Raw genomic sequence first — 57671 nt, forward strand, 5'->3', positions numbered from 1 at the left:
TCCTGGCCCGCCACTACACCCGCAAACACGGCCCCAACGCCTACTACGGCAACCCCGCCCCCGAACCCGCGTGAGCAGATGGTTTCGAGGAGGTGAGCAACGCCCGAGTCGCGTGGGCGCGTGTTGGAAGCCCTCGGCGAGGCGGTCGCGGTAGAAGAACACCAGGATGCCGCGCACGGTGAGTTGGTGGGTGATGTCGCCGCCGAACACTCCCATCTGGGGAGCGATATCAGCTCCCGGATCAGACCGATGGCCTGGAGCTCTACGCGATCAGAACGCTGTTGAGCAGAAGTGACACTTGGTCAGGGAGCGGACCGCAGCGACGGTGCCCGTCGCGTCATCGCGGGCGGCTGGAGCAGGGGCGAGGGCTCGGGGCCGGGGTCATCGGTGTCGACGACTCCGGCAGCCGTGTGGTCGAACTCGGCGGGCCAGCGGGTGTGTTCACTGGCCAGGGCTCCGGTCAGGTGGGCTTCGAGAAGGTTGGCGGTGCTCAAGTCGGTGCCGCGCAAGTCGGCCATGCGGAGGTCGGCGCCGTGGAAGACCGTACCGTGCGCGGCGGCCTTACGCAGGTTCGCTTCGCGCAGGTCCGTCTCCGTGAAGTCCGCCTCACTCAAGTCGGTTTCGACCAGCTTGGCAGCCCGTAGGTCGGACAGGCTGCAGCGAGCCCGGCGGAGAATCGCAGTCGTGAGGTCGGCGTGCCGCAGGTTGACCGACACCAAGGACGCCTGGGTCAGATTGGCGTGGTACAGGCCCGCAGCCTCCATGCAGGCGCGGTCGAAGTTGACCTCGGGGAACCACAGTCCGTCGCAGTCGGCCCGGCGCAAGTCGGTGATGCTGAGATTGACCCAGGACTGCTCCCGGTGCTGGCACAGCACGCCGAGCGCGGTCAGCGCCACTTGGGCGTCGGCGGCGCGGGTCTCCAGGGGCGCGATGTCGTTGATGGGCACGTCCGCCGCCGGTGATTCCGCCCCGGCGGGTGGCCAGGGCAGGTGCGTACGTAAATACGCGGCCTGAGTGGAGATGATGGCCTCCCGGTCGCGGGGGGACTGCTCCGCGATCCGCCACAGCGCGTGCAACCCACCGATGCGCACGTCCAGCTTGTCGCTGCCGAGCTGGTCGACGGCCCGGCTGAATCGGTCGGTGATGTAACCCTCCTGGGTGGCGCGCAAACCGTCCTGACTCACCCGGAGTTGCCGCCAGGTGGCGTACGCGCCGAACAGCACGACCAGGCCGCCGACCATCTGCAGAAGCGTCGTGCGGACATCGTTCACGGCCTTCAGCCGGTCCTGCGCGGCGACGCTCGCCCCGGCGAGATCGTGGTCAACCACCGCTCCCGGCAGTACGACGAACACCGTGCCCAGAATGACCAGCCCCGCCGCCCCGGCCAGCAGACCTGCGGCTGCACGACGTCCGACCGGCCCGTTGTGGCTTGCCCGCCGCCCGCGGTCCGGATCCCCCATCTCCATGGACATGAGAGCCTAGGCGCCGCGCAGAAGACGATCAAGAGTGCTGTGCCACTGGCCCGTGACATGAGAACGGCCTTACTGGCTGGGTGAGTTGTGAGCCGCGCGCACGCTTCGGCGAGTCGCTCGAAGAGCTCGCCCCAGGTGGCAGGCGGTCCGTGAACGGGCGCGTCGCGAGCAGTGTGGTGGCGATCGGAGCCGACGGCCGGAGCTGGGCGCGAGCCGCGCCTGGTCTTCGCCGACCGGCTCCGGGGCGATCCGCGAGGTCCGCCCCGGCGCCGGCGGCCCGCGGCGCCGCCGACCCGGACCGGCTCGGGGTTGCTGCTGCGAACGCCTGAGGATCAGTTCCCCTCCGGATCCGCAACTCCACGCTCAGGTGCACAGCCCCAGTGGGGTGGTGGCCGGGCCGGACGCACGACCGAGACGCCCAGATCCCTGGCCACGGCCGCCACCGGATGCCCCGGTCGGCGCGGTACCGGGCGACGGCGTCGGCTCGAACTCAGCCGAGTACTTGTAGGTGCTCGACGAGAACTCCTGACCTCTGGAATTCCGGAGATCCAGCGTTCAGGGCATCCATGCCCAGGGGGAAATCCCCCGGGAGACCGGGGCCGGTGCGCGACTCGCAAACTTAACTTGTTGCCGATGCGCTTCCGCGCACCCGCCGACGTGCACACACTTTCGGCCATTGACGGGAATTAGTCCGCGAACTGGGCCTTTGTGGGCAGGCAGGGGTTGACGACGCAGTTCGTGATCACTGCCCAGCACTCGGTCCAGACACGGCCCGCTTCCCGATCCGGCTCAGGTGTGAGGTGACGCCACGGCGCAAGCCGCGGACCAGAGTCCGAAAGCACTCCCCTCGTATCTTCTCCGCCCGCGCAGTGACGGTGGGCGATCCCAGACACCACCAGCGTCCACTCAAGTAGGTACGGACGCTCGGCCATGGAGGCATAAGCAATGACGCTTATCAGAAGAAAGTGGCTGGCCTCGTGCACGGCTGCGCTCGCCGCTTCGGCGATGCTGGCAGGCTGCGGCAGCTCCGGTTCCGGCTCTGATTCCGGCTCCACGACATCGGGCAAGGACAGTTCCGCATCGGGTCTTGCCACGGCCGAGAAGAAGGTGGCGGCCCTGCAGACCCTCACCAAGACCTACCCCGTCCCCACCACGAATGTGCCGGGCGTGGACAAGTTCAAGGGCCGCAAGGTCTTTTACATCCCGATCGTCCAGCAGGTCCCCGCCTTCGTCGCCACGGCCGGGTCGACGAAGCAGGCGCTCTCCAAGGTCGGCCTCTCGCAGCAGGTGTGCGACGGCAAGGCCCAGCCGACCGCGATAGCCGCCTGTGTCCAGCAGGCGATCACCGCGGACGCGGCCGGGATCATCCTGGACGCGATCCCTTACGGCATGGCGCAGAACGCCCTCGACGCCGCGAAGGCCAAGGGCATCCCGATCGTCATCGCGGACCAGAACCCCCCGGACGGAGTCGAGAACAGCAACCAGGTGAGCTATGTGCCGGGTGCGAGTTCTCAGCCCACCGCCATGGCCTGGTGGATCATCGCCGATTCCAAGGGCAAGGCCAATCTCATCATCGCGCAGAATGCCGACAGCCCCACAGCGCTCAAGATGGTGGCCGACTCGCTGCCGATCTATAAGAAGTACTGCCCGGGCTGCAAGGTCACGGTCAAGCAGATCACCGCCTCGACGCCGGCCCTGCTGGCCTCGAAAGCGAGTTCCAACGTCCTGAGCAACCCGAGTGCCACCTACTACTACACCGAGTTCGAGGACAGCCTCCAGCCCACCCTCCAGGGCGTCCAGCAGTCGGGGCGTTCTTCGAGCATCTCCGTATCCACAGCGGCCGGTTCGGTGAACGGACTGGGCCTGATCAAGAGCGGTTCGGTCAAGGCCGTCGTGGCCGCGGACCAGCTCTACATGGGCTTCGGCGTGACCGACGAACTCCTGCGCATGATGACCAAGTCCGGGCCCATCGACGAGGCCCAGCCCACACGGCTGTTCACCAAGGAGAACATCGGCAGCATCAAGGTGACGGCCGCGGCCCAGGCCTCGGGTGAGTGGTTCGGCGACGGTTCCTTCCAGGCGGACTTCGCCAAGCTCTGGGGCATCGGGTGATGAAGGAGGCCCACACCGTGAGCGCCGACTCACGGACCGACCCGCCGGGCACGGCACCGCGCCATCGTCTTGAAGTGGCCGAGCTGTCCAAGGCGTTCGGCTCGACCCGGGCGCTTCGCGAGGTCCATCTGCGGATCGCCCCCGGAGAACTGCACGGGCTGGTCGGCCAGAACGGGTGCGGCAAGTCCACCCTCGTCAAGATCCTCACAGGCGTGTACGCGCCCGACCCCGGAGCATCCATCGCGGTGGACGGGCAGCAGTTGGCGCTGCCCGTCCGCCCGATGCAGCAGCGCGAGGCGGGAGTCTCGGTCGTCCACCAGAACAGCGGGCTGGTGGACGACCTGACGGTGTGGGAGAACGTGCGGCTGGGGCACTATCGGGCGGGCCGGCTCTCGCGGCGGATCAACCGCCGCGAGGAGCAGCGGGCCACCGAGCGGGTCCTGGCCCGGCTGGACCGGCCCCTGGAGGTCGGCCGTCAGGTCGGGCAGCTCTCGGCGGAGGACCGGGCCGTGGTCGCCATCGCCCGGGCGGTGCAGGACCACCGCCCGGGGGGTGGGCTGATCGTCTTCGACGAGTCGACCCGGGCGCTGGGCAGGTCGGCGCGGGCCCGTTTCTTCGAGCTGGTCCGGTCGCTCGTCGACGAGGGCACCTCGGTCCTGCTGATCTCGCACCAGCTGGAAGAGGTCGTCGAAGCGACCGACCGCGTCACGGTGCTGCGCGACGGCGCCGTGGTCGAGGCGGGCCTGTGCACGAGCGAGGTGGACGAGGTCTCGCTCACCCGCATGATGCTCGGACGTCACCTCGTCACGCACGGGCGGGTCGGGAGCCAGGTCAGGGACGAGGTCGTCGCCTCGGTGCGGGGTCTCGCCGTCGGCCCGGTGGCCGGCCTCGATCTCGGCATCCGGCGCGGCGAGATCCTCGGACTGACCGGGCTGATCGGCTCGGGCTTCGTCGAGGCGGCCGAGGCGCTGGCGGGCGCACGCCCGGCCGACGCCGGCACGCTGTCGGTCCACGGGCGCGACCTCGCGCTGGACCGCAGACGTGGCTCGACCGAAGAGTTCGTGGACGCGGGGGTGGCGTTCGTACCCGAGCGCCGCCTGGAGGCAGGGGTGGCCGGCGAACTCTCGGTGGCCGACAACCTGACACTGCCCCGCGTGCGCAGCCGCGGCGGCCGACTGCGGACCGGCTCCGCGTGGCAGTCCGAGGAGACCGGCGCGATGATCGCGAAACTCGACATCCGGCCGCCCCATCCGCATGCGCCGGTCCACACACTGAGCGGCGGCAACCAGCAGAAGGTCCTGCTGGGCAAGTGGCTGGCCGGCACACCGAATCTGCTGGTGCTGCACGAACCGACGCAGGCCGTCGACGTCGGCGCCCGCCACGACATCATCGACGCGATCCGGGAGGCCGCGCGGGACGGCTGCGGAATCGTCCTCGCCTCGATCGACCCCGTCGACCTCGCCGTGCTGTGCGACCGGGTGCTGGTGTTCCGCGACGGCCACGTCGCCAAGGAACTGAGCGGCGAACTGGAACAGGACGCCATCGTCCACGCGGTCTTCGGCGACGACACGACACCTCAAGGAAAGGGGCCGGAAGACTGATGAACGTCACCAGCCGGCAAGACACCGGCACACCCACTGCGGCGCCGAAGGCGGCGCGAACCGGGAGGCTGACATCGGCCTCCGCCCTTGCCGGGCATTTCGCGTCGCGCTACTCGGTGATCGCCATCTGGGTGGCCATGATCGCGGTGTACGCCGCCGCGGAGCCGGGGGTGTTCCTGACCAAGGGCACCTTCCAGACCACCTTCGGCTCCCAACAGGCCCTGGTGTTCCTCACCATGGCCCTGCTCTGCACCGTCTGCGTCGGAGAGTTCGTGGACCTGTCGGTCCCGGCGGTCTTCGGGTTCTCCGCCACGATCCTGCCCGTTCTGGTCGTGGAGCACGGGTGGGGAGTGTGGACAGCAGCGCTCGTCGCCGTCCTGGGCGCGATCGTGGTCGGCGTGGTCAACGGCCTGCTCGTCGTCGTGGTCGGGGTGAACACCATCGTGGTAACCCTGGGAATGGGCACACTCCTCGGCGGCATCGCCCTGTGGCTGTCGCACCTCAACACGGTCAGCGGTCTGCCGACCGGGTTCGGCAAGATCGCGTTGTACTCCGTGGGCGGGCTGCCGGTCTCCTTCTACTACGGCGTGGTGCTGGTGGCCGGTTTCGCCTATCTGCTCGCGTTCACACCACTGGGCCGCCACATCCGCTTCGTCGGAGCCAACAGAGAGGTCAGCCGGCTCTCCGGCATCCGCGTCAACCGGATCCGCTTCGGCTCCTTCGTCGCCTCCGGCGCCCTGTGCGGTGTCGGCGCGGTCATCTCCGTCGCGGCCCTGGGCGGCTACAACCCCACCACGTCCGACACCCTGTTGCTGCCGGTCTTCGCCTCGGTCTTCCTCGGTACCGCGATCGTCCTGCCCGGACGCTTCAACCCGGTCGGTACCTTCATCGGTATCTACTTCCTGGCCACCGGCATTCTCGGGCTCCAGCTGCTGGGTCTGGAAGCGTGGGTCTCCTCGGTCTTCTACGGAGGTGTCCTGGTGGCAGCGGTCACCATCTCGACCTTGCTGCGCCGCCGCAGTCCATGACCGACTGGCCGACACCACAACCGCAACCGCGCGAGAGCCATGGAGCCAGCGGAGGTACGCAGCAGGCAGGCACCTAACATGGCCGGTGTGAGGATGACAGCGACGGACCGGCGACAACTCATCACGCGGGCTGCGGGTGAGCTGTTCATCGCGCGCGGCTATGCCGGTGTCTCGATGGAGGACGTCCTGACGGCGGTGGGCGGGTCCAAGGCGACGCTCTACCGCTATTTCACCGACAAGAGCGCCCTGTTCCGCGCATCGGTGGAGGCGCTGTGCGACGAGTGGTCCCAGCCGCTGCACACGTTCACGCCGGGCAGCGAGAACCTCACGGAGACCCTGGTCGCGCTCGGTGAACACCTCGCCGGTGTCGTCCTCACGCCCGAGGCCATCGCCCTGCACCGTCTGGTCACCTCGGAGGCCGTGCGCATTCCCGGGCTCGGAGAGGTCTTCGCGGAGCACGGGCCGAACGCGGGCCACGCGGTGCTTGGGCGCTGTCTGCAGCAGGCCAGCGACGACGGGCTGATCAAGGTCGAGAACCCGGTGCGAGCGGCGGAACAGCTCTACCAGGCCATGCTCGGCCACGCCCAGATGCGACTGCTGACGGACGCACCGGTCAAGCTGACCGACGCCGAGGTCCACGCGTCCATCAACGAGGCGGTACGGGTCTTCCTGCACGGCGTCTCCGTCGACCCGGTCTGACCTTCCCCGCGCAACCCGCCGTAACCGGCATACGTCTTGCCCTCGAAGCGTACTGGACCGTACCGTACACTCGCCCGAGTGTCAGGCGTGAAGGGACGGCCGATGCCGACGACGATCCGAGCCGAACATGTGGGAAGTCTGCTGCGCCCCGAGGAGCTGCTGGCGGCGCGCGTCGCACACCGGCGCGGCGCACTCTCCGACAGAGAGCTCTCGGAACTGGAGGACCAGGCGGCGACCGCCGCGGTGAAACTGCAACAGGACGCCGGGATCCAGGTCTTCACCGACGGCGAGGTGCGCCGGGACGACTTCATGGCCTCCGTGGTGGAGACGGTCGGCGGGCTGGAGCCCGCCGAGGAGTCGTCGGCCCGTCCGCGCTGGATCCGTGACAGCGACGGCGCCGAACTCGACGGCGACGTCGCGTCGGTGTCCATCGCGGGATCCCTGTACCGACGGACGCCGCTGTCCCTCGCGGAGGCGCGCTGGCTCTCCGGGAACGCGCCGGGGCCGTACAAGATCACCATGGCCAGTCCGACGATGGTGGCGGGCTTCTGGCGGCCGGGGGTGTCGGAGGGCATCTATCCGACCCGCCGGGACGCGGTGGCGGCACTGGCCGACATCTACCGGCAGGACATCGCCGGCCTGATCGACGCCGGGGTCTCCTGGCTGCAGCTCGACTCGCTCGCCTACTGGGCCAACATCGACCCCGAGGCCGCGCGGATGCGCCGGGTGACGGACCTGGAGGGGCATCTCTCCCACATCATCGACACGGACAACGGGCTGATCCGGTCCGCCCGTTCGCGGCGCCCCGGTATGACCGTGGCGATGCACTTCTGCCGGGGCAACATGCGCAGCGCCTGGTCCGCCCGGGGCGGCTACGAGCCCATCGCGGAGCGGGTGTTCGGCGAGGTGGAGGTCGACCGTTTCCTGCTGGAGTACGACACGGAGCGTTCCGGCGGCTTCGAACCGCTGCGCTTCGTGCCGCCCGCCAAGACCGTCGTCCTGGGGCTGGTGTCGTCCAAGGTGGCGGAGCTGGAGTCGGTGGACACACTGCGCCGGCGCATCGACGAGGCGTCCCAGTATCTGCCCCTGGAGCAGCTCGCCCTCAGTCCGCAGTGCGGGTTCGCCTCGACGAGCCAGGGAAATCTGCTGACCGTCGACCAACAGCGCCGCAAGCTGGAGCTCGTCGCGGAGACCGCGCGTCTGGTCTGGGGCTGACGGCGGGGCAGCGCCCCGGGTTCTGACGTGGCGGGCGGGGGCTCAGACACCGGGGCGGGCCGCGAGCCGTCGGTGCGACTTCGCGTCGTGGGGCGACCCGTTGGACGCGATGGTCAGCAGCCTCTCCGCCTTCAACTCGGTCTCCTGCCACTCCCGTTCGGGGTCCGAGCCCCAGGTGATACCGGCTCCGGCGCCGAAGTTCAGGCGCTGCCGGGCACGGTCGATCCAGAACGTCCTTATGCCGACGGCCAGTTCACCGGTGCCGCGATCGGCGTCGACCCAGCCGATACCGCCGCAGTACGGCCCACGGGGTGCGGTCTCCAGGGCGGTGATGATGCCGAGGGCGCTCTCCTTCGGAGCGCCGGTGACGGATCCCGGCGGGAAGGTCGCCGCCAGCAGTTCGGGCCATCCCGCTCCGTCCCGCAATTCCCCCCTCACCGTGGAGACCAGGTGGACGAGCCCGGGATGGCGCTCCACCGCGCACAGTTGCGGCACGGTGACGCTGCCCGTGGCGCACACCCGGCCGAGGTCGTTGCGGACCAGGTCGACGATCATCACGTTCTCGGCGAAGTCCTTCTCCAGGAGATCCGCCTCGGTGCGCCCGGTGCCCTTGATGGGACCCGACTCGATCGCCCGCCCCTCGCGGCGCAGGAAGAGTTCGGGTGAGGCCGTGGCCACCTCAAGTCCCAGGCCCGGCAGCCTGATCAGACCCGCGTACGGCGCGCGGTGGCGTGCCGCCAACCGGTCGGCCAGCGCCTCGATGTCGGCCTCCGCGCCGATGGGTGCGGACAGGACACGGCAGAGGTTGGCCTGGTACACCTCACCGCGCGCGATGTGCTCGCGGATACGCCGCACGCCCGCCGTGTAGGCGTCGCGATCCAGCGACGTGGTCCACAGGCCGGGCGCGGGACCGTCCCATCGGACGTCCCGGACGGGGTGCTGCGCGGCGGGCCGTACGTCACGGAAGCGGGCGCAGGTCAAGCGCCCTTCGAAGTCGGCCACGACCGCCCAGAAACCCTCGGAGTCGAGCGCGGCGGGGTCCTGGGTGACGTCGACCAGGCCGGTCGCCACCCGGTCACCGAGCCGGGCCAGCGACGGGAGTTGGAGTTGGAGTTGCATCGTGTCCGGCACCTTTCTAGCGCGGACGAGCAGCGCGGGCCCGCGGCACCGCCCTGGGCGCCTGCTGCTCAACTCGCTTATGCGGGCACGGCGTTGGGCATGGTGTCCCACTCGGCCGCCCGGAGGGTGTTGACCATCAGCATGGCGATGGTCATCGGGCCCACCCCGCCCGGAACGGGGGTGATGCGGCCGGCGACGCCGTCGAGTTCGGCGGCGCGGACGTCGCCGGTCAGGCCCTCGGGGGTGCGGTGGATGCCGACGTCGATGACGGTGGCACCGGGCTTGACGTGCTCGGGTCCGACAAGACCCCGCACTCCGGTGGCGACGACGACGATGTCCGCGGGGCGGGTGACGGCCGCCAGGTCGGCGGTGAACTCGTGGGCGACCGTCACCGTGGCACCGCGCCGCAGCAGCAACTGGGCCAGGGGGCGGCCGACGAGTTCGCCCCAGCCGACGACGGCGACGCACGCACCCCTGAGTTCGATGCCCTCGGTGTCCAGGAGTTCGATGACGCCGCTCGGTGTGCAGGGGCGCAGTCCTCGTTCGCCGCGGGCCAGCCGGCCCGCACTGGCCGTGGTCAGGCCGTCGACGTCCTTGGCCGCGGGGATCCGGTCGATCAGGGCCGCGGCGTCGAGGTGGGCGGGCAGGGGCAGTTGGAGCAGGATTCCGGAGACGTCCGGCTCGGCCGCCAACTCGTCGATGACCGCGGCGACTTCGTCCCCCGAAGCGTGCTGGGAGAGGTGTCGGTGGAAGTCGCGCATACCGGCCTCGCGGATGGCGCGGCGTTTGGCGGCGACGTAGACGGCGCTGGCCGGGTCGTCGCCGACCAGGATGGTCGCCAGACCGGGCACCCGTCCCAGGACCGCGGTCGCGGCGACCCGTTCGGCGACCCGGGCCCGGATGTCCCGGGCGATCCGGGCACCGTCGATGGTGGTTGTCATGAGGGCGAACCGCTTTCTGCTGGTGAACGTCCCACTCGTCGCGGAGGACCGCGTACCGAGGTCGCGGCCGACCGACCGCGGGTGTACGGCACCGGAACCGGACGGCTTGATCCGCGCGGGTTCAGGCGAAGACGATGGTGTGCTTGCCGTTGCGGATGACCCGGTCCTCGGCGTGCCACAGGACCGCGCGGGAGAGAACGGCGCGTTCCACGTCGGCACCGCGACGGGTGAGGTCGGCGGCGGTGTGGGCGTGGCTGACCCGCACCACGTCCTGCTCGATGATCGGGCCCTCGTCGAGGTCCTCGGTGACGTAGTGGGCGGTGGCGCCCACCAGCTTCACGCCACGCTCCTTGGCCTTGGCGTAGGGACCGGCACCGATGAAGGCGGGCAGGAAGGAGTGGTGGATGTTGATGATCGGCACGCCGACCTGCTCGATGAAGTCGCCGGAGAGGATCTGCATGTAGCGGGCCAGGACGACGAAGTCGACGTTGTCCTTGAGCAGCCGCAGGTGTTCGGCTTCGGCGGCCGACTTGTCCGCTCCCATGGACGGGACATGGAAGAAGGGGATGCCGAACGACCGCACCTCCTCGGCCGTGTCGGGGTGATTGGAGATCACCATGGCGATGCTCACGGGGAGTTGGCCCTGCCGGTGGCGCCAGAGCAGGTCGAGCAGGCAGTGGTCGGACTTGGAGGCGAAGATCGCCACCCGCTTCGGCACGGACAGGTCGCGCAGGGTGTAGCCGAGACCGTACGGCTTCACCAACTCCTTGTCGAAGTCCGCGCGCAGGCCGGGCAGCGCGGCCCGCAGTCCCTCCAGGCCGAACACCGTGCGCTGGAAGAAGGCGCCGCCCTGCGGGTTGTCGGAGTACTGGTCGAGGGACACGATGTTGGCGCCGTGCCGGCCGAGGACCGAGGTCACGGCCGCGACGATGCCTGTGGCGTCGGCGCCCTGGACGATCAGCGACGCCTGGTGCCCCGCTCCCCCGGTCTTCTTGGTGATGCCGGTGGGTGCGGCCTGCGTGACGGTCATACGAGGTTGTCCTTCCTGAACTGGGCGATCCACTCGGACGTGGCCCGCAGGCCGCCGAAGGTGTAGAAGTGGATCTTTATGTCTCCGTGGCGGGCCGGGTCGTGGCCGTCCGCGAGTGCGCGCAGGAACTTGTCCGGGCCCGCGGTGCCCATCAGGTTGGTGATGGACAGGCCGTACTTCTTGGCGATGGAGGCGCTGGTGCCGACGCCGAACCGGGTGGCGTACGACATCAGACGTCGCACACCGGCCGGTCCGGGGACCCCGATCCGGACGGGAAGCGTGATGCCCTCCGCACGGACCTTCTCCAGCCAGGCCAGGACGGGATCGACGTCGAAGCCGAACTGGGTGATGACGCTGCCGTCGAGTTCCTGTTCGGCGATGGACGCGTTCTTCTCCCGCAGCGCGGACCACAGCACGTCCCCGGCGATGTCCGGGTGACCCTCCGGGTAGCCGCTGATGCTGACGTGCCGGACGCCGTACTCCCGCAGCAGTCCCGTCTCGATGAGGGCGAGCGAGTCCTCGTAGGGGCCCTCGGGGCGGGTGGGGTCGCCGCCGACGGTGAAGACGTTGGCGCAGGTGCCGTCGGCCCGGAGTCGGACGAGGAACTCCTCGAACTCGGCCTGCGAGCCCAGGCGTCGGGCCGAGATGTGCGGCACCGGCACGAAGCCCAGGCGTTTCACCGCGCGGGACGCCTCCAGGCGCAGTTCGAGGTTCTCGTTGCCGAGGAAGGTGACGTTGATACGGGTGCCCGGCGGGATGAAGTGCCGGGCCTCCTCCAGTTTCGGAACGTCCTTGCCTGTCATCTCCAGGGAGAAGTCCTCCAGCAGCGATGTGCTCACCGCCGCCGAGGCTGTACTGAGGGGGTTCATCGTGCTCCTCGTCGATAAGGAAGTGCGGGCCGCCTGGCGCGTGGCCCGACCGTCGGCAGGGCAGAGCTCTCGACCCGGAGATGGGGAAACGAGCGGGCTGATACCGGCGGACGGCCGGACACGCGACGTATGTCGCTGCCCCCGGCCGGCCGCCGGGCACGCACTCCGGCCGGGCGGCCGAAGTCCGTGCTACGCGTTACGCCGGTACTCGGTGCGCGCGTGCCGGTCGAACGGGCTGGCCTGAACCGTGGCGCGGATGCGCGGGAACCCGAGGTCGGCCTCGGGGTCGGTACCCAGGCCCGGGTGCTCGCCCCAGACCACGGTCACCTCGGTGCCGGGCTCCGCGTGGGCGGAGTCGATCAGGGTCTGCGCCAGCACGGTGCCGACCGGGTCGATCGACGCGGTCTGCATGGTCGCGCCGACCAGACCGGCCGAGGTCTCCACCCGGTGGCGGGCGTAGGTGAGGACGAAGCCGGGGTCCGCTCCCCCGCCGACGACCCGGCGCACGTCGTCGGCGTCGAACACCAGGGTGACCTTGGTGCGACGGGGCTCGTCCTTCGCCTTGAGCAGGGCGTCACGGCCGTGGAAGTCGTGCCCGAAGTGGATCAGCCGGCCGTAGCCCAGCTCGTACGGGGAGACGTAGAAGTCGGCGATGTCCTCCGAGAAGTAGCTGCCGTTGAGCGGGCGCTTGCCCTCGATGCCGAACAGCGGCAACCAGGCACGGTATTCCGCGAGTTCGGGGTCGCCGTAGATGCCCGGCACCGGCGAGGGGATCCAGCCGCTCTCCACACTCGGCGTGGTGTACGCCAGCGCGCCGACCTGCACCAGGCCCAGCGGCTCACCGGCCTTGAGGAACGCCTCGTGCACGTACCCGGCGTGCTCCCAGGGGCCGATGAACTCGTAGCCCGCCTGCCCGGCCATGCCGTGGCGCAGCGCCTCGAAGTTGCGGCCGTGCAGGGTGACCGGCGTGGAGTGGAAGAACTTGGTCTCCGGCAGCGGGCCGCCGAAGACGTTCTCGATCAGCTCCAGTGCCAGCGGACCCTGGATCTGATAGCGGAACAGCTTGGGGTCACCGCCGCCGGGCCGGAAGGCGGAGGACGCGTCGGTCTCGAAGGCAACGTCGTAGCCGCCCTTCTCCGCGTGGTACTGCACCCAGTGCTGGGCGGCGGGGACACCGCTGAGGAGGTACTTGTTCTCGGCACGCCGGAGGAGGATGCCGTCGGTGACGATCTTGCCGTCCCGGGTGACCGGTACGTACTGCTTGGCCTGGCCGATCGCGAACTTCTCGAAGTTGTTGGCGCCGTACTCGGCCAGCACCCGGGTGGCGTCGGGGCCCTCGATCCACAGGTCGTACATGTGGTGCGAGAGGTTGAGCAGTGCGACGCCCTCGTGCCAGGCCGCCTGCTCCTGGCGCCATCCGACGTACTCCCGCTCGACCACCTCCGGGGTCCACGGCTCGGCGTTCGGCTGCCACAGCAGACCGATGGGCGAACCGGCCTTGTCGATGCCGTCCTGAAGACTGGGGACTGCCATTGCGGCTCCTCTCAAAGCCAACTCCCTGAAGTACTAAATCGATCTAGTAACGCGGCTCGTCACAAGAGACTCACTTCGGGAGGAAAGGGGGATCGCTAGAACGATCTAGCGCAAGCTAGCAGACGAGTTTCGAGCTTGGCGAGACTCGTGCAACGACTTTCTGCAGTGGTCCTGCACGACGGTCTCCGACTCCGGCAACCGGCGGTCGCCCGCCCAGGCGGCGGCCACACAGACCGCGTGCAGGCTGGAGCGGACGTCGTGCACCCGCACACAGAACGCGCCGGCCACGGCGGCCAGTGCGGACACCGCCGCCGTGGCCGCGTCGCGCTCGCCGGGCACGGAATCGATCCCCGCCCGGTCGCTCAACGCGGCCCCGACGCAACGCTTCCTGGACGCGCCGACCAGCACGGGAAAGCCGGTGGCCCACAGGGCGGGCAGATGCGTGAGGAGTTCCCAGTCGTGGGCGGCACGCTTGGCGAACCCGAGTCCGGGATCAATGATGATGCGCCCCGGATCGATTCCGGCCGTGGTGAGTGCCTCCACGCGGCGCACCAGTTCGGCGGTGACATCGCCGACGACGTCGCGATAGACCGCGTGGCGGTCCATCTCACGGCTGGGCGCACGCCAGTGCATCGCCACGTACGGCACCCCGGCCGCCGCGACGACGGCGGCCATGGCGGGATCCGCCAGCCCCCCGCTCACGTCGTTGACCATGCACGCGCCGGCCTCGATCGCGGCGCGGGCGACCGCCGCGTGCATGGTGTCCACGCTGACGGCCACCTCCGCACGCACCAGCTCCCGCACCACCGGCACGACGCGGGCCAACTCCGCCTCCACCGGGACGGGTTCAGCTCCCGGCCGGGTGGACTCGCCGCCCACGTCGACCAGGTCGGCACCCTCCTCGGCGAGCCTCAGGCCCCGCCCCACGGCCGGTCCGGTCCCGGCGTACCGGCCACCGTCGGAGAACGAGTCCGGAGTCACGTTCAGGATGCCCATCACCAGGCAGCGGCCGGGCCGTGGAAGCCCGGCGGGACCTCTCGGGGGTGGCTGCGCAACGGCGCATCGCATGTCGATCATCGGTCGAACGACCTCCTCCGCCTGCGGGCTGTCCGCCCTGCGAGCTGGAAAAGCTAAATCGATATAGCAGACACGTTACAGCGGATCGCTAAATCGTTCTAGTCCTCAACGGTTCCATTTCGTTGCCCGTAACCTGACGCCGCCCTTCGACGTGGGCGCAGCGGTCGTGACCGACCAGAGCGCTGCGGCGCCAGGCGCCGGAGGCGTCCCGCAACCGGATCTCGCCACGATGAGCGACCACGTCGCCGACCGCCTCCGCGCGCAGCCGGGCGACCGCATAGCCGGCGGCCAGACCGGTGATGTCACAGACGACGCCCATGGGCAGCAGCGAGCGCGTCTCGGCGATGGCGTCGTCCTCCCCCGCGCGCATCACCACGCGGATGTGCGGCGCGACGCCGTGGGCGGCGATGGCCACGGCCACGTTGTCCAGGTCGTCGGAGCCGACGGCGGCCAGCGCCCGGGCGTGACCGATGCGCAGCCGTTCCAGTACATGGCGGTCGCCCCCGTGGCCGTCCATGACGGGAATGCCGAGAGTGCGCGCCAGCCGCGCGGTGGCGGCCCGAGGGTCGCGTTCGACGCCCACGACGGGGATGCCCAGTGCGCGCAACTCGACGCAGAGCCGCATGCCGACCTGGCCCATTCCCACCACGATGACGTGCCCCGCACGGGGCAGGGTGCGCGGACCGACCAGCCCGATCAGGCGCGGCCCGAGCATCCGCTCGACCACTCCCGCGGTGAAGAAGGCGGTGAAGGCGACGGTGCTCAGCATCGCGAGGACGGCGAAGATCTGGTACGCGTGGGCATCCGGTGGCGCGGCGGCCGGACCGACGCCGGCCACTACCCGGGCGGCCTCGAACAGCGCCTCGGACGGGCGATGGCCGAACGCCGTGAGCCACACCCAGTCGGCAGCGAGTACGACGAGCATCGCGAGCATGCCCAGGACGAGCAGCCGGGTGCCCGGATCGTGGGAGCGCAGCTGCAGCCCGACCCACCTTCTGCGGTACCGGCGACGCCACTGCCCCGGCAGGGCCGATTCCTCGGCTTCCAGGACGCCGTCACGCTCTCGGACGACCTGGACACACCCTCCGCGCAGGCGAGCGGCGACGAAGGAGGGATCCAGGCACGGGCCGGCCAGTGACGGCGCCGCGAGGTCGGCCGGCGAGGTGACATCGCACTGCGGCAGAAGGCGCGCGAGCTCGTCGGCGATCGTGCGATCAAAGATCGTGACGATCAGAGGTACGTCGGGCGCGATGTGCGCGACGGCCAGCGCGTAGCGCAGTGCCGCGACGTCGTCGTGGAGCAGTACGGCCACGCCCGCCGGCCGCGGGGCCAACGCCGCGCGCAGTTCGGGGTCACGTGGACGCGGGAGGTGCCGTACCGCGTCGGACGAGGTGCAGAGGGCGCTGCACACCCGGCCGGCCAGGTGCGTGTCACCGATGACGACGTACGAACGGACGGGGCCGCGCTGCGTGAGATGCGTCGGGTTCGAGGTCATGGAGTCGACGTCCTGCCTTGAGAGATGGCGGAATGCCGGTGGGTAGCCGACCGGCTGGAGCCCGTCAGGGAAGCCGAGCGGACCATCAAGTGGCCTTCGGCAGACGGTGATCGTCGAGGAAGGCCGGCAGAAAAGACGCGGCCGGCCTTCCGGTTTCGCCGCGGCGTACGGACCCCTCGGCGGCTTTCCGACGGCTCGACGCGACGACGCGAGGACACGGAACTCCCGATACACGCCCGATCCAGGAGGTTCCGACCCCGCCGCGACGTACCGTACGGTTCAGTGCCGTACGGAGCAAGGCAATCCGATCCGACAGAACGGGCGCACCCGGCGTCCCGTAGACGCTCGTGCCTCGGCTCCCGTCGGCCTCCTTACAATGGGTGAACGCCCGTGTCGCTGGGACTCAGGTACGCACGAGAACGTCAGAGCAGGGGTGATGGGGACTTCCAGAAGAGTCACGCTGAACGACGTGGCCGCGGCGAGCGGTGTTTCTCGCGCCACCGTCAGTTTCGTTCTCAACGACGACCCTCACCAGACGATCTCGGCCGCCACCCGCGACCGGGTGAAGGAGGCGGCCCGAACTCTCGGCTACGTTCCGCACGGCGTGGCCAGAGCACTGCGCGAAGGGACCTCCCGGGTGGTCGTCCTGAACATCGACGCGGGCATGGAAGGCGCGTATTCCCGCAGCTACATCCACGGACTCGACACGGAACTCGCCGCCCACGACCATGTCCTCCTGGTCCGCCACGGCCACCACACCAAGCAGTCCACACAGCAGATCCTCGACGCCATCGTCCCCCGCGCGGTGATCCGCTTCGGCGAGACCTACCTCACCGGTCACGCCCTCGACGACCTGGGAGGCGGCTGGCGCAACGGTCTCGCCGCCCACACCGCACTCCAGCTCCGTCACCTCGTCGACCACGGTCACACCCACATCGCCCTGGCGCTGCCGGACACCGAGTCACCGCTCGCCGCGGCCCGCCTCCGCTTCACCGAACACGCCGCGCAGAACCTCGGCGTCCCCACTCCGATCTCCTTCATCGCCCCCCAGGACCGGTCCGCCTGCGCCGACGCCGTCAGCGCACTCCTCTCCCGAGCCCCCGCGGTGACCGCGATCGCCGGCTTCAACGACGACATGGCCCTGCGCGTCCTCACCGCCCTGCGCGACCTTGGCCGACGCGTGCCGGACGACACGGCCGTGATCGGCTTCGACGACAACGGCTACGGCCAACACGTCATCCCCTCGCTGACCACGATCAACGTCGACGGCGAGGCCCACGGCCGGCTCAGCGCCCGGCTCGCCCTGGGACTCGACACCAGTGGCCTGGAGCCCCCGCCCGCGCGAGTCGTGGTCCGCGAGTCGACCTGACGGGGCGGGCCGCTCCATGGTTGCGGCTTCGCCGTCCCGTCGCAGGGTCGGCGAAGGCGAGCACTGTCTCCGGGCCCGCGGCCGGGCTCGGCTTCACGCGCGCGTTCGCAGCCACGGGCGTCCGCAGTGACCGCCGCCGGTACAACCGTCGGGACTCCCCCATGAGCAAGTGCCGTACACAGGCAGGGAGACACTCCCGTAGGGCCCGCCCGACGTAACGGCTGGACCGGCCGTGCGCCGCCGGGAACTTCCCGAGCGGGCCCACGGAACCGACCTGGAAGAGCCCGGATCCGAAGCTCGTACGATCCGGAACGCGACCCACGGCCCGCCGCTGTCGGCCATCCGCTGTCGGCCATCCGCTCCAGAAAATCCGCGCCCGGCCCTTGAGCGCGCCAAATGTGTACCGTACCGTACCGTTCACAACGCCGAGGCGGGCTTCCGGCCCTTCGGCGTGCCCGCCCGCCCGGGCTGTACCCCTCAGCCGCGACACCCCCGAGCCGGGTCACTCACGACGCCAGGCCTCGCAAACGGCCTCGCCCCTGCCGCCACCCGCACGGCCGGCCCCGCCTTTGCCGCCACCCCACCCACACATCGCGACGACATGGAGAACACCGATGGCACACCTCGAAGACCAGGTCCAGGCGGCCGGAGGCCCGTTGGGCCTGCTGCGCAGCGGCCGGTCCGGCGCCTACCCGTTCCCGATCAAGGCCGAGTTCACCAACTGGCGTGACGAACAGGAGAGTTGGCGCACCTCGGCGGCGCTGATGGACCTGTCCCACCACATGACCGACCTCACCGTCGAAGGCCCCGACTGCTACCGGCTGCTGGCCGACGTCGGCGCCAACACCTTCCAGGGCTTCGGCCCGATGAAGGCCAAGCAGTTCATCGCCGTCAACCACGACGGGTACATGATCGGCGACTGCATCCTCTTCTGCCTCGCCGACCAGCACGTCCGCCTCGTCGGCCGCCCGCCGGCCCTCAACTGGGTCCAGTTCCACGCGGAGACCGGCGGCTACGACGTCACCCTGCGCCGCGACGAACGCACGGCGCAGAACCCGCACGGCCGCGAGTTCTTCCGCCTCCAGCTCCAGGGCCCCCACGCCTCGGCCATCTTCGAGAAGGTCAACGGCGGCCCGATGCCCGACATCCCCTTCTTCAGCATGGGCAAGTTCAACATCGGCAAGCACGAGGTCACCGCCCTCAACCACCGCATGTCCGGCTTCCCCGGGCTTGAGTTCTTCGGCCCCTACGAACACATCGACGACGTCCGCGACGCCATCCTGGAGGCCGGCGAGCCCTTCGGAGTCCGTCAGATCGGTGCCCGCGCCTACGCCTCCGTGGCCACCGAGTCCGGCTGGATCGCCAACACCGTCCCCGCCGTCTACTCGGGCGAAAGCATGAAGACATACCGCGAATGGCTCGGCACCAGGACCTTCGAGGCCAACCTCTCCCTCGGCGGCAGCTTCGCCTCCGACCGCGTCGAGGACTACTACGTCACCCCCTGGGACCTCGGTTACGGCCACATCCTCAAGTTCGACCACGACTTCATCGGCCGCGAGGCCCTGGAACGCCGCAAGGGCGAGAAGCACCGCCGCAAGGCATGGCTGGCCTGGCACCGCGACGACGTCGCCCGCGTCTTCGCCTCCCAGTACGAGCAGGGCGACCGGCGCTTCAAGTACATCGAGATGCCCGCCGCCTTCTACGCCGCCTCCCAGTTCGACCGCGTCGAGAGCAACGGCCGCCTCGTCGGCCTCTCGACTCTGTGCAGCTACACCGCGAACGTCCGCGGCTGGATATCCGTCGTCATGATCGACGACGACGTCCACTACGGACAGCAGGTCGAACTGGTCTGGGGCGAACCCGACGGCGGCTCCGCCAACCCCACCGTCGAACGCCACTCCCAGACCACCATCCGCGCCACCGTCATCCGCAGGCCCTTCGCCGGCGACAAGCACTGACAACGGTCTGTTCCTACGGCCCTCTCCCCGCCCCTCGCAGGGCGGGGCACCAGGCGGGCGGCTCCCGCCCGGTGCCCCGCCCGCACCATCAGTGGCCAGTACCCATCCGTCGGTCAGCCGTTCGTATCGCAGTACAGGGGCGCGGTGTCCGCGTTGGCTTTGGTCACCAGACGGGCGTCGATGCGAGCGATCTTGTCCTTCTCCTCCTTGCGCAGCAAGGAGAGCGTATGGGTCACCGCCAGTGCCCCCAGGTCCTGGACCGAGTTGGAGACCGTCGCCGCGAACTTCCCGTCCTTGAGGGCGGCGAGCCCCTGGTCGGTGCCGTTGACGGTCACGATCTTCACGCTGTGAGCGCCCGCCGCGTCGAACGCCGCACGCGCACCGAAGGCCATGTCCTCGTTGGCGACGAACGCGTACTGGATGTCGGGGTGAGCCTCGATCAGCCTGGCCGCGGCGGCCTTGGCCGTCGCCCGGTCGAACATGCCCCGCTGTTCCCCCACCACCCGCACATTGCCTGCCAAGTTCTTTGTGAATCCGCCGACCATCAGGTTGGACGACGTACTCCCGTCGCCGGAGATGACAACAGCCTCGGCAGGCTTTCCAGCAGCGTCGGCGTCGACCCATTGGGCGTCCAGCTTGCCTATCCCGGGTAAGTCACTGATGACGGCACCAAGGATCTCGCTGTCGTCCGAAGGCATCAACGCGATCAGCGTGATGGGTGTTTTCGCCTTTCGCGCTGCGGCGATGTCGGCATCCAGGGCACTGGCATCCACACTGAGCAGAACAATGGCGTCGACCTTGCGCGCGATCATGTTCTGCACATTGCGCAGTTCCGCCGACTTACTCCCGTGCGAGTCGGCGGTCAGCACTTTTGCGAGGTTGTTCGATGCGGTCTCCGTGACCGCCGTCTGCAGGCAGGTGTGGAACGACGTCGTTCCCCCGTTGATGAACCCTAGGACGACAGGCCCCGTGGAATTCGTGCTGTCGCTGGGAAGCAGAGTGCATCCGGTTGCCAAGAGGCCAAGGCCAACGCCGCTTGCGAGCAACCGTCTGCTGGATATGGGCATGTATAAGGAGCCTTTCTGCCGCACATGACTTCGTCGTCAAGGCAGACAGCGCTGGAATTTTCTCGGAGTTGTTCGGCCTGCGGTCCACCGAACAGCCATTCTCGCGAGGACCACTTTCGCGGACATTTGCCCGACTTTGAAACTTGAACGTTCTAGCGCCTATGCAAGAACCCTTCTCTGCACGATCGGCATGACGGAGACCGGGGCAGTTTCAGCTGCCGAATTGACGCAGGCGGAAGCTAACAGAGCAGCTCTCAGGAGGCGAGGACGCGGTAGTGCAATCTTTGCTTGCGCTCCGTGCATGCTCGTACGTGACGCGCTCCCACCTGGTCCGTACGGTCGTGGTCGCCCTGACCTGTGCGGTCTGCCGGCCCCGCCGAGCACTGGACCGACCCACAGGTCGGGGCATGCGGCACACCGCCCGCAGACCGGGATCGACCAGGGCGTGATGCTCGTCGGTCCACTTCGCGGAGGCCCGCTCCCGCCGGCCGGCCCGGCCGCGCCGATGACCACGGTCGCGATGCCGGCCCTGACCTTGTTTGCGCGTCTGCCCCCCACCGTCGATCAGGCCCCTGTCGCAGCAGGCGTCCGGCAACCAAGCGGCCACCACGAGTGCCACGGCCGCAGGGAATGCCACCCTCAGTCACTCGCCGCTCGTGAAGCTGACGCCGTCCATGGCTCGGCGCTCAGTAAGCCTGGACTCCGTGCCCCCTGAAGCGCTCGCGGACGCTCTCGATCAGGTCGGGGTCGGGGACCGGGTTGTCGCGCAACGGGAAGGGGATGCCGAGGCCTTCGTATTTCGCGGCCCCGAGTTTGTGGAAGGGCAGCACGTCGACCCGCTGGACCGCGCCGAGTCCCGCCACGAAGTCGGCCAGGGCGTCCACGGACTCCGGGTTGTCGGTCCAGCCGGGGACCAGGACGTACCGGATCCACATCGGGACGCCGAGTCGGTCGAGGCGAGTGGCGAAGTTGAGGGTGGGGACGAGTTCGCCACCGGTCAGTTTCCGGTAGGTGTTGACGTCGAAGGACTTGATGTCGAGGAGTACCAGGTCGGTGTCGGCGAGGAGTTGGTCGGTGGCGCGGGCGCCGAGGAAGCCGGAGGTGTCGAGCGCGGTGTGCAGGCCGGCCTCCTTGCAGCGGCGCAGGACCTCCGCGGTGAACACGGGTTGGAGCAGTGGCTCGCCGCCGGTGATGGTGACCCCGCCGCCGGCCGTGGTGACGAAGCCCTGGAACTTCCCGATCTCCGCCATCACCGCGTCGACGCTCATCTCCTGGCCGTCGCGCATGTGCCAGGTGTCGGGGTTGGCGCAGTACAGGCAGCGCAGCGGGCAGCCGTTGACGAAGAGCACGAACCGGGTCCCGGGCCCGTCCACGCCGGTGGACAGGTCCCAGGAGTGGATCCGGCCGGTCGTCGCGGTGCGCACCGTACTCACAGCGAGCCGTGGAAGGTGCGGCTGATCACGTCGAGCTGCTGCTCGCGGGTCAGGCGGACGAAGTTGACCGCGTAGCCGGACACGCGGATGGTCAAGTCCGGGTATTTGTCCGGGTGTTCCATGGCGTCTTCGAGTGTGGCGCGGTCGAGGACGTTGACGTTCATGTGGAAGCCGCCGGCGGCCGTGTAGGCGTCGAGGATGCCCACCAGGTGTCCGGCGCGCTCGTCGGGCGCGTGCCCCAGTCCCTCGGGCGTGATCGTCGTCGTCAGCGAGATCCCGTCACGGGCCTGCTCGTACGGCAGCTTCGCGACCGAGAGCGCCGAGGCGGCGACTCCGTGCCGGTCACGGCCGTTCATCGGGTTGGCGCCGGGCGCGAAGGGCTGTCCGGCGAGGCGGCCGTCGGGGGTGTTGCCGGTGTGCTTGCCGTAGACGACGTTCGAGGTGATCGTCAGGACCGACTGGGTGTGCTCGGCGCCCCGGTAGGTGGGGTACTGGCGCACCTTCGCCATGAAGGACTCCACCAGGCCTACGGCGATGCTGTCGGCGCGGTCGTCGTTGTTGCCGTAGGCCGGGAAGTCGCCCTCGGTGCGGAAGTCGACGGCGAGGCCGCTCGCGTCGCGGAACACCTTCACCCGGGCGTACTTGACGGCGGACAGGCTGTCGGCGGCGACCGACAGGCCGGCGATGCCGCAGGCCATGAAGCGGTGCACGGGGTAGTCGTGCAGGGCCATCTCGATGCGCTCGTAGGCGTACTTGTCGTGCATGTAGTGGATGATGTTGAGCGCGTTGACGTACGTCCGGGCCAGCCAGTCAAGGACGTGGTCGTAGGCCTTGGACAGTTCCTCGTAGTCCAGGTACTCGCCGGTCAGCGGGTCCGTCGGCGACGCGATCTGTTCGCCGGTCATCTCGTCGCGGCCTCCGTTGACCGCGTAGAGCAGGGCCTTGGCGAGGTTGACCCGGGCGCCGAAGAACTGCATCTGCTTTCCGACCTGCATCGCCGACACGCAGCAGGCAATCGCGGTGTCGTCGCCGGTGCACGGGCGCAGCAGCTCGTCCGACTCGTACTGGACGGCGCTGGTGTCGATCGAGACCTGGGCGCAGAACTCCTTGAAGGCAAAGGGGAGTTGGGGCGACCACAGGACCGTCAGGTTGGGTTCGGGGGCGGGGCCGAGGTTGTAGAGGGTCTGCAGGAAGCGGAAGGACGTGCGGGTGACCAGGGTGCGCCCGTCGGCGCCCATGCCGCCGATGGACTCCGTCACCCAGGTCGGGTCGCCGGAGAACAGGGCGTCGTACTCGGGGGTGCGCAGGAACCGTACGATCCGCAGCTTGATCACGAAGTCGTCGATCAGTTCCTGGGCGCGGGACTCGTCCAACACGCCTTCGTTCAGGTCGCGCTGGAGGTAGACGTCGAGGAAGGTGGAGGTGCGGCCGAGCGACATCGCGGCGCCGTTCTGCTCCTTCACGGCGGCCAGGTAGGCGAGGTAGAGCCACTGCACGGCCTCGTGGGCGGTGGCGGCGGGGCGCGAGACGTCGCAGCCGTACATGGCCGCCATCCGCGTGAGCTCGCCCAACGCCCTTGTCTGTTCGGCGAGTTCCTCCCGGTCGCGGATGACCTCGACGGAGGAGGCGCAGGCGTCGAGCAGGGCCCGCTCGGCCTTCTTGGCCTCGATCAGGCGGTCCGTGCCGTACAGCGCCACGCGCCGGTAGTCGCCGATGATCCGGCCGCGGCCGTAGGCGTCGGGCAGTCCGGTGATGATGCCGGCCTTGCGGGCCGCCCGCATTTCGGGGGTGTACGCGTCGAAGACGCCGTCGTTGTGGGTCTTGCGGTAGGTGCCGAAGACGCGCGAGACGAAGGGGTCGGACTCGTAGCCGTAGGCCTTCAGGCTGTTCTCGACCATGCGCAGGCCGCCGTTGGGCATGATCGCGCGCCTGAGCGGGGCGTCGGTCTGCAGGCCGACGATCAACTCCCGTTCGCGGTCGATGTATCCGGGCGCGTGCGAGGTGATCGTCGACGGGGTCGCCGTGTCGATGTCGAGGACGCCCTTGCGGCGCTCCTCCGGGAACAGGGAACTGACCTTCTCCCACACGGCTCGCGTGCGGTCGGTGGGGCCGGTCAGGAAGGACGCGTCGCCTTCGTACGGGGTGTAGTTGGCCTGGATGAAGTCGCGTACGGCGACGCGCTCGCGCCAGGAGGTACCCGCGAAGCCGCGCCATGCCTCGGAGGCGCGCGTTCCAGCTACCGCTGTCGTTGTCATCGCCGGTTCTCTCCCTTGCCTCGCACCTGAATGCCTCTGTATCGATGGTCCTGCGACGCCGTGATCACGGGGAGGGCCGCCCAGGGCCCTGGTCCCGGCCGTCCGGCCCTCTCGCGGGGCCGAACGGCCCACCCCCGTCACGGACGCTCACACGACGGGCAGCTCCGGGCGGACGAGCGTGCCCGACCGGCCGTGGACGATCTCGTACGCCGCGTCCAGGGCGCCGATCGCGGCCAGTCCCCCGGTGTGTTCGACGAACCGTGCGGCGGCCTCGGCCTTGGGGCCCATCGAGCCCTCGGGGAAGCCGCCCCGGCGCAGATCGGCGGGGGTGGCGCCGAGGACGGGCTGCTGGTCGGGGGTGCCGTAGCCGGTGTAGACGCAGGGCACGTCGGTGAGGATGAGCAGGAAGTCGGCCTTGAGGTGCTCGGCGAGCAGGGCTGCTGTGAAGTCCTTGTCGATGACGGCCTCCGCCCCGGTGAGCGCGCCGGTGTCGGCGTCGGCGGTGACGGGCACGCCTCCGCCGCCTGCGCAGATGACGAGCGTGCCGCTGCCCAGCAGGTCGTGGATCGTGTCTGTCTCCAGGATCCGTTCGGGCGCCGGGGAGGGGACGACGCGGCGCCAGCCGGTGGTGTCGGTGGCGATGTGCCAGCCGCGTTCACGGGCGAGCGCGGACGCCACGTCGTAGGGGTACACCTGGCCGACGAACTTCGTGGGGTGCTCGAAGGCCGGGTCGTCGGGCCTGACGAGGGTGTGGGTGACCAGCGCGGCGATCCGGCGTCCGGGGAGGGCGTCGTGCAGAGTGCGGGCCAGCAGGGAGCCGATCATGCCCTGGGTCTGGGCGCCGAGGAGGTCGAGGGGGTAGGGGGCGCTGAGTGCCGGGTCGGCCGCGCTCTCGACGGCGAGGAGGCCGATCTGGGGGCCGTTGCCGTGGGTGATGACGATCTCGTGCTCGGTGGCGAGGGCGGCGATCGCGGTGGTCACCCGGTCGATGTTCGCCAACTGGACGGCGGCGTCGGGGTGTTCGCCGCGGTGCAGCAGGGCGTTGCCGCCCAGCGCGATGACGATGCGCATGGCTCAGTCCTCCAGGGTGGCGACGAGTACGGCCTTGATGGTGTGCAGTCGGTTCTCCGCCTGGTCGAAGACGATCGAGGCGGGGGACGAGAACACGTCGTCGGTGACCTCCAGGCCGTCCAGTCCGTAGGTGTCGAAGAGGTCCTGGCCGAGGTGGGTGTGGCGGTCGTGCAGGGCCGGCAGGCAGTGCATGAACTGGACGTCCGGGTTTCCGGTGGCGGCCAGCGTCTTGTCGTTCACCTGGTACGGGAGGAGCAGTTCGATCCGCTTCCGCCAGGTGTCGGCGGGCTCGCCCATGGAGACCCAGACGTCGGTGTGCAGGAAGTCCGCGCCGTGTACGGCGGTCTCGACATCCTCGGTGAGAGTGATCCGGGCCCCGCTGCCCTCGGCCAACTCCCGGCAGGCGGCGACCAGTTCGGCCGCCGGCCACAAGGCCCCGGGGGCGGCGATGCGTACGTCCATGCCGAGCAGGGCGCCCATCGACAGCAGCGAGTTGCCCATGTTGTTGCGGGCGTCGCCGAGGTAGCAGTAGCTGATGTCCGGCAGGGGTTTGGGGCTGTGCTCGTCCATGGTCAGGATGTCGCACAGGCTCTGGGTGGGGTGCGCGGTGTCGGTCAGGCCGTTGTAGACGGGGACGCCGGAGCGGGCGGCGAGTTCGGTGACGATCGACTGGGCGGAGCCGCGGTACTCGATGCCGTCGAACATCCGGCCCAGCACCCGGGCGGTGTCGGCGATGGACTCCTTGCTGCCGACGTGGGTGTCGCCGGGGCCGAGGTAGGTGGTGCGGGCGCCCTGGTCGGCGGCGGCGACCTCGAAGGCGCAGCGGGTGCGGGTGGAGGTCTTCTCGAAGATCAGCGCGAGGTTCTTGCCGGTCAGCCGGGGCTGTTCGGTGCCGGCGCGCTTGGCCGCCTTGAGGTCGGCGGCGAGGTCGAGGAGGTGGTGGATCTCGGTGGCGGTGTGGTCGAGTTCGCTCAGGTAGGAACGGCCTCGCAGGTCGACGGTCATGGTGAAGTCCCCTTGCTGGGTCAGGCGGCCGGGTCGCGTTCGAGGGGGCAGCTCATGCAGCGCGGTCCGCCCCGGCCGCGGCCGAGTTCGGCGCCGGCGATGGTGACGATCTCGATGCCCTGCTTGCGGAGGTAGGTGTTGGTGGTGACGTTGCGCTCGTAGCCGACGACCACGCCGGGGGCGAGGGCGAGGAAGTTGCTGCCGTCGTCCCACTGCTCGCGCTCGGCGCTGCGGATGTCCTGCGGCGCGGACAGCATCCGGACCTTATCCAGGTCGAGGGCCTCGGCCAGGGCGCCGGCCAGGTCGGAGTTCGGGGTGACCTCGAAGCCGGTCTCGCGGGCGTCGCTGGGCGTGAGCGTCCAGGAGCGGAGGGAGTCCGCGAGGCCCGGGTAGATGGTGAAGGCGTCGCGGTCGACCATGGTGAGCACGGTGTCGAGGTGCATGTAGGCCCGGGCGGCGGGGAGTTGGACGGCGAGCACTCGGTTCGCCGTGCCGGTGGCGAAGAGCCGGGAGGCCAGGTTCTCCACGGCCTGGGCGGTGGTGCGCTCCCCCATGCCGACCATGACGGCACCGTTGCCGAGGACGTGGACGTCGCCGCCCTCCAGGGTGCCGACCGCGCCGTCGAGGAGCGGTGTGGTGACCGTGCCGGAGAACATCGGGTGGAAGCGGTAGATGGTCTCGGCGTGCAGGCTTTCGCGGCGCCGGGCGAGCTTGGCCATCGGGTTGACCGACAGACGGTCGTACATCCAGCAGGAGTTGTCGCGCGGGAAGAGGTGGTTGGGGAGCGGTGTGAGTGCGAAGTCCTCGGCGTCGAGGGTGTTCCAGACCAGGCTGTGCGGGGTGGGGAGCGTCAGGTCGCTCTTGAGGATGCCGCCGATGAGGTGGCCGGCGAGCGTCTCTCCGTCGAGGTCGATGCACAGCTCCCGCAGGGGGTCGATCAGTGCCGGGCCGACGGTGGCCGGGGTGACGACCCGCTCCAGCAGCCAGTCACGGGCTTCGGGATCGGCGAGGGTCTGGGCGAGCAGGTCGGCGAAGTAGTGGACGCGGGCGCCGTGGTCGCGCAGAACCTGGGCGAAGGCGTCGTGTTCCTCGCGGGCTCGCTTGGCCCACAGGATGTCGTCGAAGAGCAGGGCGTCGACGTTGCGCGGGGTCAGCCGGGAGAGCTCCAGGCCGGGGCGGTGCAGGATCACCTGGCGGAGGCGGCCGACCTCGGAGTCGACGTGGAAGGCGGTGGCGTTCATGGCGGGGCTGCTCCTCTGGTCGTACGGGTGGGTGCCTGGCGCGGGGCGCTGTCAATCGCGGTTGCGGAGGCGGTCGCGCCGGAGGCCACCGATGCGGCCGGTCGGTACCGCGCGGGAGATCCGCTTGACCGGCGGCGTCACGGTCTCGGGGGCCCGCCCCTCGGGGACGGCCGCCGGGGCCGGCTCCTCGCCGTACACGCCCTGGCCCCGCTTCAGCCACACGTACACCGGCAGGCCGAGCAGCAGGACGAACAGGCCGTAGTAGACGGTCTGGTAGCCGCTTCCCTGGATCGCCCAGTACGAGAAGACCATCGCCAGGCCGGAGACCGTGATGTCGCGGGCCAGGCGTCGGCCGGCGATGCTCTCGCGTCCGCGCACCAGCAGCCAGTACAGCTGGGCGGCGGCGGAGAACAGGTACGGGATCACGGCCGTGAGCACGCTCAGCAGCACGATCTTGGTGAAGACGTCGTCGAAGCGGGTGTAGCTGAAGATCGTGATCAGGGAGGCGAGGACGGTCGAGGCGACGATGCCGAAGACGGGGACGCCGTTCTCGCCGCGCAGCTTCGCGAAGGCGCCGGGGAAGAGTCCGTCGCGGGCGGCGGCGTACGGCATCTCGGCGCAGAGCATGGTCCAGCCGTTGAGGGCGCCGATGCCGGAGACGATCGCGGCGACGGCGACCGTGTTGCCGGCCCAGGTGCCGCCGAGGATGTTGTTGGCGGCGTCGGTGAACGGGGCGGTGGAGACGCCGAGTTGACCGTGCGAGACGGTACCGAAGACCGCGAGGGTGCCCAGGATGTAGATGACGGCGCAGGCGAGGGTGCCGTAGACGGTGGCGCGCGGCACGTTGCGGCCCGGCTCGCGGACGCGCCCGGCGACCACCGAGGCGGCCTCCAGGCCGATGTAGCTGAACAGGGCGATCGGCGCGGCGGCCGAGATCGCGCCCATCGCCGACTGGCCACTGGCGTTGAACGGACCGAAGTTGTGCGGGTCGATGAACAGCAGGCCGATGGTGGCCATGAAGAGCAGCGGGACGAACTTCAGCACGGTGGTGAACACCTGGAAGGCGCCCATGTTCCGTACGCCGGTGAGGTTGATCGCGGCGGGTATCCAGAGCCCGATCAGCGCGATGCCTATCGAGATCGCCGTCTTGTGGCCGGTGTTGACGAACACCTCGACATAGCCGACCCAGGCCACCACGATCGCGGCGTTCCCCGCCCAGGCGGTGATCCAGTACGACCAGGCGTTGAGGAATCCGGCGAACTCGCCGAAGGCCTCACGGGCGTAGACGTACGGTCCGCCGCTCCCCGGGACGCGCTTCGACAGCGCCCCGAAGGTCACCGCCAGCGCGAGTGCGCCCAGCGTGACGACCCCGAACGCCACGAGCGCGATCGGGCCGTACGGCGCGAGGGCCGAGGGGAGCGCGAACACCCCGGTCCCGATGATGGTGCCGACCACGAGCGCGGTCGCACCGGAGAGGCCGAGTGCCGCTTTGGGAACCGCCCCCTCACTGCTTGGGGTCCTGGGCATGGTGGTGCTCCTTGCGCGGGTCACTGCAGGGGAATCGATCTGTGCCTGATCCTTCTCGGCGGCGGTGGTCCTGGTCAGTGGCCGAACATCCCCACCTGGGGCCATTGGTCCCGGCCGTCAGGTCCCGAACGGCCCACCGACGTGACGCGTGAACGGGCCTGCGGGGACGTCCGGTTCGATGTCCACGAGGCCCTGGAGACGGGCGGCGTCGAAGCCGGCCACGGACCGTGGGACCGGTGTGCCGCCCGCACCGGACCAGGCGTCAACTTCGGTACCGTTCAGGCCAGTTGTGGACCATCAACAGGTCCCGTCGTGGCGCTGTTCGGTCGTCGCAGATCAGTCCCGAAGAGACTCTCCTGCAGTGAGAGCCACGTGCGTACGGTCCCGGCACCGAGGCGGATCGGCAGCGGTCCGCCGTAGCCAACGGAACGCAAGGGGAGGCGCAGTGGCGAGTGTGGAAGTGTCGCTGAAGGAAATGACGGCCGGGATCGAGGGAGCGTTGGGGGCCGCGGTCGTCGACTACACCAGCGGAATGGCGCTGGGCACGCTGGGCGGCAGCAAGACCCTGGACCTGACGGTCGCCGCCGCCGGTAACACGGATGTGATCCGGGCCAAGGTGCGCACCATGGAGCAACTGGGCCTCAAGGGCCAGATCGAGGACATCCTGATCACGCTGGACAGCCAGTACCACCTGATCCGCCTGGTCACCGGCCGCAACGGCAACGGCCTGTTCCTGTACCTCGTGCTCGACAAGGCCCGCTCGAACCTGGCGATGGCCCGCCACCAACTCAAACGCGTGGAAGGAGCGATCGAGATCTAGACCGGACCGGCATGCGGGGACGACGCCTGCCCTTGATGTGAAGACCTCTTCAACTCATCACATCAGCATGGTCACAAGGTGCGCCCGTGCAGAGCCAAGGGCGTGAAGGATCGGCTTCCGAGGGCGGCCTGTGGCGTGACGCCGCCCTCGGAAGCCGCCACGTCCCGCGAGCCGCATTCCCACCATCCGGCAAGGAGCGAGCATCCATGCAGGTCCCCCTCTACCAGGTCAAGGCGGATTTCTTCCGCATGCTCGGACACCCCGTACGCATCAGGGTGCTGGAACTCCTCCAGCACGGGCCGGTGTCCGTACGGGACCTGCTCGCCGACATCGAGATCGAGCCGTCCAGCCTGTCGCAGCAACTGGCCGTCCTGCGCCGCTCCGGCATCGTCGTGTCCATGCGGGAGGGTTCCACGGTCCGCTACGCGCTGGCCGGCGGAGACGTCGCCGAACTCCTGCGCGCCGCGCGCCGCATCCTCACCGAACTCCTCACCGGACAGAACCAGATCCTCGCCGAACTCCAGCAGGCGGACACCCCGGAGCAACCGCTGCCGACATCTCGGTGACGTCCGGGACGTCAGCCGGCGCAAGGTCGCCGGGGAAGGGTTCCACGGGACCCCGCATCCGTCCCAGCCAGGGGCGCTCGGCAGGTGGGCAGGGACCTTCGGCCCCTGCCCTGGTCAACACCCCGCGAGTTGGCTTGGTGGCATGGCCGCCACGCTCACCCCGAGCAGCCCGGCGCCACCTCGCGCCCCACACCGGAGAACCACACCAGGTGTCTGTCGCGCAGGGCCCTGAACACTGTCGGCCGCCCGGACGACCCGGGCGGCAGAACGGAGGGACGTCATGGCAGACGCTCCGCGCTCGTCCCACGCCTACCTCGTGGGCGGCGGCATCGCTTCCCTCGCGGCCGCCGCCTTCCTCGTCCGCGACGCCGACTACCCCGGCGAGCACATCCACGTCCTGGAGGAACTCCCCGTCGCCGGCGGCTCGATGGACGGCAGCGGCGAGCCCGCCGGGTACGTCACCCGCGGCGGACGGATGCTGGAGGAAGAGGCCTACACCTGCCTGTGGAACCTCCTGGAGACGATCCCCACCCTCACCGACGAGACGGTCTCGGTACGCGAGGAGATCACCGAGTTCAACGCCAAGTGGCCCACCGACGCCAAGGCCCGCCTGATCGGCCACGGCACCACGGTCCTGGACGCCGCCGACTACGGCCTCGACACCCGCGACCGCCTGGAGCTGACCCGTCTGCTGGTGCTGCCCGAAGCGGTCATCGGGGCGCGCAGGATCGAGGACTTCTTCTCCCCGCACTTCTTCGCCACCAACTTCTGGACGATGTGGCGCACCACGTTCGCCTTCCAGAACTGGCACAGCGCCATCGAGTTGAAGCGCTATCTCCTGCGCTTCATGCAGGAGTTCCCCCGCATGCACACCCTCACCGGCGTGCGCCGCACCCGCCTCAACCAGTACGACTCGATCATCCGGCCACTGCGCACCTGGCTTGAGGCCCGTGGCGTGGTCTTCGAGTACGGCGTGCGGGTCACCGACGTCGACTTCACCACCGACGTGGACGGCGTACGGCGCGCACGACGCCTGCACCTCGAACGCGACGGGCACCCGGACACGTACGAACTCACCGCCGACGACTACGCGTTCCTCACCCTGGGCTCGATGACCGCCGACGCCGCCTACGGCAGCGACGACGCCGCGCCCGAACTGGTCCGCGACAAGCGGGACGGTGGCTGGCGGCTCTGGGAGACCCTCGCCGCCAAGGCAGACGACTTCGGCCGCCCCACAGCCTTCAACGGCAACGTGGACGAGGCCAAGTGGGAGTCCTTCAGCCTCACCCTGCGCGACCCGCTCCTCCTGCACCGCATCGAGGAGCTGTCCGGCAACCTCCCCGGCACCGGCGCGCTGATGACGTTCAAGGACTCCAACTGGCTGATGTCCATTGTCGTGCCGCACGCCCCGCACTTCGACGGCCAGCCCGAGGACGTCTACACCCTGTGGGGCTACGGCCTGTTCACCGACCGCGACGGCGACTTCGTCGGCAAGCCGATGGCCGAGGCAACCGGCCGGGAGATCCTCACCGAACTCCTCGGCCACCTCGGCATGTCGGACATCGAGAAGGAGGTCGCGGCGACCACGACCGTGATCCCGGTGATGATGCCGTACATCACCAGCCAGTTCGCCCCGCGCACCACGCACGACCGCCCCCTGGTCATCCCGCGCGGCTCCGCCAACTTCGCCCTCCTGGGGCAGTTCACGGAGATCCCGGAGGACGTGGTCTTCACGGTCGAGTACTCCGTGCGCGGCGCGATGCACGCCGTCTACGGCCTGTTCGGCCTCGACGACCGCGAGATACCGGGCATTTACCACGCCCTGGCCGATCCGGCGACCGCCTTCGACGTGCTGAAGGCAGCGCTGGCGTAGGGAGACCGGTTCCCCGGGGAAAGGGCCAACTGGCCTCGCATCGAGGCCAGTTGGCCGGATCCCTCGCCCACCGCCGCGCCCCCACCATGGCGAGCGCGTCACCGGCCCGCTGCTGCGGGTGCCCCGGGGCGGGAGGCTCGACGAAGGGAACCGGATCATGACCGACACCGGAACGCTCCTGGCGAAGGTGGTGGGACCGGAGCACGTTCTCACCGAGGACGGTGTGCCGGAGGAGTACGGGCACGACGAGTCGCCGGCCGGCGCGGCACGGCGGCCGGGGTTCGTCGTACGGCCCGCGACGACCGCCGAGGTGTCGGGCATCATCACGGTCGCCGCCGAGCGTCAACTCCCCCTGACGGCACGGGGTTCCGGCACCGGGCTGTCCGGAGCCTGCGTACCCGCCGCAGACGGCGTCGTCGTCTCTTTCGAGCGGATGAACCAGGTGCTGGAGATCGACACCGACAACCACGTCGCCGTCGTACAGCCCGGCGTCACCCTGGCCGAACTCGACTCCCGAACAGCCGAGTTCGGGCTGTGCTACCCGGTACGCCCGGGTGAGCAGAGTGCGTCGGTCGGCGGCACGATCGGCACCAACGCCGGTGGCATGCACGCCGTCCGGCACGGCGTCACCCGGCACCATGTCCTAGGCATAGAAGCCGTGTTGGCCTCCGGAACGGTTGTACGCAGCGGCGGGAAATTCGTGAAAACCAGCACCGGCTACGACCTGACGCAGTTGATCGTCGGCTCCGAGGGCACCCTCGCTCTCGTTACCGAGGCGACCCTGCGTCTCAAACCCCGCGCCGGGCACGGCGCGACAGTGCTGGCGCCCTTCGCCACGGCCGAGGAGATCGCGCGAGCCGTGCCGCGCCTGCTGGCCGGAGGGCTGGACCCGCTGGCCCTGGAGTACGTCGACATGCTCACGATGGCCGCGATGACCGCCCAGCAGGACCTCGGGCTCGGCATCCCCGAGCGGGTCCGCGCCACCGCGCTCGGCTACCTGGTCGTGGTCCTCGAAGGGCCGTCGGCGGAGCGGATCGACGCCGATGTGGAATCCCTGGGCGAGCAGTTGCTCGACCTGGGCGCCGCCGACGTCTACGTCCTGCCGCCAACAGCGGCACGCCAGCTCATCGAGGCGCGGGAGCGGGCTTTCTGGGCCGCCAAGTCGGCCGGCGCCGACGAGGTCGTGGACATAGTCGTACCTCGCGCGTCCCTCCCACGGCTGCTCGCCGAGGCGGACGTGATCGCCCGGGACAGCGCGTCGATCGTCACCGGCTGCGGGCACGCGGGAGACGGCAACGTACACCTGGCGGTCTTCCAGCCGAACGCGAAGCTGCTGGAAGAGGTCCTACGGAGCCTGTTCCGCGCGGGAGTTGACCTCGGCGGGGCCGTCTCCGGCGAGCACGGCATCGGCACGACGAAGAAGCGCTACTTCCTGGAGCTGGAAGACCCCGCGAAGGTGGAACTGATGCGCGGGATCAAGCGAGCCTTCGACCCGGACGGAATCCTCAACCCCAGTGTCCTCTTCGACTGAACCGGAACAGACACGACTGCCGGAATGAACCCGACTGAGCGCGTGAAAGGCGGAGTCACCGTGAACGGTGCCCATGCCGTTGCCCGGACCCTTCTGGACTCCGGAGTGGAGGTGTGTTTCGCCAATCCCGGCACCTCCGAACTGCACTTCGTCGCCGCCCTTGACGACGAGCCCGCGCTGCGGGCCGTGCCTTGTCTGTTCGAGGGCGTGGCGACCGGCGCGGCCGACGGCTACGGCCGGATGACCGGACGCCCCGCCGCCACCCTGCTTCATCTGGGCCCCGGACTCGGCAACGGCCTGGCCAACCTCCACAACGCCCGCCGCGCCGGGACCCCGGTGGTGAACCTGGTAGGCGACCATGCAAGGTTCCACAAGAAGTACGACGCGCCGCTGGAGTCGGACGTCGACGCGCTGGCCCGTACCGTCTCCGGCTGGGTCCGCCGCTGCGACGATCCCGCCACGGTCGGCGGTGACGTGGCGGAGGCGGTGGCCGCCGCGACCGGTGCCCCGGGCCAGGTGGCCACCGTGCTGCTGCCCGCCGACGTGTCCTGGTCGGACGGCGCCCGGCCCGCGCTGCCGGTCCCGGCCCGGCCCCCAACTGCCGTATCCGCGCGGGCTGTTGCCGCTGCGGCCACGGCCCTGCGTACCGGCGAGCCCGCCGCTCTGCTGCTCGGCGGCGCTGCCACCCGCGAGCCGGCCCTGAGCACGGCCGGCCGGATCGCCGCCGCCACCGGAGCCCGCCTCCTGTGCGAGACCTTCCCGGCCCGCCTGGAACGCGGCGCCGGCCTACCCTCCGTGGAGCGGTTGGGCTATCTCGCCGAAGGAGCGCTGGCCCAACTCGACGGCGTACGGCACCTGGTGCTGGTGGGTGCCCGCGCTCCGGTGTCGTTCTTCGGCCACCTGACGCTGCCCAGTGAACTGACCCCCGACGGCTGCCGGATCCACACCCTGGCCACGACGGCCGACGACATCCCGGCGGCGCTGGACGAGGTGGCGGACACGCTGGCCGTGGACACACCCGCGGTGCTCCAGGCCGCAGCGCGTCCGGCGCTCCCCACCGGTGAACTGACCGCCGAGACCGCCGCGGCCGTCGTCGGCGCGCTGCTGCCGGAGGGAGCGATCGTGGTGGACGAGGCCAACACCTCGGGGCTCTGGCTCCCCGGTGCGACCGCGGGCGCGCCACGCCACGACTGGCTCACCCTCACCGGCGGAGCCATCGGACAGGGTCTGCCGCTCGCCGCGGGCGCCGCCCTCGCCTGCCCCGACCGGCCGGTGCTGTGCCTGGAAGCCGACGGTAGCGCCATGTACACCATCTCGGCGTTGTGGACCCATGCCCGAGAAGGGCTCGACATCACCACGGTGATCTTCGCCAACCGCTCGTACGCGATCCTCAATTTGGAGTCCCAGCGCCTGGGCGTGCCGGCGGACGGCTCCGCACACCACGACCTGCTCGACCTGACCCGCCCCGGCCTCGACTTCATCGCCCTTGCGCGGGGTATGGGTGTACCAGCATCGCGGGCCACCACCACCGAGGACTTCACGGACCAGTTGCGCCGAGCCTTCGCCGAGTCGGGCCCACATCTCATCGAGGCGGCTGTGCCACCTCTGTTCTGAACTTGCTGCGAGGCCGTTCGTGAGGCCGGTGAACTCCGCTCTGACAAGTACCGTCGAGATAGGCCTCGCGCACGGGGCACGACCAGACACCCCGTTCCTCCAGCACTCACCCGAACGCCTATTTCCGTGTGCTGATGTCACGACTATGGTGACCCGTCAAAACTGCGGAACCGTCGGCTTGCGCCGGCCTACCGCCTGGCCGTTCTCATCGACCCATCACTGCCACTGACGGACAAGGATCACGAGAAGCTCATTCCCTTGTTCACCCTCCAGGGTGTGGAGGCGGATCTGCCTCAGCGACAACCGAGGGCAGCGATCCGCTTTCCCAGCTTGCTCGGGCCAGCCTCCAACCATCGGCCATGAAGTTCAGCGGGCTCGGACTCCAGGAAGCCGCTACAGGCCCTGGCCCCAACTTCCGCCTTTCCGACACCTCCCATGGCGGATTGATCTCGGCCAACGACGTCGGCGACTTCCTTCAACGTGTGCAACGCGCTGTCGCTCGCTTCGCCAGAGCGCGGCGCAGGCGCGTTGCGGACGTCGTGAAGCTGCAGCTCCTGGACTTTGAGGTCGCCCGGCTGGACGTGGCCGCCTCCGTGCCGGGATCGGTCATCGTTGACCTGCGGCCTCACGCCCAGTCGGACGGCGAGGAACGTGGAGAGCTTCCGCCGTCCGGTGTGCGTGGGCGGAAATCGGCGCCGTAGAGCTTGTACGGGCTCTTCCTGAGGGCCCCAATGATGAAGAAAGAGTCCATGGACTCGCTGTTCAGCGCGTCGCCCGTGGTGCGACGCGCCGTGGCTGACTTGATCCTCGGCCTGCCCAACCGGAATCTGGACATCAGCCTGGCCGTGAAGCGCGAAACGGGAGAGCGCATCGTCTCCAGCCTCTCTGTCGGGCAGTCCGAGTCTCTCCGCGAGCGGCTCAACATCATCCGCAGATCTTCTATTTCGAAACCCGAGCCGGTGTGGAGATCCATGGATTCGTGGACGAATCACTGGCCAACACCGTCAAAGCGAATCTTGACGAAGAGGTCGAGGTAGCACTGGAGAGTTTCGTCCTGCGCTCAGCCGCCGGCAGGCGAAGTCAACGCCGCTATCGGCTCATCGAAGTGGCTGGCCAACAGCCTTCACCGACCAGAGAATTCCGCGCGATGCCGACGAGTGACGTCAAGATCGAAGACTGGACGTCTCAGCAGGTATCGGCTGAATAACGCACTGCCGCCATTACCCCCTGCTGGTATACGCTCCCCGCGCAGGGCTTTCACCATTGTCGATTGCCCGTATTTTTCGGCCCCGTGCCCCCGGGTCGCAGTGACTATCTGACCACTGTGAGCGGCTGGAGCCGTATCGCCGGCTACGTAGCTCCAGCCCTTCGTCCTTCCCAGCCTTTTCGAGTCCGGGGTGCACTCCCGCACCGCACCCCGGGTGGGTGGTGAGGACGGTCAAGTGCGAGGCGGCGCCGGAAGGAGATCCCGGCGCCGCCTCGCGCTCTGGGCCGGCGCTCACAGCGTCCTCAAGGTGAGGCAGGCACGGGCCCCGTGGCCATGGAGCGACGCTCCTTGATCACCGAGGAGACCCGTGCCTCGAACGCCGTCATGGCTGACCGATCCGCTCACCTGCTGTCGCTGCCCCCGGTGATGTCCATGAGTGCCGCCCGTCCGGCCTCCAGCCGTGCCGCCGGTATGCGGAACGGGGAGCAGGAGACGTAGTCGAGACCCACCCGGTGGAAGAAGTGGATGGACTCCGGGTCACCGCCGTGTTCGCCGCAGACCCCGGTCTCCAGGCGGGAGTTGACGCTGCGGCCCGCCTCGACGGCAAGCTCCACCAGCCGGCCCACGCCCTCCTGGTCGATCGTCTCGAACGGCGACACGGTGAAGACGCCCTTCTCCAGGTACAGCGGGAAGAAGGAGGCCTCGGCGTCGTCGCGGGACAGGCCCCAGGTGGTCTGGGTCAGGTCGTTGGTGCCGAAGGAGAAGAAGTCGGCGTACTCGGCGATACGGCCCGCGGTGAGCGCGGCGCGCGGCAGCTCGATCATCGTGCCGATCGGGCAGTCGAGGGTCGTGCCGGTCTCCTCCTGGACCTCGACGAGGACCCGTTCCGTCTCGGTGCGCGCCAGCCGCAGTTCCTCGACCGTCCCGACGAGCGGGATCATGATCTCGGCACGCGGCCGGCCACCGGCCCGCAGTCGCGCGACCACGGCCTCGGCGACGGCCCGCACCTGCATGGCCATCAGACCGGGCACGGCCAGACCGAGCCGGACACCGCGCAGCCCCAGCATCGGGTTCTCCTCGTGCATCCGCTCGACGGCGGCGAGCAGTTCGCGATCGTGCGCGTCCGGGTGCTCGGTGCGGGCCAGGCGTACGGCCAACTCCGTGCGGTCCGGCAGGAATTCGTGCAGCGGCGGGTCGATGAGCCGGATCGTCACCGGGAGTCCGTCCATCGCCTTCAGGATGCCGGTGAAGTCCTCGCGCTGGAGCGGCAGCAGGGCTGCCAGAGCCTCCTGGCGGGCGCTGTCGTCGCGGGCCAGGATCATCGCCTCGACCAGTGACCTGCGTTCGCCGAGGAACATGTGCTCGGTACGGCACAGGCCGATGCCCTGCGCGCCCAGACTGCGGGCGCGTACGGCGTCCTCGGGGGTGTCCGCGTTGGCCCGGACTTCGAGGCGTCGTACGGAATCGGCGCGGGTGAGGGCGCCCAGGACCGCCTCCGTCAGCGGGCCGTTCGCGGTGCCCGTCTCCAGGGCGCGGCCGACGTCGGAAGCGGTCAGCGGGAGGGCGCCGAGGTGGACGGTGCCGGCGGTGCCGTCGACGGAGACGGTGTCGCCCTCGTGCACCAACACGCCTGATTCCGTGGTGAATTGACGCGCCACCGGGTCGACGGTGAGGGTTTCGGCGCCGCAGACGCAGACCTTGCCCATGCCGCGTGCGACGACGGCGGCGTGGCTGGTCTTGCCGCCCCGGCTGGTCAGGACCGCCTGTGCGGCGATCATGCCGGGCAGGTCGTCGGGGGTGGTCTCGCGGCGGACGAGGACCGTGTCCTCGCCGGCCGCGGCGCGTCGTACCGCCTCGGCGGAGTCGAAGACCACGACGCCCACTGCCGCGCCCGGGGAGGCGGGGACGCCCCGGGCCAGGGGTACGTCGGCGGGGGTGGTGTCGAAGCGGGGGAACATCAAGCGGGTCAGTTCGGCGCCGTCGACGCGGACCAGGGACTCGTCCGGCGTGATCGTGCCCTCCTCGCGCAGGTCGTGGGCGATGCGGAAGGCGGCTTCGGCGGTGCGCTTGCCTACGCGGGTCTGCAGGATCCACAGCTTGCCGCGCTCGACGGTGAACTCGACGTCGCACAGGTCGCGGTAGTGGTGCTCCAGGGTGCGCAGGTGATCGCTGAGCTGGAGATAGGCGCGTGGGTTGAGCCGTTTCAGCTCGCTCAGGGGCAGGGCGTCGCGGACGCCCGCGACGACGTCCTCGCCCTGCGCGTCGGGCAGGTAGTCGCCGTACATGCCGCGTTCGCCGGTGGCGGGGTCGCGGGTGAAGGTGACGCCGGTGCCGCTGCTTTCGAATGTCACGGCGGAGCGGAGGTTGCCGAAGACCATCGCCTGGACGTTGACGGCGGTGCCGAGGTCCTCGGAGATGTGTTCGCGGTGGCGGTAGATGTGGGCGCGTTCGCCGTTCCAGGAGTCGAAGACCGCGCGGATGGCGCGGGTCAGCTGTTCGGCCGGGTCCTGGGGGAAGTCCTCGCCGGTCTCCTTGCGGATAATGGCCTTGAACTCCTCGGTGATCAGGGCGAGTTCGGCGGTGTCGAGGTCGTGGTCGCCGGTCACCTCGCGCTGTGCCTTGTGCGTGGCGATGGCCTCCTCGAACAGGTCGCCGTCCACGCCCATCACGGTGTGCCCGAACATCTGGATGAGCCGCCGGTAGGAGTCCCACGCGAAGCGCTCTTGTCCGGACGCCTCGGCAAGCCCGGTGACGGAACGGTCGTTCAGGCCGATGTCGAGGATGGTGTCCATCATCCCGGGCATGGAGAAGCGGGCGCCCGAGCGCACGGACACCAGCAGCGGATCGTCGGGGGCGCCGAGGGTGCGGCCCATGGTCCGCTCCAGTCCGGCCAGCGCGCGGGCCGCCTCGACGGCCAGCTCGGGCGGCTCCTCGCCCGTCTTGAGGTAGGCCGTGCAGGCCTCGGTGGTGACGGTGAATCCGGGCGGCACGGGCAGCCCGAGCCGCGTCATCTCGGCCAGGCCCGCTCCCTTGCCGCCCAGCAGGGCGGCCATCTCGCGGCTGCCTTCGGCGAACTCGTACACGTACTTGGTCGGTGCGGTCATCGGGATTCGGGCCTCTCACTCGTGGGGTACGACGGCCACGGGGCAGCCGACGTGATGGATGGCGGCGTGGGTGACGGGGCCGATACGCGGTCCCGCCGGACGGTCGGTGAGGTGCCGGCCGACCACGAGGAGGCTCGCCCCGGAGGCGGCCCGGAGCAGCGCGGACTGGGCCCGGCCCTCCGCGACCGTCTCGGCGACCTCGACGCCGGGGTACTTGTCGCGCCACACCTGGAGTACGGCCGACAGGAAGCCGAGCCATTCCTCGGCCCGCTGCGGTCCGCTCACCAGGCCGATCTCGCCGGGGCCGAGCCCCAGCGGGGACGGTTGCTGCCAGGCATGGACCACGCGGAGCCTGGCGCCGCGCAGCCGGGCCGCCTCGAAGGCGAACCCGATCACCGCGTCGCAGGGATCGCCCAGGTCGACGCCCAGGACCACGTCCCGGTAGCCGGTCAGGATCGAGGGACGGCCGCCGGGCGCCGGAAGGTGTTCGTCGGCGGCTTCCTCGCCCGCCCGGACGAGGACCACGGGACGGGTGGCACGGGCCACCACACCCTGCGCGACCGAGCCCACCAGGAACCCGGCGACACCGCTCAGCCCACGCGACCCCAGCACCAGCAGCTCGGACTCCTCGGCCGCCTTCAGCAGGGCGGCGGTCGCGGGACCCTCCACCTGCTCGTCGTACGGGCGCACGTTCGGGGCAACGGCACGGACCCGCTCCTTGGCCTGCCGCAGGACGCGGCGCGCCTGCTGCCGCTGCGCGGCCGTGACGGGCTCGCCGTCCTCCTGGCGCGGGTGCCAGTTCCAGACGTGCACGAGCCGCAACGGCCGGCCACGGCGTGCCGCCTCGCGGGCGGCCCAGTCGGCGGCGGCGAGACTCTCGGCGGAACCGTCGACTCCGGCGATGACGGGCGGCAGCATGATCCGCACCTCCTGCGCTCGGTCTGCTCCTCCCCTCCAGCGTCGTCCCGCGGCCTACTGGTAGGTATGGGCCGCCAGGTCTCCAACCGGGGTCCGTTCGGCCCCAGCGCGCGCCCGCCCCGCACCGTCAGGGTGGTAGGGCCACGGACCTGGAGGGCGGCACACCATGGAACGAGTGATCATCACCGGCGTCGACCGGTCGGCGCGCAGCCGCGTCGCCGCGGACTGGGCAGCCCGCGAGGCGCTGCGGCGCGGGCTGCCTCTGCGGGTGGTGCATGTGGCACCGCCCGAGAACCTGGACCCGGTGGAGCACTGGCCCTACCGCCCGGACACCGTGGCGGACCACGTGGTCGCCGAACTCACCGCACGGCACCCGTCGTTGACGGTCCGAGCGGTGAGCCTCACCGGGGCGCCCGTCCCCGAGCTGCGGGCGGTGAGCGCGCACGCGGAACTGGTCGTGCTCGGCCTGCGCGGCGAGGGCCGGCATGCCGGGATCGCCCTGGGCTCGACCGCGGCGGCCCTCGCCACCGAGTGCGCCGGGCCCCTGGTACTGGTGCCCGGCACCCTCGCGGGGAGGGACGTCCCGGGTCACACCGACGCCGTGACCGTAGGGGGCGATGCCCGGGACCCGTCCGTCGGTGCGCTCGGCTTCGCCTTCGAGTCCGCCCGGCTGCACCGCGTCCGGCTGCACGTGGTGCACGCGTGGGCGCTGCCGGTGGGCGCCGCCGCATCGCCCGTCCCGGTGTCGGAGACGGACCGTGCCACCTGGGAGGACCACGAAGAGGATCTGCTGTCCGACGCGCTGCGTCCGTGGCGCCGGAAGTACCCGGAAGTCGACGTCCAGGAGGACGTGCTGCTGTTCCCGCCGGCCGAGGCACTGGCCCACGCCTCCGAGACGTCCGGGCTGGTGGTGATCGGTCGGCACACCGCCCCGGGCTCCACCGCCCTGGCCCTCCTGGAGCACGCGCGCTGCCCGGTCGCCGTCGTGCCGTCGTAGACCGGAGGAGAGGGCCATGAGGACGTGTACGCGCATCGCAGTCATCGGCGTCGGGAACGAGTTCCGGCGCGACGACGGTGTGGGCTGGGCCGTGGTCGAACAGCTCCGGAAGCGGGCCGAGGCCGGGGAGCTCCCCTCGGACACCGTGTTCGCGACCTGCGACGGTGATCCCGGCCGGCTGATCGCGCTGTGGGAGAGCGCCGCGCTCGCCGTGGTCGTCGACGCGGCCCACGCGCACCCGGGCACCCCCGGCCGCGTGCACCGGCTCGAACTCGACGCCGGGCGCATCGACGGACCGCGGTCCACCAGTTCGCACGGGCTGGGTCTCGGCGAGGCCGTCGAACTGGCCCGGGTCCTGGACCTGCTGCCGAAGCACCTCGTCGTGTACGCGGTGGAGGGCGCCGACGGTTCCTTCGGCACCGGTCTCTCCCCCGCCGTCGCGACCTCGGTGGACCCGCTCGTGACGGCCGTCGAGGACGAACTCACCCGGTTTCAGACCAAGTTGGCCGGGGGCCGGTCGTGATGATGCGGCGCTTCCAGGTGTACGGCACCGTCCAAGGTGTCGGCTTCCGCCCCTTCGTGTACCGCACGGCGGCCGACCTCGGCCTCGACGGCTGGGTGGCCAACGTCAACGGTCATGTCGAGGGCGAGGTCGCCGGACCGCCCCGCGCGATCGACGAGTTCACGGCCCGGCTGCGCACCGCCGCCCCCGTCCTGGCCCGGGTACGCCGGGTCCAACTGGCCGACGGGGTACGGCAGTCGGCGTACCGTCCGGGCTTCCACGTCCGCCACAGCGTGCCCGCACCCGCGGACGGCGCGGTCCGCGAGGTCCCGCCCGACGCGGCGATCTGTGACGCCTGTCTGCGCGAACTGCGCGATCCCCGCGACCGGCGCCACCGCTACCCGTTCGTCAACTGCACGGACTGCGGACCGCGCGCCACGATCATCGAGGACCTGCCCTACGACCGGATCCGCACGACCATGAGCCGCTTCCCGCTGTGCGCGGGCTGCGCGGCCGAGTACGCCGACCCGGCCGACCGGCGCTTCCACGCCGAGCCCATCGCCTGCCCGGTCTGCGGACCGGAGTTGGCCTGGGAGGACCTGCGCGGTGAGGCCGCGCTCGGGGCGGCGGTCGCGTGCGTCGCCGGGGGCGGGATCGTCGCGCTGAAAGGGCTCGGGGGCTATCAACTGGTGTGCGACGCGGGCGAGTCGGCGGCCGTGGCGGAACTGCGGCGCCGCAAGAGGCGTCCGACGAAGCCGTTCGCGGTGATGGTCCGCGACCTCGGCGCGGCGGCCCGGTTGGCGCGGATCGGCGCCACCGAACGCGGTGTCCTGACCTCCCCGGCGCGTCCCGTGGTGCTGCTCGCCCGGATGCCGTGGCACGGCTCGGACCCGCTCGCGCCCGAGGTACATCCCGGCCTGCACCGCATCGGCCTGTTCCTGCCCACCACCGGTCTGCACCACCTCCTGCTCGACGCGCTGAACCGGCCGCTCGTGGTCACCAGCGGAAACCTCGGCGACGAGCCCATCACCATCGACGACGAGGAGGCCCGGCGCGTCCTCACGGGTGTCGCCGACGGCTTCCTCACGCACGACCGGCCCATCCGCTCCCGCTACGACGACTCCGTGGTGCAGTGCACCGGCCGCACCCGGATCACCGTCCGCCGGGCGCGCGGGCTGGCCCCGGCCCCGCTGCCCCTCCCGGTGGACGAACCCGTCGCCGGAGCCGGCGCCCAGCTGAAGCACACGTTCACGCTGGCCGCCGACGGCCGGGCCCATCTCGGGCCGCACACCGGCGACCTGGCGGACTTGGCGGCCCACGAGGCGTTCCTGACGTCGTACGACCGGTTGAAGCGGCTCACCGGCATCGAACCGGTGGCCCTCGCTCACGATCTGCACCCCGGCTATCTGTCCACGCAGTGGGCAAAGGCGCAGCAGGTGCGCCGTGTCCCGGTGCAGCACCATCACGCGCACGTGGCCGCCTGCGCGGCCGAGCACGGGGTGCGCGGCCGGTTCCTCGGGATCGCCTACGACGGTCTCGGGCTCGGCGACGACGGCACGCTGTGGGGCGGCGAGATCCTCGTCGCCGACCTGAGCGGCTACCGCCGTGTGGGCAGGTTCGCCACAGCACCGCTGCCCGGCGGCGACGCGGCGGTACGCCATCCCTCCCGTGCGGCCCTCGGCCGGCTGCTCGGCGGTGAGCCACTGGGCTCTCCGCGCCCGTACCCGTGGCTGACCCGGTCCTTCACGGACCGGCTCGATCCGGCCGAGGTGGACATCGTGCGCGCCATGGTCGCCCGGGACGTCAACTGCCCGCGCGCCTCCAGTGCCGGACGGCTCTTCGACACGGTCGCCGCCCTGCTCGGTCTCGCCGACCGGGTGAGTTACGAGGGCGAGGCAGCCGTCCTGCTCGAAGCGGCGGCGGGCGACGAGCACGCCGTACCGCTCGCCCATCGCGTCGTACGCGCGCAGGGTCTGTGGGTGTACGACCCGACGCCCACCCTCGCCGACCTGCTGGAACGGCTGGCGGACGGGGAACCGGTGCCCCGGCTGGCCGCCGCCTTCCATGTGACGCTCGGGCTGGCCACCGCGGACCTGGTCGCCCGGGCGGTGGCCGAGGGCGCGCCGCACACGGTGTGCCTGGGCGGCGGCTGCTTCGTGAACCGGCGGCTGCTGACCGAGGTGAAACGCCGGCTGCACGCGCAGGGACTGCGGGTACTGGTCGGCGGTCAGGTCCCGGTCGGGGACGGCGGAATCAGCTACGGCCAGGCGGCGGTCGCCGCCGCGCGGCTGGCCAAGGAGAGGTGAACACGCATGTGCCTGGGCATACCGGGACGGATCCTGGAGATCCACGACGACGCCGGACTCATCATGTCCACGGTCGACTTCGGCGGTATCCGGCGCGAGGTGTGCCTCAGCTGCACGCCCGAGGCGGACGTCGGGTCGTACGTCATCGTGCACGTCGGCTTCGCGATCACCCTGGTCGACGAGGCGGAGGCCCGGCGCACGCTCGAAGTGCTGCGGGCGATGGCGGGCGCGGTGGAGGGCGAGCTGGGCGAGCCGTTGCCGTAGCGCTCCGCTGGGCGGAGCCGGATTGCCTCGGGTCGTCTTGAGACTGCGGGCCGTCCGGGGCTGGGCGCGCAGTTCCCCGCGCCCCTACGGGGCGCTGTGGGCCAAGCCCGTTCAGATGATCCGGTCAGCTCGTCCACCAGGGCCGGTCGGCCCCTCCCGCGGGCACTCCCGCGCATCGGAACCTGAGGGTGGACAAGCGCGATCCGCCCCGTACGAGGAGGACGACATGACCGCCACCGCAGCCCCTGCCGCCGTACTCGACCGGCACGGTCTGGACGCCCTGGTCGCGGCTCTGGTGGCGTCGGGACGCACCGTTGTCGGACCGACCGTCCGCGACGGTGCGATCGTGCTGTCGGAGCTGGCCTCGGCGGACGCGCTGCCGTACGGCTGGGGTGTCGAACTCGACGCCGGGCGCTACCGGTTGGTCCCCCGGGAGGACGGGGCCGCCTTCGCGCACAGCGCGGGACCGCAGTCCTGGAAGTCGTATCTGCACCCCGCGCGGGAGCGGCTGTGGAGCGCCGACCGGTCCCCGGAGGGCCGCGTGGTCTTCACCGAGCACGATGCCGAGCCGCCGTCGTACGCCTTCCTCGGTGTCCGCCCCTGTGACCTGCGGGCCATCGCGATCCAGGACCGAGTGCTGACCGGCGGGGCGCACGAGGACACCGGGTACGGGAAGCGCCGGCGGCGCGCACTGCTGATCGCCGCCGAGTGCACCGAACCGGGCGAGACCTGCTTCTGCGTGTCCATGGGCGGCGGACCCGCCGCCGATCCCGGCTACGACCTCGCGCTCACCGAGGTGGTCGACGCGGACGGGCACCGGTTCCTCGTGCGCGTCGGCAGCGAGGAGGGCGCCCGGCTGCTCGACCAAGTCCCTCACCGTACGGCCGACTTGGGGACGGAATTCGCCGCCCGCACCTCCGTCGACGCGGCCCGCGACCGGATGGGCCGCTCCATGCCGTCGGTCGACCTGCGGGCGCTGTTGGGCGGGAGCATGGACGCCGAGCGCTGGAACGACGTCGCCGAGCGCTGTCTGACCTGCGGCAACTGCACGATGGTGTGCCCCACCTGCTTCTGCACCACCACGGAGGAGGTCACCGATCTGACCGGTGACCACACCGAGCGCTGGCAGCGCTGGGACTCCTGCTTCGACCTGGACTTCTCGTATCTGCACGGCGGGCCGGTCCGCTCCTCGCCCCGCAGCCGCTACCGGCAGTGGCTGACCCACAAACTCTCCACCTGGCACGACCAGTTCGACACCTCCGGCTGCGTGGGCTGCGGGCGCTGCATCGCCTGGTGCCCGGCCGGCATCGACATCACCGAGGAAGTCGCCGCGCTGGAGACCGAACACGGAACGGAGACGGACTGATGCCTCCCTCGATGGCACTCCGCATGAACCACGCGCTGCCCCACAACCACCGTGACCGACTGCTGCACATCGGTCGCGAGGTCCAATTCCCGCCGGGCACCCGGCTGTTCGAGGAGGGCGGGCACGCCGACCGGTTCTGGATCATCCGGAACGGCACCGCCGCCCTCGACATGCATGTGCCCGGTCGCCGGCCCCCGGTCGTCGAGACGCTCGGCATCGGTGACCTCGTCGGCTGGTCCTGGCTGTACGAGCCGTACGTCTGGCAGTTGGGCGCCGGAGCGGTGACCCAGCTGCGGGCCTACGAGTTCGACGCGGTCGCCGTCCGGCTGATGTGCCTGGACGACCCCGCCTTCGGCCAGGCCGTCGAGCACTGGGTCGGCCGGGTGCTGGCCCACCGGCTCAACGCGGCCCGCGCCCGGATGGTCGACCTGTACGGCACGTACGAGACGAAGGAACCGCGATGACCGCCGTGCCGGTCCCCCATCGCGTGGTCGCCCGCCGGCAGGAGACCGGCGACACGGTGACGCTGCGGCTCGAACCCGTGGACACCGTGCTGCCCGACTTCGTGCCGGGGCAGTTCGCGATGGTGCACTGCTTCGGGCGCGGCGAGATCCCCGTGTCGGTGAGCTCCGTGCAGGCCACCGGTGGGCTCGCGCACACCATCCGTTCGGTGGGCGCGGTCTCCGACGGGCTGTGCGCTGCCCGCGTCGGCGACGTCGTCGGCATCCGCGGCCCGTACGGCACGAGTTGGGGACTTGAGCGGGCGCGTGGGCGGGACGTGCTGGTCGTGGCGGGCGGCATCGGGCTCGCCCCGCTGCGACCGCTGATCCTGAGCGCGCTGGCCGAGCCGGAGGCGTACCGCCGGGTCAACGTGCTGATCGGGGCACGCACCCCGGACGATCTGATCGGCCGCAAGGAGATCGAGAGCTGGGCCACCGCCTACACCGGCGTGATGGTCGACCAGCCCGACGCGGACTGGCACGGTGACGTCGGCGTGGTCACCCAGCTGCTGGGGCGGGCGCACTTCGACCCCGAGGACACGACGGCGTTCGTCTGCGGTCCCGAGCCGATGATCCGCGCCACCGCCCGCGAACTCGCCCACCGCGGAGTGCCCCGCGACCACATCCGGGTCTCCCTGGAGCGCAACATGCGCTGCGCGACCGGACATTGCGGGCACTGCCAGCTCGGTCCGCTGCTGGTGTGCCAGGCCGGTGCGGTCGTGGGCTGGGACCTGGCCGAACCCCTGCTGTCCGTAAGGGAGTTGTGAGATGGCACTGCCCAGGCTCGCGGTGTTCAAGCTGGCCTCCTGCGACGGCTGCCAGCTCACCCTGCTGGACTGCGAGGACGAACTCCTCGCGCTGACCGGCGCGGTGGAGATCGCGCACTTCCCGGAAGCCTCCAGCACGATGGCCCCCGGCCCCTACGACCTGACTCTCGTCGAGGGCTCCGTCACCACACCCGAGGACGCCGAGCGCATCCACGCGATCCGGGCCGACTCCCGCCACCTGGTGACCATCGGGGCCTGCGCGACCGCCGGCGGTATCCAGGCGCTGCGCAACTTCGCGGACGTGGACGAGTACCGGCGCACGGTCTACGCGCACCCCGAGTACATCTCCACGCTCGCCACCTCCACCCCCGTGTCGGCCCATGTGGACGTCGACTTCGAACTGCGCGGCTGCCCGGTCGACCGGCGCCAGCTGATCGAGGTGATCACCGCGTTCCTGGCCGGCCGCAAGCCCGACGTGCCGGACCACAGCGTGTGCTTCGAGTGCAAGCGGCGCGGCACGGTCTGCGTCACCGTCGCCCACGGCACCCCCTGCCTCGGCCCGGTCACGCACGCCGGATGCGGGGCGCTGTGCCCGGCCTACCAGCGCGGCTGCTTCGGCTGCTTCGGCCCGTCCGGGTCGGTGAACCTGCCCGCGCTGATCCCGCTGCTGCGCCGCGACGGCCTCGACGACGACGCCGTGGTGCGCTACCTGCACACCTTCAACGCCCCTGCTTTCGAAAAGGAGTTGGGAAAGTGACGCACCGTGGATCCCGTGTCCTGCACGTCGGCTCGCTGTCCCGGGTCGAGGGTGAGGGCGCGCTGAGCCTCCATGTGCACGACGGCAAGGTCACGGACGCGCGGCTGGAGATCTACGAACCGCCGCGCTTCTTCGAGGCGTTCCTGCGCGGCCGTTCGTACACCGAGCCGCCGGACATCACGGCCCGGGTGTGCGGAATCTGCCCGGTGGCCTACCAGATGAGCGCGTGCGCGGCGATCGAGGACGCCTGCGGGGTGACGGTGGATCCGGTGATCCGCGATCTGCGCCGGCTCCTCTACTGCGGCGAGTGGATCGAGAGCCAGGCCCTGCACATCTACCTCCTGCACGCCCCGGACTTCCTGGGCCGCCCCAGCGCGATCGACCTCGCGCGTACGCACCGCGCCGAGGTCGAGCGGGGGCTGCGGCTGAAGAAGGCGGGCAACTCGCTGATGGAGCTGCTCGGCGGGCGGGCCGTGCACCCGATCAACGTCCGCCTCGGCGGCTTCCACCGCGCCCCCACGCGCACCGAACTACGCTCCCTGACCGAGGAGTTGAAGCGGGCCCTCGACGACGCATGGGAGACCGTGCGCTGGGTCGCGGGCTTCGAGTTCCCGGACGCGAGCGTCGAGGCCGACCTGCTCGCGCTCACCGAACCGGACACGTACGCCATTGAGGGCGGCACCCCGACCGTGCTGCGGACCGACGGCACCAACACCTCCTTCCCCGTAAGGGACTTCACCGCACACGTCACCGAGACCCATGTCGCCCACTCCACCGCGCTGCACTCACGGCTCGACGGGCGCCTCCATCTCACCGGTTCGCTCGCCCGGTTCTCGATCAGCGGGCGACTGTTGTCGCCGGTGGCACTGGAGGCGGCGGTCGCGGCGGGGCTCGGCGATCCGCGCGAGGGCGCGGTGTGCCGCAATCCGTACCGGTCCATCCTGGTGCGCGCGGTGGAGACGGTGTACGCCGTCGCCGAGGCGCTGCGCATCATCGACGGCTACGAGCCTCCCGCGCACCCGTACACGGAGGTGCCGCCGGCCGCGGGCGTCGGGCACGGCGCCACCGAGGCACCGCGCGGACTGCTCTACCACCGCTACGAACTCGACGCCGACGGCATCGTGAAGAGCGCCCTGCTGGTGCCGCCGACCGCACAGAACCAGGGCGCGATCGAGGACGACCTGCGCCGCCTCGCCCAGCGGGCGATCGGCGAACACGACCCGGACGACGACGAGTTGACGGCTCTGTGCGAGCGGGCGATCCGCAACCACGACCCGTGCATCTCGTGCTCCACCCACTTCCTCGACCTGACGGTCGTCCGTACCTCGGAAGAATCCACAGGCGAACCCACGGGAGGCCGTGATGTCTGAATCTCCGTACACCGTGAGCGATGTGATGACCCACACCGCCGTCGCCATCGGGAGCGAGGCGCCCTTCAAGGAGATCGTCGAGCTGCTCGACCAGTGGAAGATCAGTGCCCTGCCGGTGCTGGCGGGCGAGGGCCGGGTCGTCGGGGTCGTCTCCGAGGCGGATCTGCTGGCGAAGGAGGAGTACCGGGGCGCCCCCGACGGCGATCCGGCGGTGCCCGCCAAGGCGGGCGCGGTGTCCGCGGGCGAGCTGATGAGCGCCCCCGCGATCACCGTGCACGCGGACGCCACGCTCGCCGAGGCCGCCCGCATCATGGCGCGGCGGCACGTCAAGCGACTGCCCGTCGTGAACGCGGTCGGCATGCTCCAGGGCGTGGTCAGCCGCAGCGATCTGCTGAAGGTGTTCCTGCGGGGCGACGGCGAGATCGCCGAGGAGGTCCGGCAGCACGTGCTCGGCCGGCTTCCGGTCCCCGCTCCCCTGACGGTGAGCGTCACCGAGGGCGTGGTCACGATCGGCGGTTCCCTGCCCGACCGGTCGCTCGTGCCCGTGGTGGCCCGGGCGGTACGGGCGGTGGAGGGGGTCGTCGACGTCCGGCTCGACCTCACGCACCGATGAAGTACCTGGACGAGTACCGGGATCCGGTGCTCGCACGCCAACTGCTGGACGAACTGCGGCGGACGGCCACCCGCCCCTGGCGGATCATGGAGGTGTGCGGCGGCCAGACCCACACCCTGGTCCGCCAGGGCATCGACGAACTCCTGCCCGCCGGGATGCGGATGATCCACGGCCCGGGCTGCCCGGTCTGTGTCACCCCGCTGGAGACCCTGGACCGGGCCATGGCCGTCGCCGCCCGCCCCGGCGTGCTCTTCACCAGCTTCGGCGACATGCTGCGGGTGCCCGGCACGGACACCGACCTGCTCTCGCTGCGGGCACGGGGCGCCGACGTACGGGTGGTCTACGCCCCGATGGACGCCGTACGCCTGGCCGCCCAACACCCCGACCGCGAGGTCGTGTTCCTCGCCGTCGGCTTCGAGACGACGGCACCCGCCAACGCGATGGCGGTGCTGCACGCGGCCCGCCTGGGCCTGGCCAACTTCTCGATGCTGGTCAGTCACGTCCTCGTGCCGCCGGCCATGACCGCACTGCTCGACGACCCCGACTGCGAGGTGGAGGCCTTCCTCGCCGCCGGGCACGTGTGCGCGGTGATGGGCTGGACCGAGTACGAGCCGATCGCCGCCCGCTACCAAGTGCCCATCGTGGTCACGGGGTTCGAGCCGCTGGATCTGTTGGAGGGCATCCTCATGGCCGTACGCCAGCTGGAGTCGGGGCGGCACGAGGTGGAGAACCAGTACGTGCGGGCCGTGCGGCGGGCGGGCAACACGGCGGCGCAGGACGCGGTCCGCCGGGTGTTCCGGGTGACCGACCGGGCCTGGCGCGGGATCGGGGAGCTGCCCGACAGCGGGCTCGAACTCGCCGCGGAGTACCAGGAGTTCGACGCCGCCCGGCGTTTCGACGTGGGCGGGCTGTGCCCGGTCGAGGACCCCGAGTGCATCGCGGGCGCCATCCTCACCGGGGCCCGGCTGCCCACCGACTGCGGCGCGTACGGCACCCGTTGCACACCCCGTCATCCCCTCGGCGCCCCGATGGTGTCGTCCGAGGGCACCTGCGCCGCCTTCCACGCGGCCGGACGCACTCCCACGAGGAGCACGGCATGAACATCCAGTGCCCCACCCCCGCCCACGAGGACGAGGTCGTCCTGCTCGGCCACGGCGCCGGCGGACGGCTCACCGGGGAACTGCTCGACCAGTTGGTGCTGCCCGCCGTCGGCGGCGGCACGGGACCGCTGGAGGACGCGGCGCTGCTGCCCGGGCACCCCGGGCTGGTGATGAGCACGGACAGCTTCGTCGTCAGCCCGCTGTTCTTCCCCGGCGGGGACATCGGGTCCCTCGCCGTGCACGGCACGGTCAACGACCTGGCGATGCGCGGCGCGTGGCCGCTCGCGCTGTCCGTCTCGCTGATCGTCGAGGAGGGGCTGCCGCTGGCCGAACTCCGGGCCGTCATGGAGTCGTTGGGCAAGGCCGCCCAGGACGCGGGCGTGCCGGTGATCACCGGGGACACGAAGGTCGTGGGGCGCGGTGCGGCGGACCGGCTCTTCATCAACACCACCGGCGTCGGACAACGGCACGAACTCCTGGCCCCCTCCGCCGCGTTGGCCCGCCCCGGCGACGCCGTACTGCTGTCGGGGCCGATCGGCCTGCACGGCACGACCGTGCTCAGCACCCGCGAGAACCTCGGCTTCGAGGGCGACATCGCCTCCGACTCCCGGCCGCTGCACCGGCTGGTGCGGGCCCTGGCGCCGCTCGGCGACGCCGTGCACGTCCTGCGCGACCCGACCCGGGGCGGGCTCGCCGCCGCGCTCAACGAGATCGCCCGCGACTCGTCCGCCGCCGTGGAGATCGAGGAGAGCGCTGTTCCCGTGCCCGAGGCGGTCGCCTCGGCCTGCGACCTGCTCGGCCTGGACCCGCTGGTCGTCGCCAACGAGGGCTGTCTGGTCGCCTTCGTGGACGCCGACGCGGCACAGGACGCGCTGACCGCGATGCGGTCGCTTCCCGAGGGGGCGCAGGCGGTGCGGATCGGAGAGGTGCTGCGGGAGGGGCTGCCGGAGCGGGTGACCCTGCGGACGCTGGTCGGCGCCCGGCGCATTGTGGAGATGCCGCTCGGCGAACAACTTCCGCGCATCTGCTGACCGTCGCCCCGTGGGCTCGTCAGCCGGTCTTGTGGCCCCACCGCGGACCGACCCGCGCCCACTCGGTTTCCCACTGCTCCAGGCGTCGCCGTTCCAGCCGCCCGGACACACCCCGGCCGACGAGGAGAACCGTCCCGCCGGCGCCCATGGCCGTCCATGCGGCCAGGACCACACCCTCCAGCCGTGCCTGCGCGGCGGTCGGCGGGGTGGGCACGAGACGGCCCCGGGCGTCGAGCCACACATGGGTGGTGGACCCGGCCTTGCCGCTGGGGTCCACGTGGGCCAGACCCGTGCGGCTCGTGCCGTCCGCCGCCCTCCAGCGCACAGTGGCCCGGTAGCTGTCGCTGCCGTCGCTCGTGCCCACGGTGCGCACGGCGTCCTCGACCAGCACGGCCGGCACCGGGTGCCGCCCTGCCCGCACGGCGTCGACGTGCCGCTCGACGGCGCGAGCCGTCCATGCGCCCGTGCCGACCGCCGCCACGGCCGCGAGGGTCCAGGCCGCGATCAGCAGCCAGGCCTCGACGAGGTAACTACGGCGCCTGAGCGGGTTGGGCCGAAGCCGCCACCAGCGCACCTCGGCCGGCTTTCCGTTCCTGCTGGGGGTCATGGCGCTCACCTGACCCGCATGTCGCTGCGGAGCAGCGTCTCGGCGGGCCCGCGCCGTGGTGTGAACCACGTCTGGGTCGTGTGGCCGAGGCGCAGGATCAGCTGCGGGAACCGGCCGAAGGCCACGCTCGTGCGGACCTCCCCGCGCACCGCCGGCACTTCGAGGGGCTGGGTGTGGAAGGCCGCCCGGACGCCGTGGGCCTCCGCGTACAGCAGCACGCGCTGCAGCGCCTGCCCCGCGCGCAGCCAGTCCGCGCGGGTGTCGTAGGGGGTGGTCAGCACGACGACCGTGCCCGTGCGCGACACCCATTTCTGCGGCGGGGCGGCGAACTGCCGGACCAGGCCCAGGTAGTCACGGGCGGCCAGCAGGACGCAGTCCGGGTGGTACAGGCACGCCTCGGTCGGCACTCCGTCCGGACCGACGCTCCCGGCGATCTCGGCGGTGTGCCCCCGGTCGGCGCGGTGCACGTCCTCGGCGGTGCGCACCAGATCCGCGAGATGGTCCAACTGGTCGGCGTCGTCGACGACTTGGAGGTCGGCCCCCTCGGCCCGTGCGTGTTGCCGCAGCTCGTCGAGGAGCTCCTCCGCGACCCGCTCGGCCGCGAACGGCCCGCGATGCGTGTGCCGGTGGGCCAGCACGCCCGCCATCAGCGCCTCGTCGAAGGTGGCGGGCGCATGGGCGGCGAAGCCCACACGGGCCAGGTAGGCCGGGTTCCCGGACTCCGGCAACAGGTCGACGGCGGGCCGGAAACCGAGGCTGCGCACGGCGATCCGCGCATTGAAGAGGGCCGCCCCGCAGGCGACGACCGTCTCCCGGCCGCCCGGGTCGGTCAGCACCAGGCGCCGCCCGCGGTCCGCGTGGATCTCGAAGCCGTGGTCGCGGCCCTCCTCGACGAAGAACCAGGGCTGGGTGTTGTGCGGCGAGGGCGCGAGAGATGCCGCGTGGGCCAAGTGCAGGGCCGCGCGCCCGTGTTGTGCCAAGGCCAGAGACATGGTGACCCCTTCGTCGACCGTTCCCTTCCAGGATCCTCGCCCGGCGGCACCGGCGCATGAGCCTTCCGGCCCTGGACACGAGCCGTGCGGCACTGGTGAGCGCCCACCGGGAGGAGTTCGCTGGAAGTGTCGGAGGAGAATGCCATGAACAGCACGTCAGCACTCACATCCCGCGCCCACCGCCGCCGCTCCACCGTGCTCACCGCGGCACTGACGCTGCCGCTGCTCGCGGTCACCGCGTGCGGTAGGACCACCGGTACGGCAGGACAGGGCGGCACCGCCCCGACCTCGCCGCCCACGGCGGGCACGGGCACGTCGGGCGGAACCTCGGGCACGCCCGCTCCGTCCAGGACGGCGGCCCCGGAGACGACGGCGGCCACCGCCACCGATAACTCCGGTGGCACCAACGGCACTTCGGCGGCTCGCGTACGTACAGGGGTGTACTTCCTGCACGGACAGAAGGTCTCCCCCGCCCCGCGCACCGTGACCGCGCCGGCGACCGCCACCGCCGCCCTACGGGCCCTGCTGGCCGGCCCCGACCGCTACGAGCGGGCCCACGGCCGCACCACCGCCGTCCCGTCCGGAACGCGACTGCGTTCTCTCGTCGTCCGCGACCATGTGGCCACGGTCGACCTCTCCGGCCGCTACGACGACGGAGGCGGCAGCCTCTCGATGCGGGAGCGCCTCGCCCAGGTCGTGTTCACGGTGACCCGCTTCCCGACCGTCCACAAGGTCGCGTTCGAGGTCGAGGGCAAGCCGGTGACGTCCTTCGGCGGCGCGGGCGTCGTCCTGAACGGACCGGTCGGCCGGGCCGACTTCGAGGACCGGGCGCCCGCCGTGCTGGTGGAGTCGCCGATGATCGGTGGCACCGCACGCACCCCGCTGAGGGTGTGGGGCAGCGCCGACACGTTCGAGGCGCGGTTCCGGCTGAAGGTCACGGACACCACCGGGCGCACCGCCGCCGACGTCATGGTCAAGGCCACGTCCGGTACCGGCACACGCGGCACCTTCGACGTGACGTTCCCCTACAAGGCGGCCCGCACCGGTCCGGGTCTGCTCACCGCGTACTTCCTGTCGCCCAAGGACGGCAGGGTGGTGACCGTTGACACCGTGCCGCGGGGTACGGCGGTTCAGTCCTTCTCCTCCTCCTGCAGCAGCTCGCCCGCGATCCGTGCCGCCCATTCCTCGATCGCGCCGAAGTCGCGGAAGTCCCCGCCCTTGCCATTACGCACGATCGACTGGGCGATGCGCCCCTTGGCCCCTTCCTCCAGGCAACCGCCGAAGGTGACATGGCCCCTGACGTCGAGCCGGGTCATGGCCCGTCGTACGCCGTGCACGGGTGGGATGTCCCGCTCCGAGGCGGAGGCGTCGAGTGGTCCGCTGCTGAAGAACCACAGCGGGCGCTCGGCCAGTTGGCGACCGTGCCGACTCAAGAACCGGCGGGCGTCGCGGTGCCAGCGGCCGCCGTACAGTCCGCCGCCGAGCACCACGGCGCCGTAGGGCATCACGCTCAGGACGGACCCGGCAGGCAGGAGATCGGCGATGAGTCCCGCCTTGCGCAGGACCTCGGCCACGGCCTCGGCGATCTGTGCGGTGGATCCGTTGGTCGTCCCGTAGGCGACCAGCACGCTGGTGGGCATGGCGCTCCACCCTCCTCTCAGTTCACAGGTGGTGCAGCCAGGTCTCGGAGACGCCGTGGTACTGCTGGTCCTCCGGCTGGATGCGCGAGTCGTCCAGACGGTAGGAGAGCTTGTCGACGACCCCGACGACACCGTCGATCTGACGGACCATGGAGACGGCGATCTCCGTCTCGCTCTTGCGTTCCATGTGGCCGGAGAGCGTGACGACGCCCTCCACCACGGAGACGTCGATGGTGCTCGGCGCCAGCCACAGAGCACGCACCAGCACCTCGCTCACGACCTCGTCACGGATCTCCGCGTCGGGCCGCAGGAAGACCTGGAGCACGTCGCGGCGGGTGACGATGCCGACGAGCCGGTTCTCCTCGTCGAGGACGGGCAGCCGCTCCACACGGTGCTGGGCCATGGTCCGGGCGGCCTCGACGATGGTGTTCTCGGCGTGCACGGTGACGGGCGGCGCGGTCATCAGCCGGCCGGCGGTGCGGGCCGTCGCCTTCGCGGCGCGCTGCCTGCCGCTGCGCGTCAGGTCGGCGAACCGGAACCCCTTCTTCGTCTCGTACGGGTCGGGGGCCTCGGCCTGGTGGGCCATCAGGTCCGTCTCGGAGACGACTCCGATGACCTGGTCGTCCTCGTCGACCACGGGCAGGCCACTGATGCGGTGCTCGCCGAGCAGGCGTGCCACCTCTTTGAACGGCGTTCCGTACGTGGCCCGGACGACCTCCGTGGTCATCACGGAGCCGACCTTGTTGTGCTTCATGGTGTTCCCTCCTCAGCGAAGTCGGCGCAGATACGGGTCCTGCGGCCTACCCGGCAGCAGGCGCACGCGGGCATCGAGGACGGAGACTCCGCCCGGTGCCGCGAGTACGGGGTTGAAGTCGGCCTCGGCCAGCTGCGGCAGGTCGCTCGCCATCCGGGAGAGCCGCAGCAGCAGTTGTTCGAGGCCTTCGAGGTCGACGGGCGGGCTGCCGTGCGCGCCGAACAGGAGCGGGGCGCACCGCGGGGCCGTGATCAGGTCGTGCACGTCGTGGTCGGTGAGCGGGGCGAGCCGGGCGGTGTGGTCGGCGAGCAGCTCGGTCGCGGTGCCGCCGAGGCCGAAGAGGACGAGCGGTCCGAAGACCTGGTCCTGGACGACGCCGGCGAACAGCTCGGTACCGCGCTCGGCGAGCGGCTGCACGACCACGCCCGTCAGCAGTCCGGCGAACCGGGTCTCCAAGTCCCGGAAGGCGGCGCGTACTTGGGCGTCGCCGCGCAGGTCGAGGTGGACGGCGTGCTGTTCGCTCTTGTGCAGCAGGCCCGGCCAGTGGCCCTTCATGACCACCCGGCCGTCGGCGCCGCGCAGCCGGTCGGCGACGAGGACGGCGTCGTCCTCGGTCTCCGCCCAGGCCCAGGCCTGCTGGGGGATGCCGTAGCAGCTGAGGAGTTCGGCGCACTCGCGCGGGCCGAGCCAGCCGCCGTCCGGGTTCGCTTCGAGGTAGGCCTCGACGACGGTGTGGGCGCGGGCCGTGTCGACTCCGTCGAGGTCGGGGATCGTCCCGGCGGGCCGGGCGAGCCAGACCGCGCGGTGGGCGGCGTGGGCCAACGCCCGTGCCGCCGCCTGGGGTTCGGCGTAGGCGGGGACCGTACGCAGGTCGGTGGTCGGCAACAGCTCGACGGGCAGGGCCTGTTCGAGCCGCACCACGGCAACCGGCTTGGGCCTGCGGCCCGTTGCCTGGGTCAGGGCCCGCACAAGGTCGTCGCCGGTCGCCGCGGCGACCGCCGTGGGGATCAGGGCGACGAGGACGGCGTCGACGCCGGCGTGCCGCATGACACGGTCCACGCAGTCCTTGAGCTGCTCCTCCGAGACGGCCGCGGTGACGTCGACGGGATTGCCCACGGCGGCGCCTTCGGGGAGTACGGCGAGCAGGTCGTCGACGAGTTCGGGGGTGGGCGTCGGGAGGGTGAGCCCGGCCTCGGCGCAGGCGTCGGCCGCGAGGACCCCGGCTCCCCCGGCGTTGGTGACGATCAGGACGCGGGATCCGGTCGGCAGCGGCTGGGAGTGCAACAGGGCCGCGGCTTCCAGGAGTTCGCCGACGGAGCGGGTGGCGGTGATGCCGGCCTGGGTGAACAGCGCCC

At 70.6% G+C, this 57671-nt stretch carries 48 protein-coding genes and 1 pseudogene (1 of these 49 running past the window's edge); 27 read left to right on the forward strand and 22 right to left on the reverse strand.

The genetic code is table 11. The features are described from left to right. Nucleotides 1-302 precede the first annotated feature (302 nt). Entirely contained in the window at nucleotides 303-1466 is a 1164-nt protein-coding gene (locus OC490_RS46485) for a pentapeptide repeat-containing protein (RefSeq protein WP_262064168.1), read from the reverse strand. Nucleotides 1467-2417: 951 nt separating this feature from the next. Between OC490_RS46485 and OC490_RS46490 the strand changes: the two genes are divergently transcribed. From OC490_RS46490 to OC490_RS46510, 5 genes are all read left to right on the forward strand, one after another. Then, the gene (locus OC490_RS46490; protein ID WP_262064120.1) at nucleotides 2418-3584 is read left to right on the forward strand and encodes a substrate-binding domain-containing protein; all 1167 of its coding nucleotides are present in this window, start codon (nucleotides 2418-2420) and stop codon (nucleotides 3582-3584) included. Between the two features lie 17 nt (nucleotides 3585-3601). Then, nucleotides 3602-5185 carry a sugar ABC transporter ATP-binding protein gene (locus tag OC490_RS46495; protein WP_262064121.1) on the forward strand — a complete coding sequence of 528 codons (1584 nt, stop codon included), beginning with the start codon at nucleotides 3602-3604 and terminating at the stop codon, nucleotides 5183-5185. Further along, the gene (locus OC490_RS46500) at nucleotides 5185-6213 is read left to right on the forward strand and encodes an ABC transporter permease (protein WP_262064122.1); all 1029 of its coding nucleotides are present in this window, start codon (nucleotides 5185-5187) and stop codon (nucleotides 6211-6213) included. Before OC490_RS46495 ends, OC490_RS46500 begins: the two co-directional genes overlap by 1 nt. A 93-nt stretch (nucleotides 6214-6306) precedes the next feature. Beyond that, complete coding sequence (locus OC490_RS46505) at nucleotides 6307-6912, forward strand: TetR/AcrR family transcriptional regulator (RefSeq protein ID WP_262064169.1); 606 nt, start codon at nucleotides 6307-6309, stop codon at nucleotides 6910-6912. Nucleotides 6913-7014: 102 nt separating this feature from the next. Continuing rightward, nucleotides 7015-8127, forward strand: coding sequence for a cobalamin-independent methionine synthase II family protein (locus tag OC490_RS46510; protein ID WP_262064123.1), 1113 nt, complete (start codon nucleotides 7015-7017; stop codon nucleotides 8125-8127). A 42-nt stretch (nucleotides 8128-8169) separates the two neighbouring features. On the opposite strand, the gene OC490_RS46515 is transcribed toward OC490_RS46510, so the two are convergent. The 7 genes from OC490_RS46515 to OC490_RS46545 all read right to left on the reverse strand — a co-directional run bounded on the left by OC490_RS46515 (nucleotide 8170) and on the right by OC490_RS46545 (nucleotide 16191). Beyond that, the gene (locus tag OC490_RS46515) at nucleotides 8170-9246 is read right to left on the reverse strand and encodes a chorismate-binding protein (RefSeq protein ID WP_262064170.1); all 1077 of its coding nucleotides are present in this window, start codon (nucleotides 9244-9246) and stop codon (nucleotides 8170-8172) included. A 77-nt stretch (nucleotides 9247-9323) separates the two neighbouring features. Further along, entirely contained in the window at nucleotides 9324-10187 is an 864-nt protein-coding gene (locus OC490_RS46520; RefSeq protein ID WP_262064124.1) for a bifunctional 5,10-methylenetetrahydrofolate dehydrogenase/5,10-methenyltetrahydrofolate cyclohydrolase, read from the reverse strand. Between the two features lie 121 nt (nucleotides 10188-10308). Then, nucleotides 10309-11217 (reverse strand): formyltetrahydrofolate deformylase, encoded by a 909-nt coding sequence (gene purU / locus OC490_RS46525; RefSeq protein ID WP_262064125.1) that lies wholly within the window; start codon nucleotides 11215-11217, stop codon nucleotides 10309-10311. Then, the gene (locus tag OC490_RS46530; protein WP_262064126.1) at nucleotides 11214-12086 is read right to left on the reverse strand and encodes a methylenetetrahydrofolate reductase; all 873 of its coding nucleotides are present in this window, start codon (nucleotides 12084-12086) and stop codon (nucleotides 11214-11216) included. The genes purU and OC490_RS46530 overlap by 4 nt, the downstream gene beginning before the upstream one ends. A 189-nt stretch (nucleotides 12087-12275) precedes the next feature. Then, nucleotides 12276-13619, reverse strand: a complete 1344-nt coding sequence (locus tag OC490_RS46535; RefSeq protein ID WP_262064127.1) for an aminomethyl transferase family protein — start codon at nucleotides 13617-13619, stop codon at nucleotides 12276-12278. Nucleotides 13620-13724: 105 nt separating this feature from the next. Beyond that, the gene (gene folP, locus OC490_RS46540) at nucleotides 13725-14615 is read right to left on the reverse strand and encodes a dihydropteroate synthase (protein ID WP_262064128.1); all 891 of its coding nucleotides are present in this window, start codon (nucleotides 14613-14615) and stop codon (nucleotides 13725-13727) included. A 169-nt stretch (nucleotides 14616-14784) separates the two neighbouring features. After that, nucleotides 14785-16191, reverse strand: a complete 1407-nt coding sequence (locus tag OC490_RS46545) for an NAD-binding protein (protein WP_262064129.1) — start codon at nucleotides 16189-16191, stop codon at nucleotides 14785-14787. A 469-nt stretch (nucleotides 16192-16660) separates the two neighbouring features. Here OC490_RS46545 and OC490_RS46550 point away from each other — a divergent pair, with 469 nt between their 5' ends. Both OC490_RS46550 and OC490_RS46555 read left to right on the forward strand, forming a co-directional pair. Next, nucleotides 16661-17560 carry a LacI family DNA-binding transcriptional regulator gene (locus OC490_RS46550; protein WP_262064130.1) on the forward strand — a complete coding sequence of 300 codons (900 nt, stop codon included), beginning with the start codon at nucleotides 16661-16663 and terminating at the stop codon, nucleotides 17558-17560. A gap of 614 nt (nucleotides 17561-18174) precedes the next feature. Next, on the forward strand, nucleotides 18175-19518 hold the full coding sequence (locus tag OC490_RS46555) for an aminomethyl transferase family protein (RefSeq protein ID WP_262064131.1): 1344 nt from the start codon (nucleotides 18175-18177) through the stop codon (nucleotides 19516-19518). Nucleotides 19519-19631: 113 nt separating this feature from the next. Here the strand turns inward: OC490_RS46555 and OC490_RS46560 are convergent, their stop codons facing one another. From OC490_RS46560 to OC490_RS46590, 7 genes are all read right to left on the reverse strand, one after another. After that, on the reverse strand, nucleotides 19632-20585 hold the full coding sequence (locus OC490_RS46560) for a sugar ABC transporter substrate-binding protein (protein WP_262064132.1): 954 nt from the start codon (nucleotides 20583-20585) through the stop codon (nucleotides 19632-19634). Nucleotides 20586-21271: 686 nt separating this feature from the next. After that, on the reverse strand, nucleotides 21272-22018 hold the full coding sequence (gene pflA / locus OC490_RS46565) for a pyruvate formate-lyase-activating protein (RefSeq protein ID WP_262064133.1): 747 nt from the start codon (nucleotides 22016-22018) through the stop codon (nucleotides 21272-21274). Beyond that, the gene (gene pflB / locus OC490_RS46570) at nucleotides 22015-24273 is read right to left on the reverse strand and encodes a formate C-acetyltransferase (RefSeq protein ID WP_262064134.1); all 2259 of its coding nucleotides are present in this window, start codon (nucleotides 24271-24273) and stop codon (nucleotides 22015-22017) included. Before pflB ends, pflA begins: the two co-directional genes overlap by 4 nt. A 147-nt stretch (nucleotides 24274-24420) precedes the next feature. Beyond that, nucleotides 24421-25344 carry a carbamate kinase gene (locus OC490_RS46575; RefSeq protein ID WP_262064135.1) on the reverse strand — a complete coding sequence of 308 codons (924 nt, stop codon included), beginning with the start codon at nucleotides 25342-25344 and terminating at the stop codon, nucleotides 24421-24423. 3 nt (nucleotides 25345-25347) lie between these two features. Then, nucleotides 25348-26349, reverse strand: a complete 1002-nt coding sequence (argF, locus tag OC490_RS46580) for an ornithine carbamoyltransferase (RefSeq protein ID WP_262064136.1) — start codon at nucleotides 26347-26349, stop codon at nucleotides 25348-25350. Nucleotides 26350-26369: 20 nt separating this feature from the next. Further along, nucleotides 26370-27590: an arginine deiminase gene (locus OC490_RS46585; protein WP_262064137.1), complete on the reverse strand. Its 1221-nt coding sequence runs from the start codon at nucleotides 27588-27590 to the stop codon at nucleotides 26370-26372. 51 nt (nucleotides 27591-27641) lie between these two features. Further along, entirely contained in the window at nucleotides 27642-29045 is a 1404-nt protein-coding gene (locus OC490_RS46590) for an APC family permease (RefSeq protein WP_262064171.1), read from the reverse strand. A gap of 517 nt (nucleotides 29046-29562) precedes the next feature. On the opposite strand from OC490_RS46590, the gene OC490_RS46595 reads away from it, so the two are divergent. The 7 genes from OC490_RS46595 to OC490_RS46625 all read left to right on the forward strand — a co-directional run bounded on the left by OC490_RS46595 (nucleotide 29563) and on the right by OC490_RS46625 (nucleotide 36728). Beyond that, nucleotides 29563-29937, forward strand: coding sequence for a hypothetical protein (locus OC490_RS46595; RefSeq protein ID WP_262064138.1), 375 nt, complete (start codon nucleotides 29563-29565; stop codon nucleotides 29935-29937). 206 nt (nucleotides 29938-30143) lie between these two features. Next, nucleotides 30144-30503: an ArsR/SmtB family transcription factor gene (locus tag OC490_RS46600; protein WP_262064139.1), complete on the forward strand. Its 360-nt coding sequence runs from the start codon at nucleotides 30144-30146 to the stop codon at nucleotides 30501-30503. 280 nt (nucleotides 30504-30783) lie between these two features. Beyond that, entirely contained in the window at nucleotides 30784-32376 is a 1593-nt protein-coding gene (locus tag OC490_RS46605) for an oleate hydratase (RefSeq protein ID WP_262064140.1), read from the forward strand. 157 nt (nucleotides 32377-32533) lie between these two features. Next, the gene (locus tag OC490_RS46610; protein WP_262064141.1) at nucleotides 32534-33907 is read left to right on the forward strand and encodes an FAD-binding oxidoreductase; all 1374 of its coding nucleotides are present in this window, start codon (nucleotides 32534-32536) and stop codon (nucleotides 33905-33907) included. Nucleotides 33908-33967: 60 nt separating this feature from the next. After that, nucleotides 33968-35521, forward strand: coding sequence for an acetolactate synthase large subunit (locus OC490_RS46615; RefSeq protein WP_262064142.1), 1554 nt, complete (start codon nucleotides 33968-33970; stop codon nucleotides 35519-35521). A gap of 359 nt (nucleotides 35522-35880) precedes the next feature. Continuing rightward, on the forward strand, nucleotides 35881-36222 hold the full coding sequence (locus OC490_RS46620) for a hypothetical protein (protein WP_262064143.1): 342 nt from the start codon (nucleotides 35881-35883) through the stop codon (nucleotides 36220-36222). A gap of 278 nt (nucleotides 36223-36500) precedes the next feature. Next, nucleotides 36501-36728 (forward strand): hypothetical protein, encoded by a 228-nt coding sequence (locus tag OC490_RS46625; protein WP_262064144.1) that lies wholly within the window; start codon nucleotides 36501-36503, stop codon nucleotides 36726-36728. Nucleotides 36729-37129: 401 nt separating this feature from the next. Here the strand turns inward: OC490_RS46625 and ppdK are convergent, their stop codons facing one another. Together ppdK and OC490_RS46635 are read right to left on the reverse strand one after the other, a co-directional pair. Next, nucleotides 37130-39832, reverse strand: coding sequence for a pyruvate, phosphate dikinase (gene ppdK, locus OC490_RS46630; protein ID WP_262064145.1), 2703 nt, complete (start codon nucleotides 39830-39832; stop codon nucleotides 37130-37132). A 15-nt stretch (nucleotides 39833-39847) separates the two neighbouring features. Further along, entirely contained in the window at nucleotides 39848-40750 is a 903-nt protein-coding gene (locus OC490_RS46635) for a universal stress protein (RefSeq protein ID WP_262064146.1), read from the reverse strand. Nucleotides 40751-40916: 166 nt separating this feature from the next. On the opposite strand from OC490_RS46635, the gene OC490_RS46640 reads away from it, so the two are divergent. The 12 genes from OC490_RS46640 (at nucleotide 40917) to hypE (ending at nucleotide 52323) form a co-directional block, all read left to right on the forward strand. After that, nucleotides 40917-41747: a universal stress protein gene (locus OC490_RS46640; RefSeq protein ID WP_262064147.1), complete on the forward strand. Its 831-nt coding sequence runs from the start codon at nucleotides 40917-40919 to the stop codon at nucleotides 41745-41747. 16 nt (nucleotides 41748-41763) lie between these two features. Then, a complete protein-coding gene (locus OC490_RS46645) occupies nucleotides 41764-42270 on the forward strand; it encodes a hydrogenase maturation protease (protein WP_262064148.1) in 507 nt (168 codons plus the stop codon). Further along, complete coding sequence (gene hypF, locus OC490_RS46650; RefSeq protein WP_410099269.1) at nucleotides 42270-44555, forward strand: carbamoyltransferase HypF; 2286 nt, start codon at nucleotides 42270-42272, stop codon at nucleotides 44553-44555. The genes OC490_RS46645 and hypF overlap by 1 nt, the downstream gene beginning before the upstream one ends. Nucleotides 44556-44561: 6 nt before the next feature. Beyond that, nucleotides 44562-44819: a HypC/HybG/HupF family hydrogenase formation chaperone gene (locus OC490_RS46655; protein ID WP_262064150.1), complete on the forward strand. Its 258-nt coding sequence runs from the start codon at nucleotides 44562-44564 to the stop codon at nucleotides 44817-44819. Nucleotides 44820-45045: 226 nt separating this feature from the next. Then, nucleotides 45046-46185: a 4Fe-4S dicluster domain-containing protein gene (locus tag OC490_RS46660; RefSeq protein ID WP_262064151.1), complete on the forward strand. Its 1140-nt coding sequence runs from the start codon at nucleotides 45046-45048 to the stop codon at nucleotides 46183-46185. After that, nucleotides 46185-46649 (forward strand): Crp/Fnr family transcriptional regulator, encoded by a 465-nt coding sequence (locus OC490_RS46665; protein ID WP_262064152.1) that lies wholly within the window; start codon nucleotides 46185-46187, stop codon nucleotides 46647-46649. The genes OC490_RS46660 and OC490_RS46665 overlap by 1 nt, the downstream gene beginning before the upstream one ends. Further along, nucleotides 46646-47452 (forward strand): FAD/NAD(P)-binding protein, encoded by an 807-nt coding sequence (locus OC490_RS46670; protein ID WP_262064153.1) that lies wholly within the window; start codon nucleotides 46646-46648, stop codon nucleotides 47450-47452. Before OC490_RS46665 ends, OC490_RS46670 begins: the two co-directional genes overlap by 4 nt. Nucleotide 47453: 1 nt before the next feature. Continuing rightward, nucleotides 47454-48209, forward strand: a complete 756-nt coding sequence (locus OC490_RS46675) for an oxidoreductase (RefSeq protein ID WP_262064154.1) — start codon at nucleotides 47454-47456, stop codon at nucleotides 48207-48209. Continuing rightward, the gene (locus tag OC490_RS46680) at nucleotides 48206-49579 is read left to right on the forward strand and encodes a Ni/Fe hydrogenase subunit alpha (protein ID WP_262064155.1); all 1374 of its coding nucleotides are present in this window, start codon (nucleotides 48206-48208) and stop codon (nucleotides 49577-49579) included. Before OC490_RS46675 ends, OC490_RS46680 begins: the two co-directional genes overlap by 4 nt. After that, the gene (locus OC490_RS46685) at nucleotides 49572-50192 is read left to right on the forward strand and encodes a CBS domain-containing protein (protein ID WP_262064156.1); all 621 of its coding nucleotides are present in this window, start codon (nucleotides 49572-49574) and stop codon (nucleotides 50190-50192) included. Before OC490_RS46680 ends, OC490_RS46685 begins: the two co-directional genes overlap by 8 nt. Beyond that, complete coding sequence (hypD, locus tag OC490_RS46690) at nucleotides 50189-51292, forward strand: hydrogenase formation protein HypD (protein ID WP_262064157.1); 1104 nt, start codon at nucleotides 50189-50191, stop codon at nucleotides 51290-51292. Before OC490_RS46685 ends, hypD begins: the two co-directional genes overlap by 4 nt. Then, a complete protein-coding gene (hypE, locus tag OC490_RS46695) occupies nucleotides 51289-52323 on the forward strand; it encodes a hydrogenase expression/formation protein HypE (protein WP_262064158.1) in 1035 nt (344 codons plus the stop codon). Before hypD ends, hypE begins: the two co-directional genes overlap by 4 nt. A gap of 19 nt (nucleotides 52324-52342) precedes the next feature. On the opposite strand, the gene OC490_RS46700 is transcribed toward hypE, so the two are convergent. Together OC490_RS46700 and OC490_RS46705 are read right to left on the reverse strand one after the other, a co-directional pair. After that, the gene (locus OC490_RS46700; protein WP_262064159.1) at nucleotides 52343-52930 is read right to left on the reverse strand and encodes a hypothetical protein; all 588 of its coding nucleotides are present in this window, start codon (nucleotides 52928-52930) and stop codon (nucleotides 52343-52345) included. Nucleotides 52931-52935: 5 nt separating this feature from the next. After that, nucleotides 52936-53922: an Acg family FMN-binding oxidoreductase gene (locus OC490_RS46705; protein ID WP_262064160.1), complete on the reverse strand. Its 987-nt coding sequence runs from the start codon at nucleotides 53920-53922 to the stop codon at nucleotides 52936-52938. A 144-nt stretch (nucleotides 53923-54066) separates the two neighbouring features. Between OC490_RS46705 and OC490_RS46710 the strand changes: the two are divergent. Continuing rightward, nucleotides 54067-54999: pseudogene (locus OC490_RS46710) on the forward strand (GerMN domain-containing protein); the annotation flags it as partial. Between the two features lie 53 nt (nucleotides 55000-55052). Here OC490_RS46710 and OC490_RS46715 read toward each other — a convergent pair. The 3 genes in view from OC490_RS46715 to OC490_RS46725 are tightly spaced (at most 22 nt apart) and all read right to left on the reverse strand, a layout consistent with a single transcriptional unit that may run on beyond the window. Then, entirely contained in the window at nucleotides 55053-55562 is a 510-nt protein-coding gene (locus OC490_RS46715; protein ID WP_262064161.1) for a flavodoxin domain-containing protein, read from the reverse strand. A gap of 22 nt (nucleotides 55563-55584) precedes the next feature. Further along, nucleotides 55585-56316, reverse strand: coding sequence for a CBS domain-containing protein (locus OC490_RS46720; protein ID WP_262064162.1), 732 nt, complete (start codon nucleotides 56314-56316; stop codon nucleotides 55585-55587). A 12-nt stretch (nucleotides 56317-56328) separates the two neighbouring features. Then, nucleotides 56329-57671, reverse strand: partial view of a bifunctional GNAT family N-acetyltransferase/acetate--CoA ligase family protein gene (locus OC490_RS46725; RefSeq protein ID WP_262064163.1) — the 3' portion only. Its footprint extends 1348 nt past the window's final position; only the last 1343 of its 2691 coding nucleotides appear in the window; its start codon lies beyond the right edge, outside the window; the stop codon is at nucleotides 56329-56331.

The sequence above is a fragment of the Streptomyces sp. STR69 genome, from assembly GCF_024519455.1.
Classification (GTDB): domain Bacteria; phylum Actinomycetota; class Actinomycetes; order Streptomycetales; family Streptomycetaceae; genus Streptomyces.

Bases quoted from the DNA above. Each gene is read 5' to 3' on its own strand.
- OC490_RS46485 (WP_262064168.1), bottom strand. From the start codon at position 1,466: ATGGAGATGGGGGATCCGGACCGCGGGCGGCGGGCAAGCCACAACGGG.
- OC490_RS46490 (WP_262064120.1), top strand. From the start codon at position 2,418: ATGACGCTTATCAGAAGAAAGTGGCTGGCCTCGTGCACGGCTGCGCTC.
- OC490_RS46500 (WP_262064122.1), top strand. From the start codon at position 5,185: ATGAACGTCACCAGCCGGCAAGACACCGGCACACCCACTGCGGCGCCG.
- OC490_RS46505 (WP_262064169.1), top strand. From the start codon at position 6,307: ATGACAGCGACGGACCGGCGACAACTCATCACGCGGGCTGCGGGTGAG.
- OC490_RS46510 (WP_262064123.1), top strand. From the start codon at position 7,015: ATGCCGACGACGATCCGAGCCGAACATGTGGGAAGTCTGCTGCGCCCC.
- OC490_RS46515 (WP_262064170.1), bottom strand. From the start codon at position 9,246: ATGCAACTCCAACTCCAACTCCCGTCGCTGGCCCGGCTCGGTGACCGG.
- OC490_RS46520 (WP_262064124.1), bottom strand. From the start codon at position 10,187: ATGACAACCACCATCGACGGTGCCCGGATCGCCCGGGACATCCGGGCC.
- purU (WP_262064125.1), bottom strand. From the start codon at position 11,217: ATGACCGTCACGCAGGCCGCACCCACCGGCATCACCAAGAAGACCGGG.
- OC490_RS46530 (WP_262064126.1), bottom strand. From the start codon at position 12,086: ATGAACCCCCTCAGTACAGCCTCGGCGGCGGTGAGCACATCGCTGCTG.
- OC490_RS46535 (WP_262064127.1), bottom strand. From the start codon at position 13,619: ATGGCAGTCCCCAGTCTTCAGGACGGCATCGACAAGGCCGGTTCGCCC.
- folP (WP_262064128.1), bottom strand. From the start codon at position 14,615: ATGGGCATCCTGAACGTGACTCCGGACTCGTTCTCCGACGGTGGCCGG.
- OC490_RS46545 (WP_262064129.1), bottom strand. From the start codon at position 16,191: ATGACCTCGAACCCGACGCATCTCACGCAGCGCGGCCCCGTCCGTTCG.
- OC490_RS46555 (WP_262064131.1), top strand. From the start codon at position 18,175: ATGGCACACCTCGAAGACCAGGTCCAGGCGGCCGGAGGCCCGTTGGGC.
- OC490_RS46560 (WP_262064132.1), bottom strand. From the start codon at position 20,585: ATGCCCATATCCAGCAGACGGTTGCTCGCAAGCGGCGTTGGCCTTGGC.
- pflB (WP_262064134.1), bottom strand. From the start codon at position 24,273: ATGACAACGACAGCGGTAGCTGGAACGCGCGCCTCCGAGGCATGGCGC.
- OC490_RS46575 (WP_262064135.1), bottom strand. From the start codon at position 25,344: ATGCGCATCGTCATCGCGCTGGGCGGCAACGCCCTGCTGCACCGCGGC.
- argF (WP_262064136.1), bottom strand. From the start codon at position 26,349: ATGACCGTCGACCTGCGAGGCCGTTCCTACCTGAGCGAACTCGACCAC.
- OC490_RS46585 (WP_262064137.1), bottom strand. From the start codon at position 27,590: ATGAACGCCACCGCCTTCCACGTCGACTCCGAGGTCGGCCGCCTCCGC.
- OC490_RS46600 (WP_262064139.1), top strand. From the start codon at position 30,144: ATGCAGGTCCCCCTCTACCAGGTCAAGGCGGATTTCTTCCGCATGCTC.
- OC490_RS46605 (WP_262064140.1), top strand. From the start codon at position 30,784: ATGGCAGACGCTCCGCGCTCGTCCCACGCCTACCTCGTGGGCGGCGGC.
- OC490_RS46610 (WP_262064141.1), top strand. From the start codon at position 32,534: ATGACCGACACCGGAACGCTCCTGGCGAAGGTGGTGGGACCGGAGCAC.
- OC490_RS46620 (WP_262064143.1), top strand. From the start codon at position 35,881: ATGAAGTTCAGCGGGCTCGGACTCCAGGAAGCCGCTACAGGCCCTGGC.
- ppdK (WP_262064145.1), bottom strand. From the start codon at position 39,832: ATGACCGCACCGACCAAGTACGTGTACGAGTTCGCCGAAGGCAGCCGC.
- OC490_RS46635 (WP_262064146.1), bottom strand. From the start codon at position 40,750: ATGCTGCCGCCCGTCATCGCCGGAGTCGACGGTTCCGCCGAGAGTCTC.
- OC490_RS46640 (WP_262064147.1), top strand. From the start codon at position 40,917: ATGGAACGAGTGATCATCACCGGCGTCGACCGGTCGGCGCGCAGCCGC.
- OC490_RS46645 (WP_262064148.1), top strand. From the start codon at position 41,764: ATGAGGACGTGTACGCGCATCGCAGTCATCGGCGTCGGGAACGAGTTC.
- hypF (WP_410099269.1), top strand. From the start codon at position 42,270: ATGATGCGGCGCTTCCAGGTGTACGGCACCGTCCAAGGTGTCGGCTTC.
- OC490_RS46655 (WP_262064150.1), top strand. From the start codon at position 44,562: ATGTGCCTGGGCATACCGGGACGGATCCTGGAGATCCACGACGACGCC.
- OC490_RS46660 (WP_262064151.1), top strand. From the start codon at position 45,046: ATGACCGCCACCGCAGCCCCTGCCGCCGTACTCGACCGGCACGGTCTG.
- OC490_RS46665 (WP_262064152.1), top strand. From the start codon at position 46,185: ATGCCTCCCTCGATGGCACTCCGCATGAACCACGCGCTGCCCCACAAC.
- OC490_RS46670 (WP_262064153.1), top strand. From the start codon at position 46,646: ATGACCGCCGTGCCGGTCCCCCATCGCGTGGTCGCCCGCCGGCAGGAG.
- OC490_RS46675 (WP_262064154.1), top strand. From the start codon at position 47,454: ATGGCACTGCCCAGGCTCGCGGTGTTCAAGCTGGCCTCCTGCGACGGC.
- OC490_RS46685 (WP_262064156.1), top strand. From the start codon at position 49,572: ATGTCTGAATCTCCGTACACCGTGAGCGATGTGATGACCCACACCGCC.
- hypD (WP_262064157.1), top strand. From the start codon at position 50,189: ATGAAGTACCTGGACGAGTACCGGGATCCGGTGCTCGCACGCCAACTG.
- hypE (WP_262064158.1), top strand. From the start codon at position 51,289: ATGAACATCCAGTGCCCCACCCCCGCCCACGAGGACGAGGTCGTCCTG.
- OC490_RS46700 (WP_262064159.1), bottom strand. From the start codon at position 52,930: ATGACCCCCAGCAGGAACGGAAAGCCGGCCGAGGTGCGCTGGTGGCGG.
- OC490_RS46705 (WP_262064160.1), bottom strand. From the start codon at position 53,922: ATGTCTCTGGCCTTGGCACAACACGGGCGCGCGGCCCTGCACTTGGCC.
- OC490_RS46715 (WP_262064161.1), bottom strand. From the start codon at position 55,562: ATGCCCACCAGCGTGCTGGTCGCCTACGGGACGACCAACGGATCCACC.
- OC490_RS46720 (WP_262064162.1), bottom strand. From the start codon at position 56,316: ATGAAGCACAACAAGGTCGGCTCCGTGATGACCACGGAGGTCGTCCGG.